The sequence below is a fragment of the Palaeococcus ferrophilus DSM 13482 genome, assembly GCF_000966265.1.
Lineage (GTDB): Archaea > Methanobacteriota_B > Thermococci > Thermococcales > Thermococcaceae > Palaeococcus > Palaeococcus ferrophilus.
This window is the reverse complement of record NZ_LANF01000011.1, coordinates 1-52,381: the sequence shown is the minus strand read 5'-3', so window position 1 is coordinate 52,381 and position 52,381 is coordinate 1. Positions and strand designations below refer to the sequence as shown.

Sequence of the window (52,381 nt, the reverse complement as noted above, 5' to 3'; positions counted from 1 at the left end):
GAAAAAGGATGCCACGCGTATACACTCAAAGCTGGCGAGCGCATTAATGGTATACCTCATGAAAAAGAAGAATATCCCCCTAGAGACGCAAGGAATTATAAGCGACCGTTCGGGGGAAAACCGATATACGTCGTTGCCAAGGACGACATAGAGTTGGCAAAAATCCTCATGTTTCTGGACGTAATCACATCAGTAGCCAAAAAAAGTTCGGCAGCCGTGCAAGAGTAGAAGATGTAGTTCCTGCAAAAATACGCATGTTTACTACCAGAGAGGACGTCTTTCTGAAGCGCGACAGGAAATACAGGGAAAAAAGCTAAAGGAGCAAGATAAAAAACCCATTACCCTCGATGACATAATAAACTCAGAGGACGTGCTCACTACCATTGCAACAAAAATTGCTAGCAGTACGGAGCAAAAAGTGAGTGTGGAGGAAATAAAGCAGAGGATAAAAGAGTATATCCCGTACATTAAGAAAATTGCGGATGCTTACCCTGAGGATCCATCATTCTATGACGAGATAATGCAAATTTCGGGCATACCGGATGTAGAACGAGATATCAAACCACTTAACCCAAAGCTATACATGGCAATAGAAGAACTTGCAGAAAAACTGAAGGAAGATCTGAGAGAAGAGGAAAAGGTAGCAGAACACAACGATGAAAGAAAAACCTCACCGTCCCTCGACCCCAACGTAAACGTCGAAGTCCTCTCCATCCTCAACGGCCTCGAATTTGCGGGCTTTTCTGAGGAGGCAAAAAGAAAGGCCATCGAGAGGCTCTCCGCAAGGATAAGAGAAGTCTCCGCCGAGAAGCTAACGCCCGAGAACCTTCTAAAGCTCGGCCTCTACGCCTTCGCGATCGAAATAATCAAGAGGGGAGAGCTGGAGAGGATGAAAGAAATCGAGGGGCTTTAGGCCCGCTTTTTAACCCTTTTCATCCTGAGGTACTCCTCTTTGCTGAGCGGGAAGTCCTAGGCCGATTGAATGTCCTTGTTTCAACTTGCACCCCCACAAGTAACTTGCACCCCTGCAAGTTAAAAGGGGTCCCCTTGAGCTAATGAGTAGGGACTGTCCGGGTTCAGGTGGGACTTGAGGGGCTTTTAAGGGATTTCTTAGCTGAAACCTCACGGAACGATCTCTATGATGTCCACGTCCCTAGAGTCTTCGTCGAAGGTCGCAAGCCTGGTGCAGTTGTTCTCGAGGGCCGTCGCGAGGATCCTCGCGTCGTGGGGAAGAAGGGAGTAGTCATGAACGAGGGTTCCTATGGTGAGCCAGTCCCTTGAGTCCGGAACGATGATTATCCCCTTTGCCTCTATGAGGCTAAGAACGGTCGAGATTACATCAAGGGAGATTTTTCTAAAGCTCTCGTTCTTTCTCAGGAGCTTCTTGAGGCCCCACGCAGATGAAACACCATACTCCTTCTGGGCACTTCTCCTCAGGAGCACGTAGAAAAGCTCATCGATGACGGTGTCGGAGACTATTTTTACTTCATCAGAGTCTACAAGTTTGACGGCTTCTTTCGTTAGTTCTGTCTCGACGAGGTAGTTGTAGAGGACGCTTGAGTCGAGGAACATCACCCTTCGTACACCTCGAGCTTGTACTTCTTGAACTCCTCAAAGCTCCCCTTTCCCAGCATTCCGGGCTTTATTTCCCTTTTCTTCTCCTCGATGAGTTTCAAAATCTCCATCTCCCGTTCGAACATCCTCTCGTAGAGCTTGAGGGCCTTGCCCCTGGTCGCCTCGGCCATTCTCTCACCATTAAGATTTTTCTTCAGGCAGGTTATTAACCTTTCCCAGCCCGAAACCCTTATTTCTCTGAGACCAAACCTTAGAGGGTGGTACCCTTGTCGCTCCTGCCGCTCACCGGGATGTTCATATTCGGGAAGAAGGAGAAAAAGAAGGGCAAAGATCTGGAGAAGATAGCGAAGCAGTACGGGCTGACAGAGAAGGATTTACACAAAATTGGTGCGCTAAGCATCGTATTAAGCGGATACGATACACACAAAATTATATCGAAGTTAACGGGAATGGATGCAAAAAAATAAAGAAAACGAGGGAAGGCGAATACCCCCCCATACTGATGACCTGTATTGGCCACACAGAAAGGCAGATAACCCGCACGCCCCTGCAATCATTCTCTTCACGGAACTCATGATGCCCCTTGCGGCAGAGATGGCAAAAAAGCACAGCCCAGAAGTGGGAATGCGTGTTGCTAGGGAAATAGCATACCTCGTGGACGATCCGCACGCAACCTTCGATCAGATACTCAACACAGACGACGAGGTTATAGCAAACCGCATAGCATCACATATAGAGGACGTGAGAGGCAGGCCATTGAGCGAGGAGGAAAGAAAGCGCCTGATAAAGGCAGTGCGCACTGTAAAAAAGGTGACTGAGAAGGTTCACAGGGGTGCATTTAATATGCCCGCAGAGACGCTACAAGCGTTTGAACGAGCGGACGTAGACCGTGCCCTAGTAGAGGCGGGAATCCTAACAGAGCAGGACATAGGGGAGCTACGGCAGGTTTACAGCGAAATAAGTGGGAAGAAAGCAAAGACCAGAGGGAAAAAGAAAGCCCCTGCTGGAGAAACCCTTGAACTCCCTACGGAAGCTCTCCTCGAAGTCCTCTCCATCCTCCAGGCCCTTGAGTTCGCCGACTACTCCAAGAAGGCCAAGGAGAAGGCCCTCCAGAAGCTCTCCTCCGCCGTTAAAGAGCTCTCAAGGAAAGACCCCACGCCGGAGAATCTTCTGAAGCTCGGCATCTACGCCTACGCCCTGGAGCTTGTGAGGGAGGAGAGGTGGGAGGGAATAGGCAAGCTCCGGAAGGTCTGAACGCTGGGGCGGCTTCCTCCTTTTGCCCACTTTATGAAAGCGGACTTTCATAAAAGCTGTGATCTGTGAAAGTGGGTTTTCATAAATAGGCCGATTTATGAAAGTGGACTTTCACAAATCTTATAAACTGTGAAAGCATACTTTCACACATGGCAGTCAAGATTGTGAGGCTCGTCCGCTACAACCCCTGGTGGAAGGGGGAAGGCTGGGAGAGTGAAGACCCCGACCTCTCGAGGGCGGGAGAGGTAATACCTAGGAAGCGAATAACAGTTAATCCAGGAGGCGTTATCCTCCTCAGGGGCATCAGAAGGGCAGGAAAGAGCTTCTACCTCAAGACCCTCGTGGAGGAGCTCATACGCCCCGGAACCGACCCGAGGAAGATTGTTTACATTCCCGCCGACAGGTTCTCGAGGAAAGAGGTCGTTTCCTTCATAGAGGAGCTCCGGAGGAGGCACGGCGAGCTAACAGTCCTCCTCGACGAGATAACCTACCTCAGGGACTGGAGGCTCCTTCTCAAGGCCCTCGGGGAGGAGAGGGCAACCACAGTCGCAACCGGCTCAAATCCCGTGGAGCTTAAGAGAGAAAGCGAGCTCCTTCCAGGGAGGGGAATAGAGGGGAACGAGTACTACTTCAACCCTTTGAACTTCAGGGAGTTCGCGCGCTTCCTCAACCCCAGGCTCCCGGAGGTCGCTTTTACCTATGACTCCCCAGCCGCGGACGACCTGTTTCCCTGGTTCGACGAGCTTGAGGGCCTTTTCTACGGCTACATCCTCACCGGGGGCTTCCCGGAGGCAGTCCTCGAGTTCAAGAGGAAAAGAAAGGTGAGCGAGAAGAGGTACGAGGAGATAATAAGGCTCACCCTCGGGGAGATAGCAAAATCTGGAAAGAGCGAGGAAATAGCTCGGGAGCTTCTTGAAGCTATCTTTAGGCTGAAGGGGAACAGGGTTGACTACGTGACCCTCGCCCGTGAGACTGGAATATCCCATCCGACGGTGAGGGAGTACCTGAACACCCTTGAGAGCGCGAGGCTCATCTACGTCCTCGAGGCCTGGGATATCAACAGAAAGAGGCACGCCCACCGGAAGGAGAAAAAGGTGGTCTTCCAGAGCTCCTTGATAGCGACGGCCCTGGCCCTCTACCTCGGGAGCGATCCGGTTGAGTTCGTCGAGGAGAACATAGAGTGGTTAGTGGAGCACACGGTGGCAACTCACGTGATATGGTCCCGCGAAGAACCGATAATGAGAGAGAAGCACTCATTTGGTGGCTTCTACTACGATCAAAACAGGGAGTGTGACCTCGTCGTGAAGAGAGGAGGCTTCTTCGGGATAGAGGTCAAGTACGGAAGGGTGAAGAGGAAGAGCTATCCCTTCCCAACCATCTACGTCTCAAAGGATGAGGTAGGGGAAGACACCGTACCAGCGTCTCTCTACCTCTACGGGCTTGAGAAGAGCAGGAGGTCAATATGATTTCAAACCCCTCCCGGCTCCGGCATGTTGAAAAATCGAGAAGCCGGATGGGAACTCAGCCCTTCACCTTCAGCTCGAGGGGCTTTTCGAGCCCCCAGACGCGGCAGAATGAGCACTTCTCCCCCTGCGCGGGCATGCCGCAAACCCTGCACTCTCCCAGCGGGGCCTCCTTAAGCTCGGCCTCGAAGAGGCTCCTCTTCCGCAGGAAGCCCTTTATGAAGTTCACCTTCGTTCCGGGCCTCTTCTCCTCCATAGCGTTGAGAACCTCTTTGGCTTCAATGCTCGTAGCTCCCCTCGCGTGGGGGCACTCCTCCACCATGTACTCTATCCCCGTGGCGAGGGCGTAGTAAACGACCTCCCTCTCCGTCAGCTCGTAGAGGGGCTTCACCTTCTTCACGAACTTCCCCTCGCCCGGCAAAAGCGGCCCCTGTTTGCCGAGGTACTCGGTGTTCCAGTGCATTATGTTGGAGAAGATGAAAGAGGCCTCGTCATCGAGGTTGTGGCCGGTCGCTATCGCGTCGAAGCCGTTCTCGTAGGCGAAGCGGTTGAAGATGTAGCGCTTTGTTATTCCGCAGTAGGAGCACGTTGGTCTCCTCGTCCTGAGCTCGCCGATTCCCGCGCCGAGAAGCTCCCTGACGCGCACCACGTGGAGCGGGACGTTGAGGGCCTCGCACTGGGCCCTTGCATAGCGCTCGCTCTTCTCCGAATAATCGTCTATGCCGAGGTTTATGTGAAGGCACTCTATGTTGTAACCAAGCTTCTTGAGGACGTGGGCTGTCACAGCGGAGTCTTTACCTCCTGAAACGACGACGAGGACCTTCTCCTCCGGTTTAAGGAGCTTGTAGCGCTCTATGGTTCTCCTAACCTTCCTCTCGAAGTACTCAATGAAGTGCTCCCTGCAGAGGAACATCTTTGGATAGTGAAGCCTGACGTAAGCTTCTCTCCCGCAGAACTTACACCTCATGTCCTCACCCCTCTCCCGGTCTGCGGGCGCATTTATAAGGGGTGCGGTGCCCCTATCGAAAGACTTAAATATCCATTCTTACTCACATATGTATAAGAGGTGGCAAAAATGATGCTCGTGCTGGAGGAGTACTTCAAAAACTACCCCGCGAGGAGGAAGGTCGCGGAGTTCCTGTTTCTGAACGGCCTAAGTGTTAAAAACGGCAAGATCTATCTGAGGAACGCTGAAATCCCGATAAGCGAACTTTCACGCGTGATAGGCGTCAACAGAAAGATAGTGTACCACACCATTGAATACATCGAGAACACCCCAGCCCTGAAGTTCATCTTTGAGCGCCTCAGGCCCTTCGCGGACTTCTCGGAGGTGGCCCCCATAATGGGGTGGGAGGTTCTGGAGGTCGAGCTCGACAAGGAGCTCTATGCCCCCGCCATTTCGGCCCTCCTTGTTCTTCTGTCCGAGCACAGGATTCCCATCATAGAGGTTTTGAGCAAGAACCTGACCTACGAGGAGCCCGTGGCCTACATCGTTGTGGACGGGAGTATACCCGTGGAGGTGTTCGTTAGGGTTAAGGAAATCCCGGGTTTTAAGAGGCTCATACTCCACACGCCCGAGAAAAAGAAGGAAAACCTCGTTTGCGCCTACTGTGAGGTGCGCTACTGCCCCAAGAGGGTGCTCATGGAGAGAATGAGTATCAGTGGGTCACGATGAAACCTTGTTCCCCCTCCGGTTCTTCCCATTTCACCTCCACCCTCGTTACCCGCGCTAGCCTCGGGCCCTGATGCGCCCAGCCTATGAGTGCCTCGACTCTCTCCGGTTCCCCCTCTATTACCGCCTCGACCGTGCCGTCCGGAAGGTTCCTAACCCATCCGTGAACGCCGAGCTTCCTGGCCTCGCGCTGCATGCTCCACCTAAAGCCCACTCCCTGAACCCTGCCGTATATCTTGAGATGGGCCCTTACCCTTTCCATGGCACTCCCCGTAGATGGTGTGCAGTATGTGCTTATTAGCTTTTTTCGCTACATCATCAGGTCTTCCTTCGTCAGGTAGCCCTCGAGGTAGAGGCCGCCCAGGAAGGCCTGGCCGACGTTTATCCCGTTGTCGCCCCTCGGGGTCTCTGTGGTGATGTGGAACCTTAATCCCGCGGCTTCAACGGCCTTCCTTATAGCCTTCACTATGAGCTCGTTGTAGGCAACACCGCCGCTCAGGGCAACGTTCTTTATCCCGAACTCCCTGGCTTTCTCGATTGCTACCTCTGCGAAGGCCCTGGCTATTGCAAGGTGGGTGGAGTAAGCTATGTCCGCCGGGTTTGCATTCTCAATGACATCGAGAACTTCCCCAAAGAGTTCTTCCACCCTTATGTCCTCCCCCTCAACCGGGACGCTAAAGCCGAGGTCGTTCTTGCCCTTGCAGGCGAAGCTCTCGAGCTTCATTGCCGGCTCTCCCTCGTAGTGCCTCCTGTAGGCCACGTTGAGGAGAACCGCGAGCGAGTCGAGAACCCTGCCCGTTGAGGAGGCGTAGGACGTGTTTATACCCTTGGCGAGCTGGTTTAAGACCACGTTGAACTCTACCTTTCCATACTTGAGGCTCTCGATGGCCTTTGGGCAGCAACGCTCCACTATCTCGACCAGCTCTTCGGTATCGTGCCCCTTGCTGAGTATTCCCATAAGGGCCCTGAGAGGGTAGTAGCTCGCCAAATCTCCGCCGGGGAGGGGGTAGTAGGATATGTGCGCCAACCTTTCAACGTCCTCGTAGCCCAGATAGAGAACCTCACCACCCCAGGTGTTTCCGTCCGTTCCGTAGCCAACCCCATCGAGAGCTATCCCTATGGCGGAATCGAGGTTCCTCTCAGCTAAAACGCTCGCTATGTGGGCGTAGTGGTGCTGAACCTGGAGGAGCTCCACTTCAAGTTCGTTTGCAAGCTCCATGGCCAGTTTCGTGGTGTTGTAGGTTGGGTGAAGGTCGGCTATTATGAGATCAAGGTTTTCCATCCTCAGAATCTTCCGGAAGTGGGCTATAGCCCCCCTCATGAACTCGAGGACCTCAACCTTTCCGGTGTTGCCGATATACTGGCTCGGATAAACTTTCCCGTTCTTAGAAACGCCGAAGGCGTTCATGAGTTCTGCCCCAACCGCCAGGCCGTTGTACTCGAAGGGTATCTCTATCGGAAGGGGCACGAAGCCGCGGGAGCGCCTTATCACTGCCCTCCTTCCGTCAACGAACCTTATCACGCTGTCATCAGCGCGGTTCAGTATCTTCCTGTTGTGGAGGAGGAAGTAGTCTGCCACATCCTTGAGCTCCTCGAATGCCCTCTCGTTGTCCTTGACCATCGGCATTCCGGGGTAGTTGGCTGAAGTCATGACGTAGACCTTGCTCCTGCTCCAGTGGAAGAGGATGTAGTGTGTTCCGGCGTAGGGGAGCATGACCCCAATGGTGTGGAGCCCCGGCGCGAGGTTCTCCGGGAGCGGGAAGGGCTCCCTCTTGCGGAGCGTTATTATAGGTCTTCTGTAAGAGGTGAGCTCCTCCTCTTCCTCTTGGCTGACGTAGGCGAAGCTCCTCACTGTCTCGATGGAATCGGCCATTATCGCGAAGGGCTTCTGTGGCCGGAAGGTTCTTCTCCTAAGCTCCGCAACGGCTTCCTCGTTCGTGGCGTCGCACGCTAAATGTATTCCCCCGATCCCCTTGACGGCCACGATGTAGCCCCTGTCTATTAACTCCGCCGCCTTTCTCAATGGATCGCCGTATATCTCCTCCCCGTCGTTGGTGTAGAGCCTGTATGAAGGCCCGCAGACGGGACAGGCCGTTGGCTCCGCATGGTAGCGTCTGTTGAGCGGGTCTTTGTATTCACCCTCACAGTAGTCGCACATTGGGAACTCCTTCATGGTGGTGTTTTCCCTATCGTAGGGGAGGTCTTCGATTATGGTGAACCTTGGCCCACAGTTTGTGCAGACTATGAACGGGTACATGTATCTCTTGTCCGTGGGGTCGAAGAGCTCTCTCAGACAGTCGGCACATATGGCTATGTCGGGTGGAATGATCGAATCGCCGCCACCCCCGCCCTTTGAGCTCTTCTCGATGTAGAAGCGGTCAAAACCCTGGAGGGGAATTTCTTTCTTCTCAATTCTCTCAATCCTTGCTAATGGGGGCTTCTTTTTGTAGAGGTCTTCTATGAAGGCCTCGATGTCCTCGGGTTTGCCCTCAACAACCATCTCCACACCGGCATCGCCGAGGTTCTTGACGTAGCCCTTCAGGTTGTGCTCGTGGGCTATCCTGTAGACGAAGGGGCGAAAGCCGACCGCCTGGACGATGCCCTGAACGTGAACGTGATACGCCTTCATCCTCTCACCGGTTTTAAATTTGTGAAAAGGGCATTTATAGGTTTTTAAAACCAAAAGTTAAGAACCGTTGGCCTTCAACCACTCCAAGGCTAGCCGTTCCGCTCCGAAAGGTTTAAGCCGTCTGGGGAGAACATACGACGGTGGTCGCATGAGTGAGATGGTGATGGTTTACACGACCTTCCCCGACTGGGAGAGCGCGCGTAGAATCGTGAGGGCCCTCCTGGAGAAGAGGCTCATCGCCTGCGCCAACCTGAGGGAACACGAGGCCCACTACTGGTGGGAGGGGAAGATAGAGGAGGACAGGGAAGTCGGGGCACTGCTGAAGACCAAGATAGATAACTGGAAGGCCGTTAAGCAGTTCCTGAAGGAAAACCACCCCTACAGCACGCCGGCGATAATAAGGATTGACGTTGACAGGGTCAACGACGAATACCTTAAGTGGCTCCTCGACGTCACGGGATGATTTCCATGCCTTTTTACAAGATTAAGCCCCAGATACGGGTGGTCGGCTTTGACGACGGAACCTTCCGCTTTAAGGGGAGGGGGAGGACGGTTCTGGTTGGGGTGGTGATGAAGGGTTCCCTGGACGTTGTTGGCATACTGACGAGGTGGATAGAGGTTGACGGGAGGGACGCCACGGAGAAGATGATTGACGCGGTAACGAGCTCCCGCTTCGGGGATTTGAGGGTAATCCTCCTCAAGGGCATAACCTACGCGGGCTTCAACGTGGTTGACGTGGAGGCCCTAACGTCTGAAACCGGCCTGCCCGTGCTGGTAGTGGTCAGAAAGAGGCCTGACGTGGCGGCGATGGAGAGGGCCCTTAGAAAGCACTTCCCAGATGCGGAGGAGAGGATAGCCCTCCTCAGGAAGGCGCCGCCCTTGAGGGAGCTCATCCCCGGGAAGCTGTACTACCAGGCGGTTGGCCTCTCCGATGAGGAGGCTAGGGAGATAATAAGGGTGACCCGGAAGAGCGCCCTCGTTCCTGAGCCCCTTAGGCTCGCCCACATGATAGCGGGAGCGGTAATGACGGGTGAGAGCACCAGGGAGTGATGGCATGGAGGGCACGTGGGACCTTTTAATCGTCGTCCTGCTCTACGTGGCCGCGGTGATGGGGATTGCCCACGCTATGAGGGGACGGTTCTCCCCTGAGTTCACGAGGAGGGTCGTTCACATACTCGCGGGGGATATAATAGTCGTTCTCCCGCTCTTCAAATCCCTCCCGTGGGTTATTGCTATACCTGCCCTGCTGGCCCTCTTCGTCCTCCTTGGGATAGCCCTTGGGCTCCCCATAAGGGACTCCCTCGTCCCGGAGGGCGACGACCCGCTCCACGCCTACGGACCGGTTTACTACATCGTCAGCATTGGGGTACTGGTGGCAGCGTTTGGGACAAAAAGCGTCATCCCCGTCGTTGCAACATTCGTGATGGCGTGGGGAGACGGCTTTGCGGCGATGGTCGGTATGAAGTTTGGCAGAAGAAGGCTCTGGGGAGGCAAAACGCTTGAGGGGAGCATTGCTTTCTTCGTCTTCTCCTTTCTGGGTGCCCTGGTGGCGATTTCACTGTGGTCGCGCTTTTCGGGGGTGTATGTTGAGGTTCTTAAGATATCCCTCCTAACGTCAATTACGGGCACCCTGGTGGAACTCGGCAGCGTGGGAAAACTTGAGCCCTTCGACAACTTCACCGTGCCGCTGTGCGTGGCCCTTATCCTGGCTCTACTCCCCTGAGGCCGGCTGACTAAAAAGTTATATACTTTGTCCCCGATGTTTTATTCATGACGGCATTCGATGACATAGTGGCGCTCGTTGCAAGGGGTTTCTGGGATGAGGCCATCGACAGGGTTGGCAAGCTCCCGGACAACTTCGATAAGGTCAGCGCGCTCATCTACATAGCAACGGAACTCTACGCGAAGACGGGCGAGATGGCCCACGTTTTCGGACTTCTTGAGGATGCCAAATACTACGCGGGGAAGATTAAAGAGCCCGAGAGCAGAGCCATCGTTTACGCCCACTTGGGCTTTGCCTACTCCACGTTTGGCCGGATGGAGGAAAGTGAGAGGCTGTTCTCTGAGGCATTCGAGTATCTTGATAGGCTTCCCCAATCCCCCGAGAAGGCTGAGATCATCGCTTACGTGGCCCACTACCTTGGTATGGCGGGTTTCTTCGAGGACGCGATAGAACTCTTTGAGAACGCCTTTGACCTGGTCGTTAACTCCCGCATAGAGTACGTTCAGAAGCTCGATCTCCTCATCAAAATAGGCGACATCCTCGTCGAGACGGGGGACGCGCTTTCATCGCAGGAGGCCCTTCCCTTCTACGAGCGGGCATTTGACATCTTCGACAAGCTCCGCGTTGTTGACAAGGGGGCGGACGTGCGCAAGAAGATAGACCTGTGCAAAACGCTTCTCTACTCCGGCACGCCGGCCCTCAGGAAGGCCATGAAGGAGGGACGCTACACCTACACCGTCAGGGTCGTAGAGGACTCCAACATGCCAGATAAGGACAAGGCGATAGCCCTCCTCGAAGTGGCTCTTTGGCTTAAGAAGATGGAGCTTCCCACGTACATTGACGTCGCCACCTCGGCGGTGGGATACATAGACCTCGAGGAATTGACGGGAGAGGAGATTGAGCATGTGGCCGAGCTCCTGACCTCCGTAGGAAAGCTCAGGGAAGCCCTTCAGCTGGCGGTCAAGGTAGAGGACGATACCAAGCGGAGCGAGCTCCTTAAGGGCATAGCAGTGGAGCTGGCGGGCGAGGGAGACTTTGCGGGGGCGGAGCATATCATCTCCCAGATACCGGACCCCCTCGTGAAGGAGGAGGCTCTCAGGGAGTACAGAGAGATAGTAATGAGCCGCTGAAACCTTAAATACTCTTTCCACCGTATTCCTTTTGGTGATCCAATGATTTTCGATGCGCACTCAGACCTGCCCACGTACGTTTACATGCGGAGGGGGAGAGGGGAGACGGCCGTTCTTGAGAGAAACTTTGAGCGCTTCTTTAAGGGTATTGGCAGCAGGGTCATGGCGGTGTGGACTCCGGAGGATAGAAGGGGAAACGCCCTGCGCTACGCCCTCGACGTTTACGCCAGGTTCAGGCGTGACGTCATGGAATCGCAGAGGCTTGAGCTCGTGACGAGCAGTAGGGGAATGGAGGAGGCCATAAAGGGGGGTAGGGTTGCTCTGTGGTTTGGCCTTGAGGGTGGAGAGCCCCTGGAGAGCGTTGAGGTGCTTGAGGTGTTCTACTCCCTCGGACTTCGCGTTTTAACCCTCACGTGGAGCCTGAGGAACGCGATAGGCGACGGCGTCTTCGAGAGAACAAACGGGGGGCTGACCAACTTCGGCGTGGAGGTGGTTGGCAAAGCCGAGGAGCTCGGAGTGCTCGTTGATTTGAGCCACATAAACGAGGCCGGCTTCTGGGACGCCCTCGACGTCACGTCCTTCCCGGTTATGGCCTCCCATTCCAACGCGAGGAAGCTCTGCGACAGCCCGAGGAATCTCATGGACGAGCAGATAAAGGCGATAGCCGAGCGTGGCGGGGTTGTAGGTGCGGTTGCAATCCCCTCCTTCGTTAAAAAGGAGGACCCGACCCTTGAGGACTATGTGAGGCACATAGAGTACATGGTTGACCTCGCCGGTTCGAGGGCCGTGGGCCTGGGCTTCGACTTCGTTTACTACCTCGAGGGCTGGAGCGGGAGAGCTGTTGAGGGCTTTGAAAACGAGGGCGCGATTCCTGCGCTCCTCGAGGCTCTAAGGGAACGCTTCAGCGAGCGCGATGTGGAGAGGGTAACATTTGGAAACTTCGAGCGTCTCTTCAGGGAAGTGGTTGGATAGGGCTAACTTTTTATGCCCCCCTGTCAAGGTTCAACCATGATTGAGCGTCTCTTCAGCCTCGGCTACTCAAAGACCTTCGCGGAGCGCTATTACCGGCTCTGGGGCGAGAGGGCACTGGCGATAGCGGAGGCGATGGAAAAGCCCCTTCCAAGGTGCTTCCGCGTAAATACACTTCAGATAGAGGTTCCAAAGCTCACGAAGCTCCTCAACAGGAAGGGCTTCCAGTTCAGGCGTGTCCCCTGGACGAGGGAAGGCTTCTGCCTCACGAGGGAGCCCTTCTCGATAACCTCCACGCCGGAGTACCTCTCCGGCCTTCTCTACATCCAGGAAGCGAGCTCTATGTATCCGCCCGTAGCCCTCGACCCAAAGCCCGGTGAAGTCGTCGCCGACATGGCCGCCGCCCCCGGCGGGAAGACCTCCTACATAGCCCAGCTTATGAAAAACGAAGGGATAATCTACGCCTTCGACGTCGGTGAGGAGAGGCTGAAGGAGACGAGGTTGAACCTCTCGCGCCTCGGGGTAATAAACACGGTCCTGTTCCACAGGTCTTCCCTCCACATAGACGAGCTTGGGGTGGAATTCGACAAAATCCTCCTCGATGCGCCCTGTACCGGCTCCGGAACCATTCACAAGAACCCCGAGAGGAAGGCCAACCGCTCTATGGACGATGTAAAGTTCTGTCAGGGGCTCCAGATGAAGCTCCTTGAGAAGGGTCTGAGCGTTCTGAAGAGAGGAGGCGTTTTAGTTTACTCCACCTGCTCCCTCGAGCCGGAGGAGAACGAGTTCGTGGTTCAGTGGGTTCTTGATAACTTTGACGTTGAGCTTCTCCCACTACGTTATGGGGAACCCGCACTTAGGGCACCTTTTGGTATTGGACTGGATGAAGAAATTTCCAAAGCGAGGCGGTTTTACCCAGACAAGCACAAAACGAGCGGATTTTTCGTTGCAAGACTTGCCCTGAAGTGATAGGGTGAAAAACATTATAAGCATGGAAGTTTTATACTACTTCTCAAGGGGTGAGAACGTTGAGGGTTGAGAATATTCTGGACGTCCTCCGCAGGGGCGAGACCGTCCTTGTGGAGTACAATCCTCTGGGTGAACCGGAGACCGTTTTCTATTCCGTTGTGAAGTATGCCCTCGATGGAAAACTCCCAATCCTTGTGGTTGACATTGTTGACACGCTCCATGTCTTCCACGAGCACCTGAAGCTCCGTGGGGTGGAAATTCCCCTCGAGAGTCTCCACGTGGTCAAGGAGGGGGGCAGGGTAAGGCTCGGCAGGATTCTCGGCAATGTTGAGATAACGGACGACTTCGACTACCACGCGAACAAGTACTCCCAGGTGGTGAGGCCCTTCTTCGAGCGTCCGGGCCTCAAGGTTGTGGTCGTTATAGGTCTCGAGAAGTTCGTTCTGCCGTTCCAGCACGATCCCTCTAAGGTTGAGATGTACTTCGAGAGGGTGGCCCGTCCCCCGGCATCCCCCACGGGGAAGATAACGTTCCTCTTCATAAACAAGAAAGTAGCGTCGCCCTACGTCGTGAAAAGCTTTGAAGAATTCGCCCAGTACGTTGTCGAACTGGAGGAGGGGATTAACGTCGTGAAGAGCCCGCTAATGGGGGTGGAGCTATGAACCTTCGCGAGTACTTTAGGGGGCTACCCCTTGGTGGCCTCCTTGTTGTGGAGTATTCCTCCCGCTCCCCCTTCGCTGAGGTTTTCCACACCATAGCAGGGGCCTGTGACATGCCAATCCTGATCGCCGACGTCTTCGACACATTCCTCCCCGTAAAGAGAACCCTTGATGTGGCGGGTAAGGATGTGTCGTACCTTGAGAGGGCGGATTTTATTAAGGGAGGGGGAAGAATTCTCTGGCCCAACACGCTCAGGGTGGTCAACGTTTACAGGGATGTGGGTCTGTACCTCCGGGAAGTAGCGCACTTCCTTAAGAAATACTATGAGGAGCATCCCGGGACGTGCTCTTTCTTCTTCGGTGTGGAGAGGCTCCAGCGCATCTCGCCCGAGGAAGCCAGATTTCTCCTCAACGTTTACGGCGTAATGACAACGTTCGTGGGCTCCAAAGAGAGAACTGCGGTGCACTTCGTCAACACAGACATCGCCGACGGCAGGTACGTTGGCTTAGCTGAGGAAGTGGCCACGAGGGTCCTGGCCGTCAGGAAGGGTTTTGTGGAGGTGCTAAAGTCCCCTGGGGTAGAAGAAAGGGGCCTCAAGCTCACGTTTTAGTTCGCAAAGGTTTAAATTGTTCTGGCGTATACTTTTTTATGGTGATGCGGATGAAGCTTGGTGATTTTCTTTCTAACGTTCACCCCGGTGAGTCGGTTCTTATTGAATACACCCCCCTGGGCCATCCCGAGCGCACGCTGTGGCACCTGCTCAAATGGGCCTCCTCGAGGGAGGTGTCCGTCCTTGTGGTTGATCTCTTTGATTCCCTCTACCTCTACAGGGAACAGCTCAAACTCAGCGGCTACGATGTTTCTCTCCTCGATAACGTTAGCGTTGTGAAGGGTGCGGGGCACAGAAGGGTGGGCAACATCCTGGGGGAGATGAGGGTAATGGAGGACATCTCCGTCTACATGAGGGAGTACTACAAAATTACGAAGCGGTTCTTTGAATTGTCATCCCACGCGCTGGTTATCGTGCTGGGAGGGGACAGGCTCGTTCGCATGTACAGGGAGGATCCGTGGGCCCTCGAGGAGTACTTCGAGCGCACCATCAAGATACCCCTGACCCACGGGAGGAAGGTATCCGTGTCAATGTGCAACGTGGGATTGCTCCCGGAGAGGGTCAGGCGCATGTGGGAAATGTGGAGCACGCGGGTTCTTGAGGGGGACGATGGCGGAGAGCGCTACACAGTACGGAAGTCCCCGTTCTTTGCCGAGATAGGAGGGGGTGTTGAGCTGTGAGCATGGATGAATTAATAGCCACCCTCAGGGAAGCCCGGTGGGGGGAGGTGGTTCTCTTCGAGTACTCCTCCTACCAGCCGGTCCACATAATGTTCAAAAAGGCCGTTGAAGTGGCCCGCATGGAGAACACGTCGCTCCTGATCGTTGACGTGCTGGACACTCTCGTGCCCATAAAAAAGGCCCTCGAGATAACAGAGGGGGAGAGTAATATCTTTGATGGCCTTGACGTTATAAAGGGCGGCGGTAAGGTGCCCATTGGGAACGTGGTGGACAGGATAGAGCTATCGGCCGATTCCGCGGTGTACTTTAGCCGCCTCATCTCGCGGCTGTCCAGATATTATTCTTCTCATGAAAAGACAGTAACGTTTCTGTGGAACATTGAGGGTATCGTGAACCTTCACTCGGGCGACCCCAAAATCCTTCCCCAGCTGGAGGGCATAATGAGAAGCTTCGTAGGGGACGAGAGGAGGGTTGCGGTGTACTTCATCAACAGGGACGTCGCACCGGATGAATTGCTGGCCATCATAGAGGAGATTGCAACGACGGTTCTAACTGTGGACTACGAGGACGGCACTTTTGTGCTCTCCCTTAAGAAAGCGCCCGAAAATCGGGGCAAGAAAGTTGTGAGGGTGGAGGTTTAGCCTTCCAGCCTCTCCTCTATCTCGTGGAGCCTTTTCTTCGCTCCCTCGCTTAGGAGGCTTTCGAGTTCTTCTCTAGCGGCCTCCGCGAGCTCCAGTTTTGAATCGAAGTTCTCCGCTATCTTTGTCCACGATATCTTCTTGCCCTCCACGAAGACGTCAATGTCAGCGAACCGCTTCGTCCCCCTGTACTCCAGCCCCTTGAGGAGGAACTTCACCCTCTCGGGGTCTTCCCAAGTTATGAGCTTGACCTTGTAGACCCTTATGCGCATGAAGGGCCTCGGATAATCCCAGTCCCACCCCTCGCTCACGACAAAGCCAAGGTCGAGGTCCTCAAGGACCAGAAGGAGCCTCTCCACGTTCTCCTCGTAGCGCTTCTCGTTGTCGTAGACCCTTATCGTTATCTCCCTCCAGCCCTCTGGGGCGCTCTTGTAGGTGAGCACGGGCAGGTCGAGCCTTACCCTCCTGTAAACGTTGAGGAAATCGTCACGGATCAGGAACGTCCTTTTAATGTCGGCAATCCTGAGCGGCCCGTTTAGCTTTTTGTCCGTGACGAGGAGAAGTGTGTCAACCTCCTCCCCCTCGTTCACCCCCCTGGCGAGGCTCGTTTCAACGCCCCCGTAGCGCTCCTCTATGAACCTTGCCGCCTCCTCAACCTCCGCGGGAACCCGGAGGATAACTATGTGGGGGCCGAGGTTCACCCTCTCGAAGGGCGCCTCTGAGTTGAAGAGCTCCTTGAGAAAACTGTCGCAGCGCATTTTCAGGAGAAAAGCCCCCCTCCGAAGGTCCAGGATAGTCTTCCACTCCTCCGCAGGCGTTACGAAGGCGAGCGTTTGGAGCTCGTCGCTCAGGTTCCAGGCGTCGTCAACGGGCATCTTCTCAACGCCAAAAACATTCCTCAGAAACCCCTCCCCCTCTTCGACGTTCGAACTCCTCAGGAAGACGAGGGAAGGACCGTAGCGAAGCAGTCTCATCACAATCCCCTCATGAGTTTGTATCCCCTCTCAAAGTTTGTGCCGTCGGGGTATTTAATCCTTACAATCCTCCTGCTCGGCAGGAGTATGAAGTTGACGTTAAGAACCCCGTTCAAGCCTCGCGGGATAACCTTGAAGTTGTGACCGTATAGTCTGAAGGTGGCATCAACGTTCTCAACGTCCGCCGAAGAGTGTCCCAGGGCCAGCTTGACCCCTTCGAGCTCGATGACAGTCCCGGGCTTCACCACAACCGCTCTCTCCGCGTGGACTCTTATGAGCCCCTCGTCGTCCTCGTTTCCCGGAACTATGAAGACCTCCGCCCCGGAATTCTCGAGGATTGAGAGAATCCTGACGAGGGAGGCCTCGTATTTGCCCCTCAACTCGGGCTTCCTCTCGAGCTTGACGTTGTCCACGAGGTCGCCGGTGTGGATTATCACATCGGGGTGGGTTTTCTCGATGAGGTTCAGTATGAATGGATAAACGTTGTCGGGGGTATCGCTGAGGTGCATTATCTTGAACTCTTCACTCTCCCTGAGCTCGCGGAAGCTCCTGCCCCTCCTGAAGAAGCGTGAGATGTTGAGATTAACCATGATGGGAGCTCTCGAAAGGGATTTATATACCTTTGGCGGAGTAGGTGGGGGTGAAAACATGAAGGTTCTCGTTCTCGGTGCCGGAAACGTTGGGAGTGCAGCTGCCTACGACCTGAGCGGCGAATTTGATGTGTGGGTGGGTGATGTGAGTGAGGAGCGCCTTAAGGCTGTTGAGGGGTTTGCGAACACCGTTAAGGTTGATGTAACGGACTTCCAAGGCCTTGTTGAGACTATGGATAAGTTTGACCTCGTTGCATCTGCCGTACCCGGAAGGTTCGGTTTCTCCGTCCTGAAGGCGGGTGTAGAGGCGGGCGTTGATGTCGTGGACGTCTCCTTCATGCCAGAGGACCCGTGGGAGCTACACGACGAAGCGGAGAGCAGAGGTGTGGCCCTCGTTGTAGATGCCGGCTTTGCCCCGGGTTTGAGCCACATGTTCCTCGGGGACATCTACTCCCGGATGGACGAACTGGATGAGGGCATAATAAGGGTGGGGGGCCTCCCAAAAGAGCCAAGGGGTCCGCTGTTCTACCGCATCACATGGTCTCCCTATGACCTCATAGAGGAGTACAGGCGCCCGGCGAGGCTCATCCGGGGTGGGAGGATCGTTGAGGTTGACCCCCTCAGCGAGATAACCCCCGTGGAGCTCAGGGGCTTTGAGTTCGAGGAGTTCCCGAGCGACGGCCTCAGGACGGCTTTAAGAACGATAAAGGCCGAGAGGCTTGAGGAGAGAACCCTTCGCTGGAGGGGACACCTTGAGAAGATGAAGGTTTTGAGGGAGCTCGGCTTCTTCGACGAGGAGAACGTTGACTTCACGCTGAGGGTTATAGGCCCCCTCATGAGGTACGAGAGCCCGGACTTCTCCATAATGCAGGTTCTCGGGAGGGGGGTGAGGAACGGAAAGGCCGTTGAAATCGAGTACTTCCTCTACGACGAGGAGAGGGAGTTCACCTCCATGGCGCGCGTGACGGGTTTCACCCTTGCTCAGGTTGTGAGGCTCGCCGCTGAGAGGAAGTGCACCGTTGGGGTAATTCCGCCGGAGCTCATAGGCATGAGGGGGGACGCGTTCGCCCTTGTTCTCCGCGGGCTCAAGAAGAGGGGGATACTCATAGAGAGGAGGGAGCGTGGGCTCTGAATGCTTCACGTCGTCATAGCGGAGAGCGAGCTCGAGCTCGTTCCGGGGGAGATAACCGGGCATCCACAGGTGCGCTCCCACGCGAGGAGGCGCGGAAAGAGACCGGAGGAACTCCTCCTCGATGCCACCTACCACTACAGGGCCATGAAGGGGCTCCCGGAGTGGGAGAGGAGGGGGAGACCGGACATAGTGCACCTCTGCCTCCTCAACGCCCTCGAGAGCATAGCGGGCAAGGAGGGTCTCCTCAGGGTCTACGTCCACACGAGGAACGACGAGGTGATTCACGTAAAACCCGAGACGAGGATTCCAAAGAACTACAACCGCTTCGTTGGCCTCATGGAGGAGCTCTTCAGGAGGGGGGCCGTCCCGAAGGACCTTGAACTCCTCAGGATCGAGAGGAAAAGCCTGGGTGAACTCCTCGAGGAGCTCGGGGGAGAGGTCTTCGTCATGCACGAGAGGGGGGAGCTTGTGAACCCCGTGGAGCTTGCGGAGGAGCTGGATGGGGCGGTGGTGGTCATAGGCGGTTTCCCCCACGGTGACTTCCGGAGGATGCCGAAGGGGAGGCGGGTGAGCGTATACCCCAGACCGCTGACCGCGTGGGCGGTTCTCAACGAGGTGGTGATCTCCTACGGCCACGCCCATCTCTGGAAGTTGCTGAAAAAAATCCCATAATTTGTTATTTTTCTCAATAAATGTAGAATTTTCGGTGACACGGCGGAAGGGATTTCATAACTTTTTTATATCTCCCCGCCCAATTTGGGGTATCCTTAATAAGGAGGGATAAGAATGAGGCGGGTTCACCTGTTAATGGCCGTTTTAATCGTTGGATACATGCTCGGGGTCTGGAACTTCCTCGTGGTTCCGCACTATCTGATAACCCTCGGGATGAAGGGGTTCGCCCTCTCACTTGTGCCCATAATCCTCTCGATTGGGCTGATCTACCTTGAACTGGAGTCAACGAGAAGAAGCCGCTACATGATGTACGAGTTCCTGACCAAGGCCGCCAGGAAGCCGGGGATTGCGATAACCCTTCTCATGTTTCTCTTCATGATGGTCGGCATCAACGCCTATTACTCGGGCCACGCCCTCAACAGCCTCCTCGGCATGAACCAGGCGTATGCAGCTCTCCTCGGTATTTTAACGCTCCTGATCGTTGGAATTCTCCTGCTCATGGCCAAGGGGAGGACCCTCGACTTCATGGCCACCGTGTCGGTTCTCTTCATACTCTTCGCCGTGGCAAGCTTCGTCCTCATGAGGGGCGCGGCTTCCTCCGCCATAACCAATCGCCAGTCCCTGCGCTACCTCGAGGCGGCGCTGAATTCCCTCTCGAGCTTCGGGGGCACGCTAACGGTCGCCAACATCGCCCAGCTCTTTGTGGCAACCATCGTGGTCTTCGGTATGGGTGTGGGATTCTACTACGTCCTTGGAAGCTTCATGCCGGAGGAGATAGACGTTAAGAAGATTCTGGCGGTGGTTCTCGTCCTCGAGGTTGCCCTCAGCTTCATGGCCTCCTTCATCGTCGTCTACTCCCTGGGCTTCGCCCACCAGAGTTTCAAGGAGAGCTTCTTTGGTGGTGCCCCTGCAACCCAGTCCTTCGAGCTCTACCGCCACTTCAACCAGCTGAGGGCCTACACCACGAACTCCAGCATGAGCGTCGTCTCCTCGATGGAAACCGTTTACTTCATCCCCACCATACTCGAGAAGGGCGGCATGGAGGGCGCGGACAGGATAGCGTGGCTCCTCATGCTCTCGATATACCTGGCAGGTCTTACTACCCTCATACCCCTCGTGGAGATTGGAAGCCAGATAACTGCGGAGATGCTCCAGCTCGGAAGGAGGAACAGCGTCTTCCTCATAATTGTGCTTGGCACTCTGATGACGGCCATCATGTACCTCGCCCCCGTGAGGACCGTGCTCCTCGCGGTTCCCTTTGGGGTTGGTCTCATAATAGCGGCCGTTGAGGCTTTCCCACTCCTGTCGGAAAAGAAGGTGCTGGGTGAGGGTGCGAAGGCCTTCGCCACGCTGTCCCTCGTGGTTTTCCTCCTCATGGGGCTGGCCGTCGTTTACAGGGAGCTACGCGTCATGGGGCTCTACGGCAGGGTCGGTATAGTCCTGGGGTTCATACTCCTCATCCCCGTGCTCTTCAACAGCGCCCTCCTGAAAACTAGGAGGTAATCAAAAAACTAATAAACGCTCCCCCAAAAGGTTGGATGAAAGCTAAGAAAGGTGAGTGAAATGGGAGACAAGACCAAGGTTCAGGTTGGAAAGCTCAAGCCCGGCAGGTACGTCCTCATAGACGACGAGCCGTGCAGGATATCAGACATAACCGTTTCATCCCCAGGCAAGCACGGTTCGGCCAAGGCGAGAATAGTTGCAGTGGGAATCTTCGACAAGAAGGTCAGGAGCATAGTGAAGCCCACGAGCGCCGAAATTGACGTCCCAATCATTGACAAGAGAACCGCCCAGGTCATAGCCCTCACCCCGGACACCGTCCAGCTCATGGACATGGAGACCTACGAACTCTATGACGTCCCCATAGAGACCGGCGTTGAGGATGAGATAAAGGACCAGCTCAGGGAGGGCATAAACGTCGAGTACTGGGAGACCCTCGGCAGGATAAAGGTAATGAAGCTCAAGGGAGAGGGCGAGTGAAGCCCCCTCCCGTTTCTCCTTTGTGGCTTTTTAATGTTTAAACTGAACTTAAAAGGTCAATATATCTCTCAAGATGTTTTGTTATTAGAAACTCTTTCTCCACCCTTTCCTTGGCTTTCTCCCCAAGTTTCTCCGCTACATCTGGATGTTTAATGAGGTATAGTACCCTCTGCACAGCCTCATCAACATCTCCCACAAGGAATCCTGTTTTACCATCGGTGATTTGGAACTTGATCCCTCCAACAGCCCTGCCAACCACCGGCTTCCCCTTCCACATTGCCTCAGTGACCGTTAGACCAAATCCCTCCCTTATCGACATCTGGAGAACGACAGTACTGGCCCTCTGAAATGCGTTAACTTCCCTGGCGTGGACACCGATTAAGTTCGTGAGAACTTTAACGTCATAGTCTTCCCCAATATTCCTTAGAGTCTTCTCAAAGTACACCCAGCCCTCTGGGTCGTCGTGTGCCATCACACCAACGAGGAGGAGCTGAACTTCAGGAATCCTCTCTTTCACCCGCCTGTAAACTTCAACAGCGTCAAAAACACCCTTCCACGGATCAAAACGAGCCACCTGTGTAAGTATGGGTCTGTCAGGATCAATATCGAATCTTTCAAGTATATCCAACACTTCAGAGTCACTGAGCTCTCTGTTCTTCTCACTCAACGGGTCAATGGAGGGCGGCATTATTACGACTTTTTCTCTGTTCAAGTTGGTTTGAACGTATTCGGGGAGATGGAAGATGTAACGGTCATACCTCTCCACAAACCGTCTTAAGAAATTCCAGAATTCGGGATTTGGGTCGCTTAAGTCAATATGACACCTCCAAATCCAAGGGGTTTTCTTCTCGTAAAATTCTATCAGCGGTGCCGGTTGGGGGTCGTGGATGAGAACATAGTCGAAAGCACTGAGATCAAGGTCTCTGGCGTTTTCCCTGTTAGTCTCCACGTAAAGCCTTTTCATGTTCTCGCTCAGTTTCAGCTCTTCGTTCCCCTGGAGTGCGTTGTGGAAGGTTTTGGTCACGTTAAAGAACTCCTCCAGACCTTCGACGACGAACCACCTTGCGTCGAGTCCAACGTCCCTCATCAGAGGCACTAGGTTGTGGAGTATCTCCGCAACCCCGCCCCCAAAGGATGTAGAATTAACATGAGCGAAACTGCTTCCCTGCAGCTCATCTGCTTTTCTTAGTATATTCTCGATAGCTTCCTCGTTGGTAACGGAGGTGTAGTCCCTTAACCGCTTTCCTTTCCCATGTAACTTCTTTACTTCAAACATATCCAGTCCTCCGGCAGTTTTCAACGTTTACTAACGAAATAAAGAGAAGACTAGCATATTGAGGTATCAGCCGTACACGAGCCTCCCACTCTTGGAGTCGAAAACGTACAGCCTGTCTTCCCGGGGTTTCCAGTAAATCTCCTTTCCATCCGTTTTCATTTCCTCGGGAAGCCTCAGTATTATCTCTGTGTCACCATAAACTATGTGGCCATAATTCTCCACTCCAAGTTTCTCCACACCAAGGAGCTTTCCCCAGATGAAGCCCGCTGCCTGCTCACTTCTCACCTCAACATGCTGGGGCCTGAAACCCAGTATAGCTTTCCCGCGGATTTCGACTGAACGGGGCATCTCAATTGACAATTCACTGCCCTCGAAGACGACGTTTTCTCCACGCTCTACGATGTCCCCTTCTATAAGGTTCATGGGAGGACTTCCAACGAAAGTTGCTACAAAAGTATTGGCGGGTTTGTAGAATATTTCATTTGGTGTTCCAACCTGCTGGAGAACGCCCCTCTCCATGACCGCTATTCTGTCGGCCATCGTCATTGCTTCTACCTGATCGTGCGTAACGTAAATTGTGGTTATCCCAAGGTCGTAGCTGAGGAGCTTTTTGAGCTCAAAACGCATCTGAGTCCTGATTTTAGCGTCTAGGTTTGAAAGTGGTTCGTCAAGGAGAAATACCTCCGGTTCCCTAACGAGTGCCCTCGCAAGGGCAACCCTTTGCTGTTGACCGCCACTCAGTTCACTGGGCTTCCTGTTGAGGAGCTCCTCTATTCCCAAGAACTCTGCCACTTCCCTAACACGCCGTGCCCTCTCTCCCTTGGAGACGCCCGCCATCCTGAGCGGGAATTCAATATTACCAAAGACGGTCATGTGGGGATAGAGGGCGTAGCTCTGGAAGACCATGGCGACATTTCTCTTCGTTGGGTCTATCTCGTTTATAATCCGGTCTCCTATCCATATTTCGCCTTCGGTGGGTGTCTCGAGACCTGCTATCATCCTGAGGGTCGTGGATTTGCCACAGCCGCTAGGCCCTAGAAGAACCATGAACTCTCCATCCTTAATCTCGAGGTTCAATCTGTCAACGGCTATTACTTCCCCAAACTTCTTGGTAATGTTCTTAAGTAAGACCCTTGCCATTACCCCTTCCCTCCCGTAATAACTATACCCTTAATCAGGTACCTGTTGAGCACAAGGAAGAGCAGTATTGTAGGGGCAGAAGCAACAAGAGAGCCCGCTATGATGGGAGTGTACTCTGTCCACATACTCCTCTGGAAGGCGAAGCTAAGGCCCACAGGTAGGGTGAAGTTCTCGGGCGAGCGAAGGAAGATGAGCGGTCCGATGAAGGCATTCCATGAGCCAAGGAACTGGTAAACTGCAACCGCACCGAGGGCCGGTTTGGCCAAAGGAAGGGCGATGTAAAAGAAAGCCTTTATCGGACCACACCCATCCAGGCGTGCGGCTTCGAATATCTCGCTTGAGAGTGAGGTGAAGTACTGTCTCATGAGGAAGATACTCGAAACGTTAACGAGACCTAGGAGTGCCAGACCAAAGATATTGTCAACCAAGCCGAGCTTGTACATGATGATATAGTTGGGAACCAGGGTCACGAACATCGGAATCATCAAGAGTGAGAGTAGGGCAGAGAATATGATGTCTTTCCCTGGGAACTTGAGCCGTGCAAAGGCGTAGCCTGCCATGCTGGTGAAGACGATGTTGCCCGCCACGATTAGGCCCGCATAGAGGGCGGTGTTCTTAATCCAGCGCGGAAAGAGATCGAGTCTGAAGAGTTTCTGGTAGTTCTCTAGTGTGAACGGATTTGGCACCCATTCAGGAGGATACGCTGAGGCCTGCGCCCACGTCATGAATGAGGCCACGAGGGACCTCAGGAATGGCATAAGGTATACGAGGGCAAACGTTATTAGAACTGCGTAGGTGATGAACATCCATACCCTGCGGATGAGCCTTTCTCTCTCTTTCGGCGTCATCTCATCGCCCTCCCGTACTTCTTCTGGAAGATGTACGTGGTGGTGAATATTATCGCGAAGAGGAACCAGCTCTTGGCCGCTGCAACCCCAGGACGGATTCTGGTGAACGCCTCGTTGTAGATATCGAGTGCAACGGTGTAGCCCGCTCCCCCGGGCCCACCGTTGGCCCCCGCCATTATCCATGCGAGGTCAAACATTTGAAGTGCCCCTATAAGTCCCATCACGACAACGTAGACTATCATGGGTCTTAGCATGGGTATCGTGATAAAGAAAAACCGCCTTATCGGTCCGGCGCCATCAAGCATAGCCGCCTCGTATATGTCTTTTGGGATGGCTTGCATGGCCGCGAGAAATGAGACCATGAAGTGGCCGCTCGTCCCCCATATTGCAACAGTCGCAATGGCCAGCAACAGGTAGTTCTTGTTGTTTATCCAATCAATAGGCTGGAACCCAGGTATTACATGGACTAGGACGTAGTTTATGTAGCCATTTTTCATGAATAGCCAAACGAAGATTAGGGCAACTATGACGGATGAAGTCGTTGCCGGGAGGAAGTACGATACTTTGAAGAACTGCTGCCCTCTAATCTTCTGATTAGCGAATGACGCGAGCACTATGGCTAAAAATGTTTGAACTGGAACGACCAAGAGAGTGTACAGAAGTATGTTTTTCAGCCCGGTGTAGAATGGGACGAGCAGGTAAGGAGCACCCTCAAACCCCCTTATTAAATCCCGGATAACAATCTCGAAGTTTTGAAGACCCACAAACTGCATCTGGCCGATATAGTCCCACTTAAAAAAGCTCAGGTATAAAGCGAAAATCATTGCGAAGTAACCAAAAACTAGGTTCAGGATAACCGCGATTGAGATAAGGGTAAGTCCACCGATGATTTCCTTATTCCGGGCTTTAGCATAGAAAGATGAAAAAGAGGATGGCATACCACCACCTCAGCCGCTCAACTCCTCTTGAACAACCTGTTTCATGACTTCTATTGCCTCGTCCACTGTCATCTCGCCCCTCATGGCCGCCGCCATGGCATCACTGAACTTACTCTCGAGCGGGCCTGACTTCGGACCCCAGAGGAAAACAATCATCTTGTCGTACTTGAAGGAAAGGGTCTTCTTGTGCTGTGGCCACATTTCAGGATCGTTCTCGAGACCTTTTATGCTGGGCAGTGTCTGGCCTCCCTTAACGACGAGCTCTTTCTGTCCCTCTGGTCCAAGAAGGAACTTAACGAAAGTCCAAGCCTCCTGAGGATGCTCACTCTTGGCGTTTATCCCGAGGATAACAGTGTAGGCCATAGTTACCCTTCCCTGTTTTCCAGCTGGAACAGGGGCAATATCCCAATCTTCGCCGTACTTGAAGTTGGGGAACTGGTCAGCTAGGAAGGGAATCATCCAGTTTCCGCTGATAACCATCGCAACTTCTTGCTGTCCAAAAGCGTCTCCAAGCCAGCCAGCACCAACGTCGCTGGGCTGGACGACATAGGGAGTGAGTCCTTGGTTCTCCCTATCCGTCTTGCCTTTTTTGTAGAGGTTAATGTACCATGATAGGGTATCCTTAACAACAGGGTTGTCGAACCATGAAGCATCCTCTGGTTTCTCGAACCATGGCTTCGGAGCGCCGTTGCTAACCGCCACAGGCACGTACCTGTTGAAGCCTCCAAGGTATATGGCCAAACCAGGTTTTCCTGTCTTGTCTGCTATTATCTTTGCGTACTCCTCAAGTTCCTCCCAGGTCTCAGGGGGTTTTGTGAGACCAGCCTGTTCGAAGAGTTTTTTGTTGTAGAATAGTGCCAGCATGCTCCAATCCTTAGGCAGGCCGTAAAGTTTTCCATCTTTCATGAATGGTTCAAGAAGGAATGGGTAGAACTGGTCTATGAAGCTCTGGTCGGCGAGATCGGATATCGGGTAGAGAGCGCCTTTGTCAATGAAAACAGGGGCCCAAGCACTGTCAACGTAGAACACGTCGGGGGCAACACCCGCGCCGTATGATGCAAGTATGTTCTCGTGGAACATCTGGGTAATAACCTCGTACTTAACACCCACATGTGGATTCTCCTGCTCAAACTTTTGTATCATCCTCTCATAGTTCTTCATTTCCGTTTCTCCAGCACTCCAGCCGGCAAATCTTATGAACGTCTTTTCTTGGACCTGGGTCTCGACCTTAGTTTCCGTTTCCACCTTCGTTTTGGTCACAGTGGTGGCCGACGTGGTTCCGGTCTGTCCCCCGCCTATACATCCAGCGGCCACTATTCCCAACACGAGTACAAACACCAAAAGCCCTCCAGTGAGGAACTTTCTCATGCCCTTTCACCCCTCGGCGTACGTTTATGGAATAATGTGGTCATTCAATCTTTATACTACAATACTATTATATAAATCTTACTGATATAGTATCCAATATATTTAAATAGTATTGAAACTAAGGGGGTATACAGTACCAATACACTGGAGGGGTCTCGATGGAAAACTATGCTTTTTTGATTGAGAAGCTCCAAGAGCTTGGGCTTACAAAGAGGGAGGCAGAAGTTTACCTCATGATCCTGGTAAAAAATGGGGCTACTGTGAAAGAACTCCTCGAGTCTCTGGATATTCACCAACCCCAGCTGTACAACATTATTCAAAGCCTCATACGAAAGGGCTTCATACGCGCTTCCGCTGGAAGACCCAGGATTTACACCGCGAGCGACATAGGGGCTATCATAGATGTCCAGAAAATGAAATTTGACATGTTAAAAAACGTTCTCCATGAGGAATTGGTGAAGATAAAGGGGAGGGCGGATGAGGAAGGTCCGTATGTTTCCCTCGTGAGAAACCTTGAGGGAGTCCTTGCTTCTATAATTGAGATAATTAATTCCGCAGAGACCGAGATACGAGCTGAACTTCCGTACCAGGTGTTCAAGGAGGTGCGACCGTACCTCCTGAGGGCACTTCAAAGGGGAGTTAACCTGTACCTCTTGGTGTATCCACAGGGCGGGGGGTTTAACGAGTTTGAGATGTTCAGGGATTACGTGAAGATAAGGACATTTGACCTTGGGAACTTCCTCCTTGTGATATCTGACTTATCCTCCGCGGTTTACTCAAAACGCCGCTTTTTCAGTGTTCACAAGCTTCCGGTATCCAGTACTGAAGTTTATGGATACGTCATTCAGGAAAAGGACCTTCTTCTAAGGCTCCTTAACATCCACAACAACTTATGGCTCAAATCCCGTGAAGTTCTGGGTTGGATACCAAGACCTGAACTGTATCCCAAGACATTTATAGAGTTCTCGATGGCTCTCAACGAGCTTGAAACCCTCTTAAAACTTGGTTACACACCGATAGTGGAAATAGAGGGCAGGGATGTAAAGAGCGGGTATCCTGCGAATATTACCGGTGAAGTTAAGTCAATAAACCGTTTTGGCATAGTGAGCAACTTCGTCATTGAGAGTGAAGAAGGATCGTTTACCGTTGGCGGTTTTGACGCAGAGGTTGAGGACGTAGAGGCTCAGAGGATAGTTATAAAACGAGTGAAAAAGGGGTGATGATGGGGATGGCGCTGGTGGCAGTGATATGGGATTTTGATGGCGTACTTGTTTTCACACCTCATGAAGAAGCGTGGAAGAGGGCGGCAGAGAAGTACGGGGCAAGTATTGACCACTCATTTTACGTTAAGTATGTCTCCGGAAAACCGAGGTACGAAGGAGCCCACAACATCCTCCAGCTTACGGGTCTCTACGAAAAGCATGGTGCAACCACGAATGAGGCGAGGGAGAAACTTCTGAGGGAGTTTGCTGAATTCAAGAACAATATTGTTAACGAAATGTTTGATAGGGGAGAATACACCGTAAACGATGGAGCCATAGAGTTTCTACTGAGCATCCGGGAACTGGGCATCCCCAGTGCCCTTGCTTCGGCATCAAAGAATGCTCCCCTGCTCGCAGCTAAGGTGAAGGTTGGTGGACTGAGGTTGATAGATCTCTTTGAAGTCAACTCAAGTGGGAAAGCCCCTACCAAAAAGGAGGTCTTCCGTCTGGCTATGAGGGAACTTAAGGGGAAATACCCCCAAATTAAAGCGTTCTTCGTGGTGGAAGATGCCCCTGCGGGAGTAATGGCGGCAAAGGAACTCGGAGCTTTTGTGCTGGGTTATGAGAGGGAGACAATCCTCAAGGAGGCGGACATCAGGTTTGAGGACTTTAGGGAGTTGTCCCCGAAGGTTCTTTTTGAACTGGCAGAGGAGGGAAGCCCCAATGTTCCGGTTTCGATTTCCCGAGTATAAACCTGAGACAGAGGCCGTTTACGGAACCATATTAACCTTGGGCAACGGCTACATAGGCATAAGGGGAGAGATAGAACTCGAACCCAGCATCTACGGGATGACCGTGGCGGGAGTGTACGACTATGCCCCCTATTTTTACAGGGAAATCGTTAATGCTCCCAGGGTTATTGGCCTTCAGATGATGTTCAATGGGGAACCTCTCAACCTCAGCACACACAAAGTCCCAAAGTATGAAAGGGAGCTGGACGTTGAGAAGGGAACTCTTAAGACACTTGTGGAACTGCAAACTAACAAGGGGATAACCGTCAGATATGAAAGCCTTAGGATTGTGCACGGGCGGAGAAAGAACCTTATCCTACTGAAATTTAGACTCCGCACCGACAGGGATGGGCTTCTCACAGTCATTAACCCCATTGAACTTGACACCGTCAACCCCTCATACCTGCCTGAGATATTTATAAAGCACTACGCCGTTGAGGACATGGACTTTGAGGACGATGCAATATACGTTGGTGTCAGGACGGTGGACGAGAGGTACCGGCTTGGAATAGCCAGCTCACTCGTTGTGGAGGAGGAACACGAAAGGAACATGTTAAAAAACGCTAGGCAGATGGCGGAGGTCGTAACCCTCGAAGTTAAAGCAAACAGAGAGTACGAGTTCGTAAAATACGTGGTCGTTGAGAACGGAAAAGACGAAGGTCTCAAATCAACGTCCCTTCAGGAACTAAGAGATGCCAAGAAGACAGGATTTGAAAGGTTATATAATGAGCACGTGGAATACTGGGCAGAAATCTGGAAAAAAAGCGGCAATTAAAATCGAGGGAGATGAGGAAGCGGAGCGTGGGATGCTTTTTAGTATCTTCCATCTCATACAGTCCCTTCCGCAGGATGACAACATATCCTTGACAGCAAGAGGAATCCATGGATTTGGCTACAGGGGGCATGTCTTCTGGGACACTGAAATATATGCCCTGCCATTCTTTATTTTTACGATGCCTGAGGATGCGAGAAGAATGCTTGTTTACAGGTACAACAACCTCGATGCGGCGAGGGAAAACGCCAGACTCAATGGGTATGGCGGGGCGCAGTTTCCGTGGGAATCTGCGGACGACGGTAGGGAGGCAACGCCGCCGATGGTACCCCTTGACATGCGTGGGGAGAACGTGGTTAGAATATACACGGGGGAGGAGGAACATCACATAACCGCGGACATAGCATATACCGTTGATCTCTACTATCGCATTACGGGTGATGAAGAGTTTATGGAAAAGTACGGTCTCGAGATGATCTTCGAGACCGCCCGCTTCTGGGCCAGCCGCGTCAGGTATGACGAGGAGAAAGGATACGTAATTGAGCGAGTTATTGGGCCGGACGAATATCACGAGCACGTGAACAACAGTTTCTTCACGAACCTCATGGCCAAGCATAATCTCCAGCTGGGCGTGAAATATTTCAGGGAGTCCCTGGAGAGGAGAGCGTGGAGAGCTGTTGCGGAGAAGCTTGGAATAGACGAGGATGAGGTTCAAAAATGGTTCGACACTGCAGAGCGAATATACCTCCCACCCCAAGTAAACGGTGTTTACGAGGAGTTTGATGGATACTTTGATCTAACTGACTACAGAGTTGACCCGGGTGACCTCGGTGAAGCCCGCTTACCCGAGGATATCCGAAACAACATAGGGAGAACGAGACTTATAAAGCAGGCGGATGTTATAGCGGCCCAGTTTCTCCTGAAGGACCTGTTTACTCTTGACACAATACGGAGGAACTTTGACTATTACATTATCAGGACTACACACGCCTCATCACTCTCAATGCCTGCATATGCTATAGTGGCATCGTGGCTTGGGGAAGAGGCGCTAGCATACGACTACTTCATAAAGTGTGCATACGCTGATCTTAGGAACATCTACGGAAACACTCAGGACGGATTCCACCTTGCCACGGCAGGGGGGGTATGGCAAGTGCTTGTTAGGGGCTTCTGTGGCATTGACATTGAAGGGGATTCCCTAAAAATCGAGCCCCACCTTCCCGTGAAATGGTCTTCAGTGACGCTCAGGCTCTTCTTTAGAGGCGCATGGCTCCAACTTAAGGTGGGGCACAAGGAGGTTGTGGTTGAGATGCTGGAGGGGAGGGTTCCGGTCAGGATACGGGCGTTTGGAAAGGTGGGCATCTTAAAGCCCGGAAATATGGTAAGGTTAGCCCCCTGAACATACCTTCAAAATTTTTTCCTGGAGAAGTGCTTTTGGAAAGTTTTTTAATTTGTACCCCCCACTTCCCCCGGTGATGACTGTGGAGCTGCTCTACACTTACGAGACCCTTAAGCTTGAGTTCCCTATGAGCCCCATAGAGGAAGCTGATTTCGTCATACTGGGCATCCCCTTCGATGGCACAACCTCCTACAAGCCGGGAACGCGTTTTGGGCCTACGCTGATAAGGCAGGCCACCCTCAACCTCGAGAGCTACATACTCGACTACGACGTTGACCTATCCACCATCTCCATAGCCGACGCGGGCGACCTCGCTATAGTCGCTGGAAACCCCTACGAGACGATAAAACGGGCGGTAGAGACAGTCGAGGAGATAAAAGTCCTCAACCCCTCGGCGATACCCGTAACCCTCGGCGGCGAGCACTCAATGACCTACGGCCCCGTTAAGGCCTTAAAACCAGCCAGCTACGTCGTCTTTGATGCCCACCTCGATTTGAGGAATGAGTACGAGGGTAACCCATGGAACCACGCCTGCGTGGCAAGGAGGATAAGCGAGCTCGGGATAAACGTGGCCGAGTTCGGCATACGGAGCGGTACGAAGGACGAGGTTGAGTACGCGAGGGAAGCGGGAATAGAGTGGGTTCACGCGAGGCACTACTCGCTGGAGCGCTTCATTGAGGCCGTGAAAGACCTCCCGGAGCCCGTGTACCTCTCGGTTGACATTGACGTCTTTGACCTCTCGATGGTGCCCAGTACGGGCACTCCGGAGGCTGGGGGACTGGCCTTCTGGGACGTGGTGGAGGCCATAGAGTGGCTCGTTAAAAACAAGGAAGTGGTCGGCTTTGACATAATGGAGGCTGGGGGAACTGAACTCGGCGACGTGACGGCACTTACCGCGGCAAAGCTCCTCTTCTACATCATGGGCGCACTCTCCCTTTAGCATTTTCATTCTATGTACATGCCCTCGAGACCGCGGTAGTAGGCTTTGTAGATGTCCCTCTTCGTTATCACTCCCAAGAGCTTTCCTTCCTCGTCAACAACTGGTAAGAGGTTCTGGTCGTGCGCCATCAGCTTTTCGAAGGCGTCTTCGGCGGTCTCCGATGGATACGTCACCGCGTACTCCTTCCTGAGGAACCGCCTTACTGGGAGCTTTTTTATGGTTGGGGGCTTCCTGAGGAAGTCCTTGACGCCCACAATGCCCACAACCTCCCCGTTCTCGTTGAGTACCGGGAAGCAGTCGTGGCCCGTCTCGGCAACGAGGTGCTCCACGTCGAAGAGGGTGTCCCACTCATGGACGAAGACGGGTTCCGTGGTCATTATCTCCCCCACGGATATCATCTCGAGGACGAGGGGCCTTCCGGTCTTCACGTGGAGTCCCTTCCTCTTGAGCTTGAGCGTGTAGACGGAATCTCCTCCAAGGAGGAATCTCGCCGTCAGGAAGCCCAGCGTGGCGGAGGTCATGACCGCAGGGAGGAGCGAATAACTCCTTGTGAGCTCCGTTACCATGAGTATCTGAGTCAGGGGGGCCTGGGTCATGCCGCTGAAGAAGGCCGCCATCCCGGCGAGCGCGTAGGAGGAGGGGTTAACCCCAAGACCGGGGAAGAGGATGAATACTGACTCACCAAACGCCGCCCCAAGCATGGCCCCTATGTACAGGCTCGGCGCGAATATCCCACCGCTGTGACCCGAGGAAATCGTTAGGAGCGTTGCCGTCATCTTGGCGAGGGCGAGGGTCAGGAGGAGGGCTACCCCTATCTTCCCCGCCATCGCCATCTCCATGCCCCCGTAGCCGATGCCGAATATGCCGTAGCTGGGGAAGAACATCCCGATTAAACCCACGCTCAATCCTCCAAAAACGAGTTTCAGGGGAGTCGGGGCGTTTAAGCTCTCGAACTTTTCCATCAACGCGTAGAGGGCTTTAACGTAGGCCGCCGCAAGGAGCCCCAGGACGAAGCCCATCAGGGAGAAGAAGAGGAGTTCGGGTAGGGTGTGACCGAGGGCAGAGGGTATTGAAACCTCGAAGGCCTGACCCAGAAAGGCGAGGGTGATCGCGTTTCCAGTTACCGCCGCCAGGAATATGGGGACGAGGTTTAGGGAGAAGGCGCCCATGTAAACGACCTCGAGCGCGAACATGGCTCCTGCGAGGGGCGTGTTGAACGTTCCGGCTATCCCGGCGGCGAGGCCGCACGTGGTTATCAGCTTTCTCATCTCGGGCTTTAGCTTGAAGTAGTGCCCCATGAGGGAGGAGAGGGCGGCCCCTATGAAGCCGATTGGGCCCTCCCTTCCAACGCTGCCACCCGAGCCTATCGTCACGGCGGTGGCCACTATCTTTAGAATGGAAAAACGGCCCTCTATGTGGCCCCTTCTGAACACCACCGCCTCTATGACCTCGGGGATGCCGTTGCCCTTCAGGGATGGGCAGAACTTTATTATGGGCGCTATGAGAATGCTCCCGAGGGCGGGGAGCAGGATATAGCCGAGGTTGTAGCCGTGGTAGTGGATGGTCAGGTTGGGGAGTATAAACCCGAAGAAGAAAGTGTGGGTCCACCTAATCAGCACCCTGAAGAAAACCGCCCCTAGACCGCCCACGATGCCTGAGAGCACGGAGAACGTTAGAACCATTCCCCATCTCCGGAGGTTCGGCATAATGCTACCTCCTCCTCGGAGCTTAAAAGGCCATCGCCTATGTACACCTTTGGTTGGGAATATTGCGTTTAAAAAACGCTTTTATTTGGTGCTACTATTTTATCTAATGATGACACCGTTCGAGTAAAGGAGGTGAATATGTTGCACATACCTGATGGCCTCTTAAGCCTTCCCGTGGCTCTGGCCACCTACGCGATAACCGTTGCGGTGGTTGCGTACTCCCTCAGAAAGCTCCGCGACTTCCCCGAGGAGAGAATCCCGCTCCTCGGTCTCCTCGGGGCGGGGGTCTTCGCCGCCCAGATGGTGAACTTCCCCATAGTTGGGGGCGTTAGCGGGCATCTCCTCGGGGCCGTTCTCCTGAGCGTCCTTGTGGGACCGTACGCGGCCGTTGTGGTAATGAGCGCCGTCCTCCTCGTCCAAACGCTGCTCTTCGGCGATGGGGGCGTCACGGCCATAGGGGCCAACATACTTAACATGGGAATACTTGGGGCGTTCCTCGGATACTGGGTATACACGAGGCTGAAGCGCGTAAACGAGCTCCTCGCAATAGGGGCCGCATCGTGGTTGGCAGTGGTTCTCGGCGCGGCGCTGGCCAGCGTTGAGATAGGACTCAGCCACAGCATACCCTTCACGAAGGTTCTCACTCTCATGGTGGGCTACCACGCCCTCATAGGCGTTGGAGAGGCGGTGATAACGCTCTTTGTGGTTAACGCGCTCAGGGCAAAGCTTCCGGAGGTAGGGGGTGTGCCGGCATGAGGGCCGTCTTGAAGGGCATATTCATAATATTAGTATTACTCGCCATCACGATACCCCTCGCATCGTCGAACCCCGACGGACTCGAGGCCACCATGGAGCACCTTGGGCTGACGGAGAGCTCGCTCTACCATGCTCCCCTCGACTACGGTGAGAGCTGGGGACAGAGCCTCCTCATGGGCGCGGTAGGGATAGGAATTGTGTTTGGAGTGGTTTACGTCCTTGCAAGGATTGGAAAGGGGGTTTGAGGGGTTGTACCTTCCCCTTATCCTCCTCTACTCTTTCGTCGTGGCGACCCGGGGGAGCCTCGGGGAGCTTGCCTATCCCGCACTCCTCCTTGGGATTATGGTGTTCCTTCTGCGCCCAAAGGGGGAAACCTTCAGGCACCTCACGTTCCTCCTCGGTTTTGAGGGGTTCCTCTTCCTGGCGGCGCTCTTCAACCCGGGGGTGGCCATTCTAAGCACACCCTTCGGCGCGATAACCCGGGAGGGTGTGAATACCTTCCTCCTCCTACTCTCGAAGGCGTTTCTATCCTCCGCCATGGTGGTAGTGGTCTCGAACGCCCTGGGCTTTTCCGTTCTCCTGGCCGAGATGGAGAGGCTGCACTTCCCAAGGGTTCTCGTCCTAACGGTGGCCTTCACCTACCGCTACATTGACCTCTTCGCCGAGGAAGCCTCGAGAATGAGGAGGGCGCTTGAGAGCAGGGCCTTTGGTGTGGGCCGTCTCGAGTACTACCGCCTCCTCGCTTCACTCATAGGAGAGATTTTTGTGAGGGCCTACCATAGGAGCGGGAGGGTTTACGCTGCCATGCTCTCAAGGGGCTACGGTGAGTTCCCGCGCTTTGAAAACAACCTATCCCTCAAGCCGGTTGTTGTCACGTTGCTCCTCCTGCTGGGGGTGGTTCTTTGAGGGCCGTTGAAATCAGGGAGCTTCACTTCTCCTACGGGAGTGAGGTGCTGAAGGGGGTGAACCTCGAGGTTGAGAGGGGCGAGGTGTTTGGCCTCCTCGGCCCGAACGGAGCCGGAAAATCAACGCTCATCCTTCACCTCAACGGAATCCTGAAGCCAAGGAAGGGCACGGTGCAGGTTTTTGGCCTTAACCCGGTCAAGAAGCCGAGGGAGGTCAGGAAGCTCGTGGGGATTGTGTTCCAAGACCCCAACGACCAGCTGTTCTCGCCCACGGTTTTTGAGGACGTGGCCTTCGGCCCCTACAACCTCGGGCTCAGGGGGGAGGAGCTCGAGGAGAGGGTAGTTGGAGCGCTCAGGGCGGTGGGGATGGAGAACTACGCCAAGAGGGAAGTCCGGGAGCTCAGCTTCGGCGAGAAGAAGAGGGTCGCCATAGCCACCGTACTGGCCATGGAACCTGAACTCCTCGTTTTCGATGAACCATTTGCCAACCTCGACTTCAGGGGAAAGGCGATGGTGAGAAAAATCATCGAGTCCCTGAGGGGCGAGAAGACGGTTATTCTGGCTTCCCACGAGGCGGAATACCTTGCCCTCTGCGACAGGATTGCACTCATGGACGGGGGAAGGGTCATAAAGGTGGGCCCGCCTGAGGAGGTTCTTGAGCCGGGGTTGTTGAGGGAACACAATCTTGACGTGCCTCCGATGGTGGAGCTCTTTCATGCCTTGGGGCTCGGCGTTCCAAGGAATCTGGAGGAGGCGAAGGCCCTTATAGACAAGCTTTTAAGCGCTCAGACCAACTCCCTCCGCAGGTGAACGTTATGAAGATTGAAGGTTTTGTTGCGAGTCTGAAAAATGCAGAAACCATCGAAGAGCTCTTTGAAACGCTCGAAAAGAAGGGTGCGCCCCTGGTTGAGCTCGACGGGAGCAGGTTCCTCATAGTCGTTGAGGGGGACTTTGAGGGTGAGAAGTTTTTCACGGAGATAAACGGTCAAAAGGCTAACACCGCCCTTGGGGATGCGATGCTCAACTCCTCGAGCTTTCCCTTTAAGTGCAGGAAGCCCTACACCGGAGGAAACGTGATATTCGTCAAGGCGGAGGAGATAGAGAGCGAGGAATACCTCGTGGCCTACAGGGCCGAGAACCTCGTTAGGGCCTTCCACGTTAAGGCCGGTGAGGTTGAGAAGGTCTCTCCAGAGGAGTACGAAGAGCTGGTCGGGAAGATGCCCGAGTTCAAGGTCAAAGCATTCAGCGAGGAGCAGATGGACATGATGGGGGCCTTCTTCGGCTGACCCAACTTCTTTGCAAAAATTTTTCATGGTGGGAAAGCCCTCTGAGGGTGGAAGAGTTCGAAAGCCTTTTAAATCAATCTCTTTTACTCACCTTCAGCTTCCATAATGGAGATGACAGTGACAGACAATGGCATGGCATATATTCATTCCAGATTCGCTCCTCGAGGAAACACGGGACATGAAGATAGCGACGTACAAGGTCGGACAGATAGCAAGGGCGGCATCAATCTTCGGTGTTGAGCACATTTGGATTTACAACGCCGGCGGGAAGGACGGCAAGTTCATAAAGCTCGTCCTGCAGTATGCCGAAACCCCCCAGTACCTCAGGAAGCACCTCTTCCCCATAAGGCCCGAGCTGAAGTACGCGGGAGTGATACCCCCGCTGAGAACGCCCCACCACAAGCTCAAGGGGGAACCCCACACCGGGGAAATCCGGGAGGGCGTAATAGTTAAAAAGGGGTTCGCGGACATCGGCCTCGATGAACTCGCACGGGTTCAGGGCGACGTGCCCAAAGGGCGCGGAACGTTCAAAGTAACGTCGGTGCAACCCCTAAGGGTCGTCCCGGCAGAACCCGAAGAGTACTGGGGGTACAGGGTGCATCTAACACGAAAGAGCCTCGCAAAAGCCCTTGAAAGGGCTGGGCTCGATGAGGTAATAGCCACCTCCCGCAACGGGGAGGACGTGAGAAGGAAACGCCCCCGCCTCGAAGGGGAGGTTGGGATTGTCTTCGGCTCCCCGAGGAGAGGGGTGCTGGAAATACTGAGAGATTCGAATGAGGATTATGAATTTGATCTAATCCTCAACACAATTCCCAATCAAAAAACGGAGACCGTCAGAACAGAGGAAGCCGTGATGGCGACCCTGGCGGTGTTTAATTTCATAAGGAGGGATTGAGATGGGAAAAGTTAGCAGACCAAGGAGAGGTTCACTTGGCTTCGCTCCCAGGAAGAGGGCCAAGAAAATCGTCCCAAGGATACGCAAGTGGCCCCAGGAAGAAGAGACCAGACTGCTCGGCTTTGCCGGCTACAAGGCAGGAATGACCCACGTGCTCATGATAGACGACTGGCCGGGAAGGCTCACCAACGGGAAGGAGATATTCATGCCCGTCACCATAGTGGAAGTTCCGCCCATGGTGGTCTACGGAATCAGGGCCTACAAGCAGGGCTACCTCGGACTTGAGACGGCCACTGAGGTCTGGGCACCCAACCTTCACCCCGACCTCAAGAGGAGGATAAAGACCCTCCCCAAGGACTACAACGAGGAGGCCTTCCAGGAGAAGCTCGGCAAGCTTGAGGAAATGATAAACGCCGGCGAGATCGTTGAGATAAGGGCCCTCGTTCACACCCAGCCGAGGCTCACCAAGATCAAGAAGAAGCCCGACGTTATGGAATACGCCATAGGCGGAAGCGACGTTGCTGCGAAGTTCGAATACATAAAGAACTACCTCGGCAAGGAGATAAGGGCCAGCGAGGTTCTTAAGGAGGGAGAGCTCCTCGATGCCATAGCCGTCACCAAGGGTAAGGGCTTCCAGGGCGTCATCAAGCGCTTCGGCGTCAAGCTCAGGTCCCACAAGGACAGCAAGGGAAGGAGGAAGGTTGCCTCAATAGGCCCGTGGCACCCGACGAGGGTCATGTGGACGGTCCCCATGCCCGGTCAGATGGGCTTCCACACCAGGACCGAGTACAACAAGAGGCTCCTTCGCATAGGGGAGAACGGCAAGCTCAAGCTTGGCGACGAGGAGATAGAGATAACCCCGAAGGGCGGCTTCCCGCACTACGGAGTTGTCAGGAACGACTTCCTTATGATTGCCGGAACCCTTCCGGGCTCAATCAAGAGGATAATTAGGTTCAGGCCGGCCATAAGGCCACCCCAGAGAAGGCCTGAGGTTCAGGCACCACAGATAACCTACGTTAGTAGGGAGTCAAAGCAGTGAGGTGAGGGAGGATGAAGGTTCACGTTTACTCTTTAAACGGCGAGCCCGTTGAGGAGATCGAGCTCCCAAAGGTCTTTGAGACCCCGTTCAGGCCCGATCTCATAAGGAGGGCGGTTATAGCCTCATGGACCCACAGGATACAGCCCTGGGGTACCGACCCCATGGCGGGCAAGAGAACGAGTGCCGAGTCAATAGGAAAGGGCCATGGAATGGCCAGGGTTAAGAGGATGAAGACCTCTCCGAGGTACGCGGCCTTCGTGCCCTTCGCCAGGGGCGGAAGGAGAACCCACCCGCCGAAGGTCGAGAAGATCATCGCCGAGAGGATAAACAAGAAGGAGCGCAGGCTTGCCCTCATGAGCGCCATAGCGGCCACCGCAAACGCCGACATCGTTAAGGAGAGGGGCCACGTCATAGAGGGCCTTCCGCAGGTTCCGCTCGTCGTTGAGGACGCCCTCGAGGCCATCGGAAGGACGGCCGAGACCAGGGAGATATTCAAGAAGCTCGGCGTCTGGGCGGACATCGAGAGGGCCAAGAAGAACACCAAGATAAGGGCAGGTAAGGGTAAGATGCGCGGAAGGCGCTACAAGAAGGCCAAGGGCCCGCTCATCGTCGTTTCGAAGAACGAGGGGATAATCCAGGGTGCCAGGAACCACCCGGGTGTTGACGTTGTTGTGGTTGACAACCTCGGCGTCGAGTTCCTCGCTCCGGGTACCCACCCGGGAAGGCTCACCATCTGGACCAAGGGAGCCATCGAGAGGTTAAGGGAGATATACGGGTGATGCGAGATGGACGTCTACAAGGTTATTGTCAGGCCCGTCGTTACAGAGAAGGCCGTCTCGATGATCGAGACCGAGAACAAGCTTACCTTCATAGTTGACAGGAGAGCTACAAAGAGCGACATCAAGAGGGCCGTGGAAGAGATATACGGCGTCAAGGTTGAGAAGGTTAACACCCTCATAACCGCCAGGGGAGAGAAGAAGGCCTACGTTAAGCTCAAGCCCGAGTACAGCGCGGGTGAAATTGCCGCCAAGATAGGATTGTTCTGAGGTGAGTGAAGATGGGTAAGAGTCTGATTCAACAGAGGAGAGGAAAGGGAAGCCCCACCTTTAGAGCTCCATCTCACAGGTACAGGGGTAGGGTGAGGTACCTCCCCATCAACAAGACCCAGCAGAAGACCCTCAGGGGTGTCGTGAAGGAGATACTCCACGACCCCGGTAGGACCGCCCCGGTTGCGAGGGTTAAGTTTGAGGACGGCAGCGAGAAGCTCATCATCGCCCCCGAGGGAGTGCTCGTCGGTCAGGAGGTTTACATCGGACCGGAAGCTCCGATAGCCATAGGCAACACGCTCCCGCTCTCAAAGATACCCGAGGGAAGCTACGTTTACGACATCGAGGGCGTCCCCGGCGACGGTGGAAAGTACGTCAGGGCAGGAGGAACCTACGCCCTCGTCGTCAGCAGGGAGAAGGACAGGGTCATAGTCCAGCTCCCGAGCGGTGAGCTCAAGCACTTCAAGCCTGACTGCAGGGCCACCATAGGAGTTGCCGCCGGCGGCGGTAGGCTCGAGAAGCCCATAGTCAAGGCAGGAAAGGCCTACTATATCATGAAGGCCCGCAACAGGTTCTGGCCGAAGCCGAGGGGTGTCAAGATGAACGCGGTCAACCACCCGCACGGTGGTAAGGAGCACCACATCGGAAGGCCAAGCACCGTCGCAAGGAGAGCCGCTCCTGGTCAGAAGGTCGGTCACATAGCTGCGAGAAGGACTGGAGTGAGGAAGTGAGGTGAAGGAAGATGGCTAGGAAGAAGGAGTTTTATTATCGCGGTTATAGCCTTGAGGAGCTCATGAACATGCCCCTCGATAAGGTCGCCCAGCTCCTCCCGAGCAGGCAGAGGAGGAGCCTCAAGAGGGGCTTCACGCAGGACCAGAAGAAGCTCATCAGGAAGATTCGCCTGGCTAAGAAGGGCAAGTACAAGAAGCCCATAAGGACCCACAGCAGGGACATGGTCATCCTTCCCGAGATGGTCGGCATGACCATCCACGTCTACAACGGGAAGGAGTTCGTGCCCATCGAAATAAAGCCCGAGATGATCGGCCACTACCTCGGCGAGTTCGCCCTCACGAGGAAGATCGTCCAGCACGGCTCACCGGGTGTTGGAGCCACCAGGTCATCAATGTTCGTAGCGGTCAAGTGAGGTGAGTGGGAATGGTTAAGCGCAACTACTCCTTCCAAAATTTTGACCCCGAGAGGATGGCGAGGGCCCTCGCGAGAGACCTTAGGATATCCCCCAAGCACTCCATTGAGGTGTGCAACGCCATCAGGGGCATGATGCTCAACGATGCCATCAGGTACCTCGAGGACGTCGTAGCCCTCAAGAGGCCCGTTCCCATGAGGCGCTTCAACGACAGCCAGGGCCACAAGAGGGGTAAGGGCTTCGGCCCCGGAAGGTACCCCGTCAAGGTCTCAAAGGCCGTACTCAAGCTCCTCCACAACGTCAGGAACAACGCGGAGCAGAAGGGTCTTGACCCCGACAGGCTCAGGATCATCCACATCAAGGCCGATAGGGGTCCAGTGCTTCCGGGATACATACCGAGGGCCTTTGGAAGGGCCACACAGTTCAACCAGCAGACCACCCACCTTGAGGTAGTGGTTGAGGAGATTAGGGGGTGAGTAGATGGCAATAGAGAGATACTTCATCAGGGAAGGCGTTAAGGAAATGCTCATTGACGAGTACCTTGAGAAGGAGCTCAGGAGGGCCGGCTATGGCGGCCTCGATATCAAGAAGACCCCCCTTGGAACCAAGGTCACGATCTTCGCCGAGAGCCCCGGTTACGTCATAGGTAGGGGCGGAAGAAGGATAAGGGAGCTCACGAGGATACTCGAGAGGCAGTTCAACCTCGAGAACCCGCAGATCGAGGTAGAGGAGATAAAGAACCCCTACCTCAACGCCAAGGTTCAGGCCGTCAGGCTTGCCCAGGCCCTCGAGAGGGGCATACACTTCAGGAGGGCGGCCTACTCCGCCATAAGGACCATCATGAACCGCGGCGGGGCCAGGGGTGTTGAGATAAGGATCAGCGGAAAGCTCACGGGAGAGAGGGCCAAGAGCGTCCGCTTCTACCAGGGCTACCTCGCCAAGGTTGGAAACCCGGCTGAAACCCTCGTTAGCAGGGGCTACGCCCAAGCCATCCTCAAGCTCGGAGTCATGGGCGTCAAGGTCAGCATACTTCCACCCGATGCGAAGCTCCCGGACGAGATAGAGGTCCTTGAGAAGAAGGAGGAAATCGTTGAAGAGGTGAGCGAGCAATGAAGCCCAGTGAAATTAGGGAGATGAGCCTTGAGGAGATAAACGAGAAGATCAAGGAAGTCAGGATGGAACTCGCCAAGGAGAGGGGTATGCTCACCATGGGGACCTCCCTCGAGAACCCCATGAAGATAAGGTCCCTCAAGAGGGACCTCGCCCGTTTGCTCACAATAAGGAATGAAAAGCTTAGGGAGAGAAGGTGAGGTAGGTAATGCCGAGAATCGTAAACCCCATAGATGAGATGTTGTTCAAGGAGGTCGTGAAGGAGCAGCAGAGGATTAGGGTGTACATCGAGAAGGGACGCTACGGGAAGCTCAAGACCATCGTTGACGGTATAGACGAGAGGGAGTTCGACCTCGATAAGATTGCAAAAACACTCAAAGGTAAGCTGGCATGTGGCGGAACCGCAAAGAACGGAAGGATAGAGCTCCAGGGCGACCACAGGGACAGGATCAAGAAACTCCTAGTGGAGCTTGGGTTTTCAGAGGACCTCATAGAGATAGAGTGACTCCGAAAACCTTAATATGGCACGAGCTCATAGGACTCAAAGCGAAGGTCATAAAAAGCCCTCATCTGGGGTTTATCGGAATAGAGGGGTACGTGATAGACGAGACGAAGAACACCCTCAAAATCCTGGGGGAACGGCTCTACACCGTTCCCAAGGACCAGGTCGTGATGGAGTTCGAAGCTGGCGATAGAAAAATCATAGTGGATGGGAAGGAGCTGGTTGGAAGACCCGAGATGAGATTGAAAAAGAGGTGGAGAAGATGAGAGACATCGGATTGGGTGTGAAAGCCCCCGAGAAAACTTGCAATGATCCCAAGTGCCCCTGGCACGGACACACCAGGGTCCACGGCAGGGTGCTGGAAGGAGTGGTCGTGAGCGACAAGGCCAAGAAGAGCGTGACGGTTGAGATGCAGCACTACCGCTACCTCAAGAAGTACGAGCGTTACGAGCTCAGGAGGAGCAGGATACACGCCTACAACCCAGAGTGCATTGACGCCAAGGTTGGTGACAGGGTGCTCATCGCGGAGACCAGACCGCTCAGCAAGACAAAGAGCTTTGTTGTTGTTGCCATAACCAAGCGCGCCGAGGAGGTGTGAGACCATGGCGAAGAAGGGTGCAGGTGCTACCAGGGGACTCAGCCCCGTGAGACCGACCCGCGCTCTCCCCGTTGGGGCCTACCTCAAGTGCGCCGACAACAGCGGTGCCAAGATACTCCAGATCATAGGCGTCGTTGGCTACAAGGGCACCAGGAGGAGGCTGGCTTCAGCCGGCGTTGGTGACATGGTCATAGCGAGGGTCAAGAAGGGAAGGCCCGACATAAGGCACCAGGTCGTTAGAGCGATTATAGTCAGGCAGAGGAAGGAGTACAAGAGGCTTGACGGCATGCGCGTTAAGTTCGAGGACAACGCCGCCGTCGTGACAACCCCGGAGGGCGTGCCCAGGGGAACCGAGATCAGGGGCCCCATAGCGAGGGAGGCCGCCGAGAAGTGGGTCAGGCTCGGAAGCATAGCGAGCACGATATTGTGAGGTGAGAGAGATGAAGATAAAGAGTAAGCAGCCCAAGAAGCAGAGGAAGTTCCTTTACAATGCTCCCCTTCACCTCAGGCAGAAGATAATGGCTGCCCCCCTGAGCAAGGAGCTCAGGGAGAAGTTCAGCGTGAGGAACATGCCCGTAAGGGTGGGGGACAAGGTTAAGGTCATGAGGGGCGACTTCAAGGGCCACGAGGGTAAGGTCGTTGAGGTTGACCTCAAGCGCTACCGCATAAACGTGGAGGGAGTCACCCAGAAGAAGGTCAACGGGACAGAGGTGTTCTACCCGCTTCACCCGTCCAACGTCATGATAGTTGAGCTCAACCTCGACGATGAGAGAAGGAAGAAGATAATTGAGAGGAGGGCGTGAATATGGCGAAGAAAGGAGCTAGGAGACACCTTAAGAGGCTTGCCGCTCCAACTTCCTGGTACATCGAGAGAAAGACCTACAAGTGGGCCGTCAGGCCTAGCCCCGGCCCGCACTCAATGAGAACCTCAATACCGCTCCTCTACATAGTCAGGGACTACCTCGGCTACGCCAAGACCGGAAGGGAGGCAAGGAAGATACTCAACGAGGGCAAGGTCCTCGTCGATGGCAAGGTCAGGAAGGACTACCGCTTCCCCGTGGGTATCATGGACGTCGTTTCCATCCCCGCCACGGGAGAGCACTACCGCGTTCTTCCCAACAGGATAGGCAAGCTCATACTCCACCCGATAAGCGAGGAGGAGGCCAAGATCAAGCCCCTCAGGATAAACAACAAGCGCATGGTCAAGGGCGGACACATACAGCTCAACCTCCACGACGGAAGCAACCACCTCGTGAGGCTCAGCTCCCTTACCGACGAGACCAAGGACAAGTACCACACCTACGACACGCTCCTAATGCAGATGCCGGAGCGCGAGATAGTCGAGATACTGCCCTTCGAGGTCGGCGCCTACGTCTTCGTTACCCAGGGTAAGAACGTCGCGAGGAAGGGTAAGATAGTTGAGGTCAGGCACTTCCCGGCTGGATGGCCGGACGTTATAACCATCGAGGACGAAGAGGGAGAGCTCTTCGACACCCTCAAGGAGTACGCCATCGTTATTGGAAAGGACTCCCCCAAGATTTCACTGCCATGAGGTGAAGCGAGATGAAGGAAGCCATATTGAAGGACTGGGAAGCTCACCCGATGAGAAAGCCCAGGATTGCGAAGGTCACGATTAACATAGGCGTTGGCGAGAGCGGTGAGCGCTTAACTAAGGCCGAGACGATGCTCGAAAACCTCGTCGGCCAGAAGCCCATAAGGAGGAGGGCCAAGCAGACCAACAGGGACTTTGGAATCAGGCGCGGAGAGCCGATAGCGGTTAAGGTCACCCTCCGCGGCGAGAAGGCCTACGAGATGCTGAAGAGGCTCCTCGCTGCAGTTGACAACAAGGTCAAGGCGAGCAACTTCGACGAGCACGGAAACCTCTGCTTCGGCATTGCCGAGCACATCAACATACCCGGCGTCGAGTACGACCCGGAGATAGGTATCTTCGGTATGGACGTCTGCGTTACCCTCGAGAGGCCCGGATTCAGGGTTGCCAAGAGGAGGAAGAGGAGGCACCACATCCCGACCAAGCACAAGCTCACCAAGGAAGAGGGTATCGTGTTCATGCAGGAGGAGTTTGGTGTTATCGTGGAGGGATGATGGATGGCGAAGGCCGATTACAACAAGAGAAAGCCGAGAAAGTTTGGTAAGGGCGCGAGGAGATGTGTTAGGTGCGGCCAGTTTGGCCCGGTCATCAGGATACACGGACTGATGCTCTGCAGGCACTGCTTTAGAGAGATGGCCCCCAGGCTGGGCTTTAAGAAGTACGAGTGAGGTGGTGGGAGATGACTTTACTTGACCCGTTGGCGAATGCATTATCACACATGACGAACAGTGAGAGGGTTGGAAAGAAGGAGGTCTACATAAAGCCGGCCTCCAAGCTCATAGGAGAGGTTCTCCGCGTCATGCAGGAGAACGGCTACGTGGGCGAGTTCGAGTTCATTGACGATGGAAGGGCCGGCATCTACAGGGTGCAGCTCATAGGAAAGATCAACAGGACCGGTGCCATAAAGCCACGCTTCCCCGTTAAGGCGAGGGACTACGAGAAGTGGGAGAAGCGCTTCCTCCCGGCCTTCGACTTCGGCCTCCTCATCGTCTCGACCTCCCAGGGTCTCATGACCCACAAGGAGGCCAGGGAGAAGGGCATCGGTGGAAGGCTGATAGCTTACGTCTACTGAGGTGAGAGCGATGCCAGTTGATGCGTGGGTAAAGGAAGAGGTTGCGATTCCAGAGGGAGTGAGCGTTGAGGTTAGCGGTAACGTCGTGAAGGTCAAGGGCCCCAAGGGCGAGCTCGAGAGGGAGCTCAAGTACCCGGGCGTTAAAATCTTCACCGAGGACGGCAAGGTAATAGTCTACAAGGAGTTCCCGAGGAGGAGGGACATAGCCATAGCCAGGACCTTCAAGGCCCACATAGCCAACATGATAAAGGGCGTCACCGAGGGCTTCACCTACAAGCTCAAGGTAGTCTACAGCCACTTCCCGATGACCGTCAAGGTTCAGGGCGACGAGGTTCTCATCGAGAACTTCCTCGGTGAGCGCGCCCCCAGGAGGGCCAAGATACTCCCGGGAGTCACCGTCAAGGTCATGGGAAGCGAGCTTATAGTGGAAAGCATAGACAGGGAGAAGGCCGGCCAGACCGCTGCCAACATCGAGCAGGCCACGAAGGTTAGGGGCAGGGATAGAAGGGTCTTCCAGGATGGTATCTACATCGTGGAGAAGGCCGGGAAGCCGATAAAGTTCTGAGGTGAGAGAGATGGAGAAAGCGAGACTCTTAAGGTTGAGGGCCAAGATCAAGAGGAAGAAGCCCGAATTCCGCAGGCAGGAGTGGTGGAGGTACCCACGCTTCAAGAACAACCCCAAGTGGCGCAGGCCCAAGGGAATTGACAGCAAGATGAGGATGAAGTGGAAGGGCAAGCCCGCCCTTGTCAGCGTAGGCTGGCGCTCACCAAGGCTCGTTCGCGGTCTCCACCCGAGCGGCTACGAGGACGTCCTTGTCCACAACGTCAAAGAACTCGAAGCTCTCGACCCGAGCAGGCAGGCAGCGAGGATAGCGGCAACCGTCGGCAAGAAGAAGAGGGAGCTCATAGTCGAGAGGGCTAAGGAATTGGGTATTAAGGTGCTTAACGCGAGGTGAAGCTCATGCTCAAGACTCAGAGGAGAATCGCTGCTGAACTCCTTAAGTGTGGCGAGAACAGGGTCTGGTTTGACCCGGAGAGACTTGAGGATATCTCCGCGGCCATCACAAGGGAGGACATCAGAAGGCTCATAGACGAGGGCGTCATCAAGAAGAAGCCCATGAAGGGGCAGAACAGGTACAGGACTAAGGTCAAACTCGAGGCCAAGAAGAAGGGCCGCCACCGCGGTCCTGGAAGCAGGAAGGGTAAGAAGACAGCAAGGATGGGCAAGAAGGAGCGCTGGATAATGACCATAAGGGCCCTCAGGAAGGAGCTGAGGAAGCTCAAGGCCGAGGGCAAGCTCGACGCCCACACCTACAGGAACCTCTACATAAGGGCCAAGGGTGGACAGTTCAAGAGCAAGCACCAGCTCTACCTGTTCATGGAAGAGAGAGGAATATTGAAGAGGTGATATGAATGGCTCACGGACCAAGGTATAGGGTTCCATTCAGAAGGAGGAGAGAGGGTAAGACTAACTATCACAAGCGCCTTGCGATGCTCAAGTCCGGGAAGCCGAGGCTCGTTGTGAGAAAGAGCCTCAACCACCACATCGCCCAGATAGTGGTGTACGCTCCCGAGGGGGACAGGACTTTGGTTTCGGCCCACACGAGGGAGCTCATGAGGGAATTCGGCTGGAAGGGCCATGGAGGTAATACGCCGAGCGCCTACCTCGTGGGGCTCCTCCTCGGCTACAAGGCCAAGAAGGCCGGAATAGAGGAGGCAATCCTCGATATAGGACTCAACCCACCCGTGAGGGGCTCAAGCATCTTCGCTGTCCTCAAGGGTGCGGTTGACGCTGGCCTCGACGTCCCCCACAGCGAGGAGATATACCCGGGCGACGACAGGATCAGGGGAGAGACCATCGCAGAGTACGCCAAGGCCCTCAAGGAGGAGGACGAGAACCTCTACAGGAGGCAGTTCTCGGGATACCTCGTCAAGGGCCTCGAGCCTGAGAGGCTCCCCGAGCACTTCGACGAAGTGAAGGCGAGAATAGAGGAGAAGTATGGGGAGTGATGAGAGATGAGCCAGAACTGGAATGAGTACGCTCAGAGGGTTTTAGAGGAGTGGCAGCCGAGGACCAAGCTCGGCCAGCTCGTCAAGGAGGGCCAGATCACCGACATCCACGAGATATTCCGCAAGGGGTACCAGATAAAGGAGCCCGAGATAGTTGACGTGCTCCTCCCCGAGGTCAACGACAGGCAGAACCAGGAGGTCCTTGACATAGCCCTCACCGTCAGGATGACCGACAGCGGTAGGAGAATCCGCTTCAGGGTTCTGGCAGCGGTTGGCAACAGGGACGGCTACGTCGGCCTTGGAATAGGTCACGGAAGGGAAGTTGGAATCGCCATAAGGAAGGCCATAAGCTACGCCAAGATGAACATCATTGAGATCAAGCGCGGCTGTGGAAGCTGGGAGTGCAGGTGCAGGAGGCCGCACTCAATACCCTTCGCCGTCGAGGGTAAGGAGGGTAGCGTTAAGGTCAAGCTCATGCCCGGTCCGCGCGGTCTCGGACTGGTCATAGGTGACGTCGGCAAGAAGATACTCAGCCTCGCAGGTGTCCACGACGTCTGGTCCCAGACCCTCGGTGAGACGAGGACTACCGTCAACTTCGCCAAGGCAGTCTTCGATGCCCTCTACAACACCAACCGCGTTGCCATCCAGCCCGACATGGTGGAGCGCTACGGCATAATCGTCGGTAGGGAGATGTCACAGAACTTCGAGCTATGAGGTGAGCAAAGATGGCAAAGGTGGCTATAGTTAGGGTAAGGGGAAGAGTCGGTGTGAGGAGAGAGGTGAAGGACACCCTCGCGATGCTCCGCCTTCACAAGGTCAACCACATGGTCATAGTGGACGACACCCCGAGCTACAAGGGAATGATACAGAAGGCAAAGGACTACATAACCTGGGGCGAGATAGACAGGGAGACCCTCGCCAAGCTCCTCCGCAAGAGGGGCAGGCTCAGCGGCAACAGAAGGCTCACCGACGAGTACGTTCAGGAGAAGCTCGGGATGAGCATTGAGGAGTTCGCCGAGAAGGTAGTGAACGGCGAGATGAAGCTCAGCGACCTTGAGGGCCTCAAGCCGGTCTTCAGGCTCCACCCGCCGAGGGGTGGCCACAAGACCATCAAGAGGACCTTCAAGGAGGGCGGGGCTCTCGGATACCGCGGCGAGAAGATTAACGAGCTCCTTGAGAGAATGATGTGAGGTGTCTACAATGATCAGGAGAAAGAAAAAAGTGAGGAAGCTCCGCGGGAGTCACACTCACGGATGGGGATGCAAGAAGAAGCACCGCGGCGGCGGTCACAAGGGCGGTAAGGGAATGGCAGGAACTGGAAAGAGGAGCAAGGCCAAGTGGACCTGGGTCATCAAGTACATGCCCGACCACCTCGGAAAGCGCGGCTTCCACAGGCCCAAGGCTGTCCAGAGGGAGGTCGTGGCGGTCAACCTCAGGTTCATAGACGAGCACCTCGATGAGCTCATGGCCATAGGCTACGCCTACGAGGAGGACGGCAGGGTAATCGTTGACACCACCCAGTTCGCGGACAAGGTTCTCGGAACCGGCAGGCTCAGCAGGCCTCTGATCATCAAGGCCTACGCCTTCTCCCCGAAGGCCCAGGAGAGGATTGAGGAGGCCGGGGGAGAGGCCCTCCTCGCCTGATTTCTCTCTTTATTTAAAATCCCCGGGGTGTAAAACATGGGAGTAAGGGAAGTCGTATACGCCATTGAACGGGCATTTCCGGAGATTGAGAGGCCCAAGAGGCACGTTCCACTTAAGGAGAAGCTTGCGTGGACGGGCGTCGTTCTCGTGATATACTTCATCCTCGCGGAGATACCCCTCTACGGTATCCCCAAGCAGGTTGCCGACTACTTCGCATCGCTCAGGTTCGTGCTCGCCGGTAGGAGTGGTTCAATCCTCACCCTCGGTATAGGTCCCATAGTCACCGCTGGAATCATTATGCAGCTTCTTGTTGGTTCCGAGATACTGCCCCTCGACCTTTCAAACCCCGAGGACAGGAGGTTCTATCAGGCCCTCCAGAAGGTGTTCTCGGTGTTCATGTGCTTCTTCGAGGCGGCTATCTACGTATTCGCGGGTGCCTTCGGTAAGGTTGGAGCCGACCTAGCGATGAGTATGGCGATACTCGTGACGCTCCAGCTGGCCTTCGGTGGAGTAATGCTCATGATAATGGATGAACTCGTGAGTAAGTGGGGGGTTGGAAGCGGTATAAGCCTGTTCATCGCAGCGGGTGTCTCCCAGACAGTCATAACGAGGAGCTTTAGCCCCCTCAAGGCAACGGGCTACTTCATCCCGGGGACGCAAGATGAGGCCTTCGCGGGAGCAATACCCGCGTTCTTCCAGTACCTGATGCACGGGGACATCAGGGGTGCCTTCTACAGGGGCAACCTCCCGGGTCTCTGGAACGTCATAGCCACAATAATAGTCTTCCTCATCGTCGTTTACCTCGAGAGCATGCGCGTCGAGATACCCCTCAGCTACGGTAGAGTAACCGTCCGCGGAAGGTACCCGATAAGGTTCATGTACGTGAGCAACATACCCATCATCCTCACCTTTGCCCTCTACTCCAACATCCAGCTATGGGCGAGATTGCTCGAGAGGTTCGGCCACCCGATACTTGGAACCTTCGACCAGAACGGCTACCCGATAAGCGGCTTCGTCCTCTTTACGAGGCCCCCGAGGGACATCCTTAGCGTCACGAGCTGGCCCCACCTGCTCGGCTACGCACTCATGACGATAGCCTTCAGCATACTCTTCGGATACCTCTGGGTTGAGCTCACGGGTCTCGACGCTAAGAGCATCTCAAGGCAGCTTCAGAGGGCAGGTATGCAGATACCGGGCTTCAGGAGGGACCCGAGGATACTGGAGAGGGTGCTCAACAAGTACATCCCCTACGTGACCTTCATGGGCTCCCTCGCCATAGCCATAGTGGCGGTCACAGCGGATCTGTTGGGTGCCCTCGGTACTGGAACGGGAATACTGCTGACGGTGGGTATTCTCTACAGGTTCTACGAAGAGATAGCAAGGGAGCAGGTCAGCGAAATGTTCCCGATGCTCCGCAAGCTCTTCCAGTGAGCTTTTCCCTTTTCTCCCTTTGGATTTTCAATTTGCCGCGACCATGGAAAACTTTTAAAGGGCCCCTCATGATTTCATCTTGTTGGTGGTGAGACTTCATGCCTTCATTCGTCGTGGTTATCACGGGTATTCCGGGTGTTGGAAAGAGCACCATAACAAGACGCGCCATGGAGAGGGCCAGGGTAGAGTACAGACTCCTCAACTTCGGTGATTTGATGTTTGAGGAGGCGGTGAAGCAGGGGCTGGTGAAGCACAGGGATGAGATGAGGAAGCTAAGCCTTGACGTCCAGAAGAAGCTCCAGCTCAGGGCGGCGGAAAAGATCAGGGAGATTGCCGAGAAGGAGCCGGTGATCCTCGACACCCACTGCACCATACGAACGCCCCTAGGTTACCTCCTTGGATTCCCGAAGGACGTTATAAAAACGATAAACCCCAACTTCATAGTCATAATCGAGGCGTTCCCAAGCGAGATACTAGGAAGGCGCCTCCGTGACCTCAAGAGGGACAGGGACGTTGAGACGGAGGAGCAGATAAAGCGCCACCAGGACCTTAACAGAGCTGCAGCCATAGTATATGCCATGTACTCGGATGCTCTCATCAAGATAATTGAGAACCACGAGGATAAGGGTCTCGAGGAGGCCGTGGAGGAGCTTGTAAAAATACTTGATCTGGCGGTGGGTAAATATGCTTGAGGTAATATACGAAGCCATGGATGCCGCATTCGGCGGGATAGTGTTAAGCTTGAGCCCCCTGTGGGTGGCCACGATATTTGGAATAATCATGGGCACTTTCTACACCTTCGTCAACAGGCACTTCGTTGACCAGGAGAAGATGAAGAAGCTCCAGCAGATGAGCAGGGAGCTTCAGGCGGAGATGAAAGAGGCACAGGCCAAGAAAGACGAGAAGAAGATCAAGAAACTTCAGCAGAAGCAGCTTGAGATGCTCAGGCTCCAGAACGAGGTCATGAAGGACGCGATGTTCAAGCCAATGCTCATTAGCTTCCCGATGTTCATAATCTTCTACGGGTGGCTTGCACGCTACTACGTGGAGACCGCAATAGTTAAAATACCCTTCAACTTCTTCCTGGTTGACTGGTTCCACAGGGCCACTGCCCTGCACTCAAACGAGCTCGGTTTCCTTGGATGGTACATCCTCACATCCTACATCGTCAGCTCCATAATCAGGAAGCTGCTCGATATGGCGTGAGCTAAAAACTTAAAAAGGCAACCCAAAAACAAATCTCAGCAAGGAGGTGTTGATATGAAGCCCATGTACAGGTCAGGTTCATGGAAGAAGAGGTACGTGAGGACTCCCGGTGGGAGAGTCAGCATTCACTTCAAGAGGAGAAAGCCAAAGATCGCCCACTGCGCCATGTGCGGAAGGCCGCTCAACGGTATCCCGAGGGAGAGGCCTAGCGGCATGAGGAAGCTCGCCAAGACCGAGAAGAGGCCCGAGAGGCCGATGCCACACCTCTGCCCGGTGTGCATGAGGAGGGTCATGAAGGCGCAGGTAAGGGCAAGCATCTGAAACCGGCGATGAACATGGCGAAGAGGGGCATAGTCATCACGGTCAGCGGTCTCGCGGGGAGCGGAACCACAACCCTCTGCCGCAATCTCGCGAGACACTATGGGTTC

71 protein-coding genes and 1 pseudogene are annotated in these 52,381 nt (G+C 54.5%); 59 read left to right on the top strand and 13 right to left on the bottom strand.

All coding sequences use genetic code 11. The annotated features are described in order from the left end of the window. Nucleotides 1-418: 418 nt before the first annotated feature. Nucleotides 419-913, top strand: a complete 495-nt coding sequence (locus PFER_RS05360) for a hypothetical protein (RefSeq protein WP_048149574.1) — start codon at nucleotides 419-421, stop codon at nucleotides 911-913. A gap of 209 nt (nucleotides 914-1,122) precedes the next feature. Here PFER_RS05360 and PFER_RS05355 read toward each other — a convergent pair whose 3' ends face one another. Both PFER_RS05355 and PFER_RS12150 read right to left on the bottom strand, forming a co-directional pair. Then, nucleotides 1,123-1,572, bottom strand: a complete 450-nt coding sequence (locus PFER_RS05355; RefSeq protein WP_245612479.1) for a PIN domain-containing protein — start codon at nucleotides 1,570-1,572, stop codon at nucleotides 1,123-1,125. After that, on the bottom strand, nucleotides 1,572-1,745 hold the full coding sequence (locus PFER_RS12150) for a hypothetical protein (protein WP_157255101.1): 174 nt from the start codon (nucleotides 1,743-1,745) through the stop codon (nucleotides 1,572-1,574). Before PFER_RS12150 ends, PFER_RS05355 begins: the two co-directional genes overlap by 1 nt. Before the next feature lie 96 nt (nucleotides 1,746-1,841). Here PFER_RS12150 and PFER_RS05350 point away from each other — a divergent pair, with 96 nt between their 5' ends. The 3 genes from PFER_RS05350 (at nucleotide 1,842) to PFER_RS05340 (ending at nucleotide 4,295) form a co-directional block, all read left to right on the top strand. After that, complete coding sequence (locus PFER_RS05350) at nucleotides 1,842-2,042, top strand: hypothetical protein (protein ID WP_048149570.1); 201 nt, start codon at nucleotides 1,842-1,844, stop codon at nucleotides 2,040-2,042. A gap of 109 nt (nucleotides 2,043-2,151) precedes the next feature. Continuing rightward, on the top strand, nucleotides 2,152-2,829 hold the full coding sequence (locus PFER_RS05345; RefSeq protein ID WP_048149566.1) for a hypothetical protein: 678 nt from the start codon (nucleotides 2,152-2,154) through the stop codon (nucleotides 2,827-2,829). A gap of 149 nt (nucleotides 2,830-2,978) precedes the next feature. After that, nucleotides 2,979-4,295 carry an ATP-binding protein gene (locus PFER_RS05340; protein WP_048149563.1) on the top strand — a complete coding sequence of 439 codons (1,317 nt, stop codon included), beginning with the start codon at nucleotides 2,979-2,981 and terminating at the stop codon, nucleotides 4,293-4,295. A 55-nt stretch (nucleotides 4,296-4,350) separates the two neighbouring features. Here the strand turns inward: PFER_RS05340 and ttuA are convergent, their stop codons facing one another. Continuing rightward, a complete protein-coding gene (gene ttuA, locus PFER_RS05335; protein WP_048149561.1) occupies nucleotides 4,351-5,259 on the bottom strand; it encodes a tRNA-5-methyluridine(54) 2-sulfurtransferase in 909 nt (302 codons plus the stop codon). Nucleotides 5,260-5,367: 108 nt separating this feature from the next. Between ttuA and PFER_RS05330 the strand changes: the two genes are divergently transcribed. Then, nucleotides 5,368-5,967 (top strand): regulator of amino acid metabolism, contains ACT domain protein, encoded by a 600-nt coding sequence (locus tag PFER_RS05330; protein ID WP_048149558.1) that lies wholly within the window; start codon nucleotides 5,368-5,370, stop codon nucleotides 5,965-5,967. Here PFER_RS05330 and PFER_RS05325 read toward each other — a convergent pair. Further along, nucleotides 5,951-6,226 (bottom strand): acylphosphatase, encoded by a 276-nt coding sequence (locus PFER_RS05325; protein WP_048149556.1) that lies wholly within the window; start codon nucleotides 6,224-6,226, stop codon nucleotides 5,951-5,953. The two genes, PFER_RS05330 and PFER_RS05325, sit on opposite strands and share 17 nt — an antisense overlap. Before the next feature lie 48 nt (nucleotides 6,227-6,274). Beyond that, nucleotides 6,275-8,593: a carbamoyltransferase HypF gene (gene hypF / locus PFER_RS05320; protein WP_048149554.1), complete on the bottom strand. Its 2,319-nt coding sequence runs from the start codon at nucleotides 8,591-8,593 to the stop codon at nucleotides 6,275-6,277. A 157-nt stretch (nucleotides 8,594-8,750) separates the two neighbouring features. Here hypF and cutA point away from each other — a divergent pair, with 157 nt between their 5' ends. From cutA to PFER_RS05270, 10 genes are read left to right on the top strand one after another with little or no spacing between them, the layout of a single operon-like run. Next, nucleotides 8,751-9,056, top strand: a complete 306-nt coding sequence (gene cutA / locus PFER_RS05315; protein WP_048150260.1) for a divalent-cation tolerance protein CutA — start codon at nucleotides 8,751-8,753, stop codon at nucleotides 9,054-9,056. Nucleotides 9,057-9,061: 5 nt separating this feature from the next. Further along, nucleotides 9,062-9,643, top strand: a complete 582-nt coding sequence (locus PFER_RS05310; RefSeq protein ID WP_048149552.1) for an endonuclease dU — start codon at nucleotides 9,062-9,064, stop codon at nucleotides 9,641-9,643. 4 nt (nucleotides 9,644-9,647) lie between these two features. After that, on the top strand, nucleotides 9,648-10,316 hold the full coding sequence (locus PFER_RS05305; protein WP_048149550.1) for a diacylglycerol/polyprenol kinase family protein: 669 nt from the start codon (nucleotides 9,648-9,650) through the stop codon (nucleotides 10,314-10,316). Between the two features lie 47 nt (nucleotides 10,317-10,363). Next, nucleotides 10,364-11,446, top strand: coding sequence for a tetratricopeptide repeat protein (locus PFER_RS05300; protein WP_048149547.1), 1,083 nt, complete (start codon nucleotides 10,364-10,366; stop codon nucleotides 11,444-11,446). 42 nt (nucleotides 11,447-11,488) lie between these two features. Continuing rightward, nucleotides 11,489-12,418, top strand: coding sequence for a dipeptidase (locus PFER_RS05295; RefSeq protein ID WP_048149546.1), 930 nt, complete (start codon nucleotides 11,489-11,491; stop codon nucleotides 12,416-12,418). Nucleotides 12,419-12,454: 36 nt separating this feature from the next. After that, complete coding sequence (locus PFER_RS05290) at nucleotides 12,455-13,384, top strand: NOL1/NOP2/sun family putative RNA methylase (protein WP_048149541.1); 930 nt, start codon at nucleotides 12,455-12,457, stop codon at nucleotides 13,382-13,384. 59 nt (nucleotides 13,385-13,443) lie between these two features. Further along, a complete protein-coding gene (locus tag PFER_RS05285) occupies nucleotides 13,444-14,046 on the top strand; it encodes a DUF257 family protein (RefSeq protein WP_048149538.1) in 603 nt (200 codons plus the stop codon). Further along, a complete protein-coding gene (locus PFER_RS05280; RefSeq protein ID WP_048149536.1) occupies nucleotides 14,043-14,654 on the top strand; it encodes a DUF257 family protein in 612 nt (203 codons plus the stop codon). Before PFER_RS05285 ends, PFER_RS05280 begins: the two co-directional genes overlap by 4 nt. 44 nt (nucleotides 14,655-14,698) lie before the next feature. Then, nucleotides 14,699-15,334, top strand: a complete 636-nt coding sequence (locus PFER_RS05275; protein ID WP_245612478.1) for a DUF257 family protein — start codon at nucleotides 14,699-14,701, stop codon at nucleotides 15,332-15,334. A 2-nt stretch (nucleotides 15,335-15,336) separates the two neighbouring features. Then, nucleotides 15,337-15,975, top strand: coding sequence for a DUF257 family protein (locus PFER_RS05270; RefSeq protein ID WP_245612476.1), 639 nt, complete (start codon nucleotides 15,337-15,339; stop codon nucleotides 15,973-15,975). Here the strand turns inward: PFER_RS05270 and PFER_RS05265 are convergent. Further along, the gene (locus PFER_RS05265; protein ID WP_048149528.1) at nucleotides 15,972-16,946 is read right to left on the bottom strand and encodes a hypothetical protein; all 975 of its coding nucleotides are present in this window, start codon (nucleotides 16,944-16,946) and stop codon (nucleotides 15,972-15,974) included. The two genes, PFER_RS05270 and PFER_RS05265, sit on opposite strands and share 4 nt — an antisense overlap. After that, a complete protein-coding gene (locus PFER_RS05260) occupies nucleotides 16,946-17,536 on the bottom strand; it encodes a metallophosphoesterase family protein (RefSeq protein ID WP_048149525.1) in 591 nt (196 codons plus the stop codon). Before PFER_RS05260 ends, PFER_RS05265 begins: the two co-directional genes overlap by 1 nt. A gap of 1 nt (nucleotide 17,537) precedes the next feature. Here PFER_RS05260 and PFER_RS05255 point away from each other — a divergent pair, with 1 nt between their 5' ends. The 4 genes from PFER_RS05255 (at nucleotide 17,538) to PFER_RS05240 (ending at nucleotide 21,320) form a co-directional block, all read left to right on the top strand. Next, nucleotides 17,538-18,668, top strand: a complete 1,131-nt coding sequence (locus tag PFER_RS05255) for a saccharopine dehydrogenase C-terminal domain-containing protein (RefSeq protein WP_157255138.1) — start codon at nucleotides 17,538-17,540, stop codon at nucleotides 18,666-18,668. Then, nucleotides 18,669-19,340: a 16S rRNA methyltransferase gene (locus PFER_RS05250; protein WP_048149519.1), complete on the top strand. Its 672-nt coding sequence runs from the start codon at nucleotides 18,669-18,671 to the stop codon at nucleotides 19,338-19,340. It abuts the gene before it with no gap. A gap of 114 nt (nucleotides 19,341-19,454) precedes the next feature. Continuing rightward, nucleotides 19,455-20,843: a sodium-dependent transporter gene (locus PFER_RS05245; protein WP_048149516.1), complete on the top strand. Its 1,389-nt coding sequence runs from the start codon at nucleotides 19,455-19,457 to the stop codon at nucleotides 20,841-20,843. Nucleotides 20,844-20,903: 60 nt separating this feature from the next. Then, the gene (locus PFER_RS05240) at nucleotides 20,904-21,320 is read left to right on the top strand and encodes a translation initiation factor IF-5A (protein WP_048149513.1); all 417 of its coding nucleotides are present in this window, start codon (nucleotides 20,904-20,906) and stop codon (nucleotides 21,318-21,320) included. A gap of 37 nt (nucleotides 21,321-21,357) precedes the next feature. Here the strand turns inward: PFER_RS05240 and treT are convergent, their stop codons facing one another. The 5 genes from treT to PFER_RS05215 form a co-directional block, all read right to left on the bottom strand. Next, complete coding sequence (treT, locus tag PFER_RS05235) at nucleotides 21,358-22,596, bottom strand: trehalose synthase (RefSeq protein ID WP_048149511.1); 1,239 nt, start codon at nucleotides 22,594-22,596, stop codon at nucleotides 21,358-21,360. Nucleotides 22,597-22,662: 66 nt separating this feature from the next. Further along, nucleotides 22,663-23,736, bottom strand: a complete 1,074-nt coding sequence (locus tag PFER_RS05230; protein WP_048149509.1) for an ABC transporter ATP-binding protein — start codon at nucleotides 23,734-23,736, stop codon at nucleotides 22,663-22,665. After that, a complete protein-coding gene (locus PFER_RS05225; protein WP_048149505.1) occupies nucleotides 23,736-24,584 on the bottom strand; it encodes a carbohydrate ABC transporter permease in 849 nt (282 codons plus the stop codon). The genes PFER_RS05230 and PFER_RS05225 overlap by 1 nt, the downstream gene beginning before the upstream one ends. Continuing rightward, a complete protein-coding gene (locus tag PFER_RS05220) occupies nucleotides 24,581-25,198 on the bottom strand; it encodes a carbohydrate ABC transporter permease (protein WP_245612456.1) in 618 nt (205 codons plus the stop codon). Before PFER_RS05220 ends, PFER_RS05225 begins: the two co-directional genes overlap by 4 nt. A gap of 333 nt (nucleotides 25,199-25,531) precedes the next feature. Further along, the gene (locus PFER_RS05215; protein WP_048149500.1) at nucleotides 25,532-26,890 is read right to left on the bottom strand and encodes an ABC transporter substrate-binding protein; all 1,359 of its coding nucleotides are present in this window, start codon (nucleotides 26,888-26,890) and stop codon (nucleotides 25,532-25,534) included. Nucleotides 26,891-27,048: 158 nt separating this feature from the next. Between PFER_RS05215 and PFER_RS05210 the strand changes: the two genes are divergently transcribed. The 5 genes from PFER_RS05210 (at nucleotide 27,049) to speB (ending at nucleotide 31,994) form a co-directional block, all read left to right on the top strand. Further along, nucleotides 27,049-28,110, top strand: coding sequence for a TrmB family transcriptional regulator (locus PFER_RS05210; RefSeq protein ID WP_048149496.1), 1,062 nt, complete (start codon nucleotides 27,049-27,051; stop codon nucleotides 28,108-28,110). Continuing rightward, nucleotides 28,110-28,844, top strand: a complete 735-nt coding sequence (locus PFER_RS05205; RefSeq protein ID WP_281175698.1) for an HAD family hydrolase — start codon at nucleotides 28,110-28,112, stop codon at nucleotides 28,842-28,844. Before PFER_RS05210 ends, PFER_RS05205 begins: the two co-directional genes overlap by 1 nt. Then, nucleotides 28,789-29,658 (top strand): hypothetical protein, encoded by an 870-nt coding sequence (locus PFER_RS12425; protein WP_245612454.1) that lies wholly within the window; start codon nucleotides 28,789-28,791, stop codon nucleotides 29,656-29,658. Before PFER_RS05205 ends, PFER_RS12425 begins: the two co-directional genes overlap by 56 nt. Continuing rightward, entirely contained in the window at nucleotides 29,576-31,054 is a 1,479-nt protein-coding gene (locus PFER_RS05200; RefSeq protein ID WP_245612453.1) for a glycosyl hydrolase family 65 protein, read from the top strand. Before PFER_RS12425 ends, PFER_RS05200 begins: the two co-directional genes overlap by 83 nt. A gap of 82 nt (nucleotides 31,055-31,136) precedes the next feature. Then, entirely contained in the window at nucleotides 31,137-31,994 is an 858-nt protein-coding gene (gene speB / locus PFER_RS05195; RefSeq protein WP_048149494.1) for an agmatinase, read from the top strand. A 5-nt stretch (nucleotides 31,995-31,999) separates the two neighbouring features. Here speB and PFER_RS05190 read toward each other — a convergent pair whose 3' ends face one another. Continuing rightward, entirely contained in the window at nucleotides 32,000-33,700 is a 1,701-nt protein-coding gene (locus PFER_RS05190; RefSeq protein ID WP_048149492.1) for a chloride channel protein, read from the bottom strand. Between the two features lie 141 nt (nucleotides 33,701-33,841). Here PFER_RS05190 and PFER_RS05185 point away from each other — a divergent pair, with 141 nt between their 5' ends. The 35 genes and pseudogenes from PFER_RS05185 to PFER_RS12420 form a co-directional block, all read left to right on the top strand. Then, nucleotides 33,842-34,456, top strand: coding sequence for an energy-coupling factor ABC transporter permease (locus PFER_RS05185; RefSeq protein ID WP_048150257.1), 615 nt, complete (start codon nucleotides 33,842-33,844; stop codon nucleotides 34,454-34,456). Continuing rightward, nucleotides 34,453-34,701, top strand: a complete 249-nt coding sequence (locus tag PFER_RS05180) for a cobalt transporter (protein ID WP_048149490.1) — start codon at nucleotides 34,453-34,455, stop codon at nucleotides 34,699-34,701. The genes PFER_RS05185 and PFER_RS05180 overlap by 4 nt, the downstream gene beginning before the upstream one ends. A gap of 4 nt (nucleotides 34,702-34,705) precedes the next feature. Continuing rightward, nucleotides 34,706-35,362 (top strand): energy-coupling factor transporter transmembrane component T family protein, encoded by a 657-nt coding sequence (locus tag PFER_RS05175; protein ID WP_048149488.1) that lies wholly within the window; start codon nucleotides 34,706-34,708, stop codon nucleotides 35,360-35,362. After that, nucleotides 35,359-36,171, top strand: a complete 813-nt coding sequence (locus tag PFER_RS05170) for an energy-coupling factor ABC transporter ATP-binding protein (protein WP_048149486.1) — start codon at nucleotides 35,359-35,361, stop codon at nucleotides 36,169-36,171. The genes PFER_RS05175 and PFER_RS05170 overlap by 4 nt, the downstream gene beginning before the upstream one ends. A 5-nt stretch (nucleotides 36,172-36,176) precedes the next feature. Further along, the gene (locus PFER_RS05165; protein WP_048149485.1) at nucleotides 36,177-36,647 is read left to right on the top strand and encodes a hypothetical protein; all 471 of its coding nucleotides are present in this window, start codon (nucleotides 36,177-36,179) and stop codon (nucleotides 36,645-36,647) included. 127 nt (nucleotides 36,648-36,774) lie between these two features. Then, nucleotides 36,775-37,542: a putative RNA uridine N3 methyltransferase gene (locus PFER_RS05160; RefSeq protein ID WP_048149484.1), complete on the top strand. Its 768-nt coding sequence runs from the start codon at nucleotides 36,775-36,777 to the stop codon at nucleotides 37,540-37,542. Between the two features lies 1 nt (nucleotide 37,543). Further along, complete coding sequence (locus PFER_RS05155; RefSeq protein WP_048149482.1) at nucleotides 37,544-38,581, top strand: 50S ribosomal protein L3; 1,038 nt, start codon at nucleotides 37,544-37,546, stop codon at nucleotides 38,579-38,581. Between the two features lie 11 nt (nucleotides 38,582-38,592). Beyond that, on the top strand, nucleotides 38,593-39,360 hold the full coding sequence (gene rpl4p, locus PFER_RS05150; RefSeq protein WP_048149481.1) for a 50S ribosomal protein L4: 768 nt from the start codon (nucleotides 38,593-38,595) through the stop codon (nucleotides 39,358-39,360). A 6-nt stretch (nucleotides 39,361-39,366) separates the two neighbouring features. Beyond that, nucleotides 39,367-39,627, top strand: a complete 261-nt coding sequence (locus tag PFER_RS05145) for a 50S ribosomal protein L23 (protein WP_048149480.1) — start codon at nucleotides 39,367-39,369, stop codon at nucleotides 39,625-39,627. Nucleotides 39,628-39,638: 11 nt separating this feature from the next. Beyond that, nucleotides 39,639-40,358 (top strand): 50S ribosomal protein L2, encoded by a 720-nt coding sequence (locus PFER_RS05140; protein ID WP_048149479.1) that lies wholly within the window; start codon nucleotides 39,639-39,641, stop codon nucleotides 40,356-40,358. An 11-nt stretch (nucleotides 40,359-40,369) separates the two neighbouring features. Then, nucleotides 40,370-40,771, top strand: a complete 402-nt coding sequence (locus tag PFER_RS05135) for a 30S ribosomal protein S19 (RefSeq protein ID WP_048149477.1) — start codon at nucleotides 40,370-40,372, stop codon at nucleotides 40,769-40,771. Nucleotides 40,772-40,782: 11 nt separating this feature from the next. After that, complete coding sequence (locus PFER_RS05130; RefSeq protein ID WP_048149475.1) at nucleotides 40,783-41,247, top strand: 50S ribosomal protein L22; 465 nt, start codon at nucleotides 40,783-40,785, stop codon at nucleotides 41,245-41,247. A gap of 4 nt (nucleotides 41,248-41,251) precedes the next feature. Next, the gene (locus tag PFER_RS05125) at nucleotides 41,252-41,884 is read left to right on the top strand and encodes a 30S ribosomal protein S3 (RefSeq protein WP_048149473.1); all 633 of its coding nucleotides are present in this window, start codon (nucleotides 41,252-41,254) and stop codon (nucleotides 41,882-41,884) included. Next, a complete protein-coding gene (gene rpmC / locus PFER_RS05120; RefSeq protein ID WP_048149471.1) occupies nucleotides 41,881-42,081 on the top strand; it encodes a 50S ribosomal protein L29 in 201 nt (66 codons plus the stop codon). The genes PFER_RS05125 and rpmC overlap by 4 nt, the downstream gene beginning before the upstream one ends. An 8-nt stretch (nucleotides 42,082-42,089) precedes the next feature. Further along, nucleotides 42,090-42,386: a stress response translation initiation inhibitor YciH gene (gene yciH, locus PFER_RS05115; protein ID WP_048149469.1), complete on the top strand. Its 297-nt coding sequence runs from the start codon at nucleotides 42,090-42,092 to the stop codon at nucleotides 42,384-42,386. Continuing rightward, nucleotides 42,272-42,649, top strand: coding sequence for a ribonuclease P protein component 1 (locus PFER_RS05110; RefSeq protein WP_157255099.1), 378 nt, complete (start codon nucleotides 42,272-42,274; stop codon nucleotides 42,647-42,649). Before yciH ends, PFER_RS05110 begins: the two co-directional genes overlap by 115 nt. Further along, complete coding sequence (locus tag PFER_RS05105) at nucleotides 42,646-42,981, top strand: 30S ribosomal protein S17 (RefSeq protein WP_048149465.1); 336 nt, start codon at nucleotides 42,646-42,648, stop codon at nucleotides 42,979-42,981. Before PFER_RS05110 ends, PFER_RS05105 begins: the two co-directional genes overlap by 4 nt. Before the next feature lie 4 nt (nucleotides 42,982-42,985). Beyond that, entirely contained in the window at nucleotides 42,986-43,411 is a 426-nt protein-coding gene (locus PFER_RS05100; RefSeq protein ID WP_048149462.1) for a 50S ribosomal protein L14, read from the top strand. A 10-nt stretch (nucleotides 43,412-43,421) separates the two neighbouring features. Continuing rightward, complete coding sequence (gene rplX, locus PFER_RS05095; RefSeq protein WP_048149459.1) at nucleotides 43,422-43,784, top strand: 50S ribosomal protein L24; 363 nt, start codon at nucleotides 43,422-43,424, stop codon at nucleotides 43,782-43,784. Nucleotides 43,785-43,786: 2 nt separating this feature from the next. Continuing rightward, nucleotides 43,787-44,533 carry a 30S ribosomal protein S4e gene (locus PFER_RS05090; RefSeq protein ID WP_048149457.1) on the top strand — a complete coding sequence of 249 codons (747 nt, stop codon included), beginning with the start codon at nucleotides 43,787-43,789 and terminating at the stop codon, nucleotides 44,531-44,533. Between the two features lie 11 nt (nucleotides 44,534-44,544). Next, nucleotides 44,545-45,084 carry a 50S ribosomal protein L5 gene (locus PFER_RS05085; protein WP_048149455.1) on the top strand — a complete coding sequence of 180 codons (540 nt, stop codon included), beginning with the start codon at nucleotides 44,545-44,547 and terminating at the stop codon, nucleotides 45,082-45,084. 3 nt (nucleotides 45,085-45,087) lie between these two features. Continuing rightward, the gene (locus tag PFER_RS05080; protein WP_048149452.1) at nucleotides 45,088-45,258 is read left to right on the top strand and encodes a 30S ribosomal protein S14; all 171 of its coding nucleotides are present in this window, start codon (nucleotides 45,088-45,090) and stop codon (nucleotides 45,256-45,258) included. An 11-nt stretch (nucleotides 45,259-45,269) separates the two neighbouring features. Further along, nucleotides 45,270-45,662 carry a 30S ribosomal protein S8 gene (locus PFER_RS05075; RefSeq protein ID WP_048149451.1) on the top strand — a complete coding sequence of 131 codons (393 nt, stop codon included), beginning with the start codon at nucleotides 45,270-45,272 and terminating at the stop codon, nucleotides 45,660-45,662. 10 nt (nucleotides 45,663-45,672) lie between these two features. Next, nucleotides 45,673-46,227, top strand: coding sequence for a 50S ribosomal protein L6 (locus PFER_RS05070; protein WP_048149449.1), 555 nt, complete (start codon nucleotides 45,673-45,675; stop codon nucleotides 46,225-46,227). A 10-nt stretch (nucleotides 46,228-46,237) separates the two neighbouring features. Further along, nucleotides 46,238-46,618 carry a 50S ribosomal protein L32e gene (locus PFER_RS05065; protein WP_048149447.1) on the top strand — a complete coding sequence of 127 codons (381 nt, stop codon included), beginning with the start codon at nucleotides 46,238-46,240 and terminating at the stop codon, nucleotides 46,616-46,618. A 5-nt stretch (nucleotides 46,619-46,623) separates the two neighbouring features. Continuing rightward, nucleotides 46,624-47,070, top strand: a complete 447-nt coding sequence (locus tag PFER_RS05060) for a 50S ribosomal protein L19e (protein ID WP_048149443.1) — start codon at nucleotides 46,624-46,626, stop codon at nucleotides 47,068-47,070. A gap of 5 nt (nucleotides 47,071-47,075) precedes the next feature. Further along, nucleotides 47,076-47,672, top strand: a complete 597-nt coding sequence (locus tag PFER_RS05055; RefSeq protein ID WP_048149441.1) for a 50S ribosomal protein L18 — start codon at nucleotides 47,076-47,078, stop codon at nucleotides 47,670-47,672. A gap of 6 nt (nucleotides 47,673-47,678) precedes the next feature. Beyond that, nucleotides 47,679-48,386 carry a 30S ribosomal protein S5 gene (rpsE, locus tag PFER_RS05050; RefSeq protein WP_048149440.1) on the top strand — a complete coding sequence of 236 codons (708 nt, stop codon included), beginning with the start codon at nucleotides 47,679-47,681 and terminating at the stop codon, nucleotides 48,384-48,386. Between the two features lie 11 nt (nucleotides 48,387-48,397). Beyond that, entirely contained in the window at nucleotides 48,398-48,862 is a 465-nt protein-coding gene (locus PFER_RS05045; protein WP_048149438.1) for a 50S ribosomal protein L30, read from the top strand. A 10-nt stretch (nucleotides 48,863-48,872) separates the two neighbouring features. Next, nucleotides 48,873-49,316 carry an uL15m family ribosomal protein gene (locus PFER_RS05040; RefSeq protein WP_048149436.1) on the top strand — a complete coding sequence of 148 codons (444 nt, stop codon included), beginning with the start codon at nucleotides 48,873-48,875 and terminating at the stop codon, nucleotides 49,314-49,316. Between the two features lie 36 nt (nucleotides 49,317-49,352). Beyond that, nucleotides 49,353-50,747: a preprotein translocase subunit SecY gene (gene secY, locus PFER_RS05035; protein ID WP_048149434.1), complete on the top strand. Its 1,395-nt coding sequence runs from the start codon at nucleotides 49,353-49,355 to the stop codon at nucleotides 50,745-50,747. A 98-nt stretch (nucleotides 50,748-50,845) separates the two neighbouring features. After that, complete coding sequence (locus tag PFER_RS05030) at nucleotides 50,846-51,439, top strand: adenylate kinase (protein ID WP_048149433.1); 594 nt, start codon at nucleotides 50,846-50,848, stop codon at nucleotides 51,437-51,439. Next, a complete protein-coding gene (locus tag PFER_RS05025) occupies nucleotides 51,432-51,953 on the top strand; it encodes an EMC3/TMCO1 family protein (protein ID WP_048149431.1) in 522 nt (173 codons plus the stop codon). Before PFER_RS05030 ends, PFER_RS05025 begins: the two co-directional genes overlap by 8 nt. A gap of 54 nt (nucleotides 51,954-52,007) precedes the next feature. Then, nucleotides 52,008-52,274 (top strand): 50S ribosomal protein L34e, encoded by a 267-nt coding sequence (locus PFER_RS05020; RefSeq protein ID WP_048149429.1) that lies wholly within the window; start codon nucleotides 52,008-52,010, stop codon nucleotides 52,272-52,274. A gap of 14 nt (nucleotides 52,275-52,288) precedes the next feature. Further along, nucleotides 52,289-52,381 (top strand): annotated as a pseudogene (locus PFER_RS12420) ((d)CMP kinase); the annotation flags it as partial.

Bases quoted from the DNA above. Each gene is read 5' to 3' on its own strand.
- PFER_RS05355 (WP_245612479.1), bottom strand. From the start codon at position 1,572: ATGTTCCTCGACTCAAGCGTCCTCTACAACTACCTCGTCGAGACAGAA.
- PFER_RS12150 (WP_157255101.1), bottom strand. From the start codon at position 1,745: ATGGCCGAGGCGACCAGGGGCAAGGCCCTCAAGCTCTACGAGAGGATG.
- PFER_RS05345 (WP_048149566.1), top strand. From the start codon at position 2,152: ATGCCCCTTGCGGCAGAGATGGCAAAAAAGCACAGCCCAGAAGTGGGA.
- PFER_RS05340 (WP_048149563.1), top strand. From the start codon at position 2,979: ATGGCAGTCAAGATTGTGAGGCTCGTCCGCTACAACCCCTGGTGGAAG.
- ttuA (WP_048149561.1), bottom strand. From the start codon at position 5,259: ATGAGGTGTAAGTTCTGCGGGAGAGAAGCTTACGTCAGGCTTCACTAT.
- PFER_RS05330 (WP_048149558.1), top strand. From the start codon at position 5,368: ATGATGCTCGTGCTGGAGGAGTACTTCAAAAACTACCCCGCGAGGAGG.
- PFER_RS05325 (WP_048149556.1), bottom strand. From the start codon at position 6,226: ATGGAAAGGGTAAGGGCCCATCTCAAGATATACGGCAGGGTTCAGGGA.
- hypF (WP_048149554.1), bottom strand. From the start codon at position 8,593: ATGAAGGCGTATCACGTTCACGTTCAGGGCATCGTCCAGGCGGTCGGC.
- cutA (WP_048150260.1), top strand. From the start codon at position 8,751: ATGGTGATGGTTTACACGACCTTCCCCGACTGGGAGAGCGCGCGTAGA.
- PFER_RS05310 (WP_048149552.1), top strand. From the start codon at position 9,062: ATGCCTTTTTACAAGATTAAGCCCCAGATACGGGTGGTCGGCTTTGAC.
- PFER_RS05305 (WP_048149550.1), top strand. From the start codon at position 9,648: ATGGAGGGCACGTGGGACCTTTTAATCGTCGTCCTGCTCTACGTGGCC.
- PFER_RS05300 (WP_048149547.1), top strand. From the start codon at position 10,364: ATGACGGCATTCGATGACATAGTGGCGCTCGTTGCAAGGGGTTTCTGG.
- PFER_RS05295 (WP_048149546.1), top strand. From the start codon at position 11,489: ATGATTTTCGATGCGCACTCAGACCTGCCCACGTACGTTTACATGCGG.
- PFER_RS05290 (WP_048149541.1), top strand. From the start codon at position 12,455: ATGATTGAGCGTCTCTTCAGCCTCGGCTACTCAAAGACCTTCGCGGAG.
- PFER_RS05280 (WP_048149536.1), top strand. From the start codon at position 14,043: ATGAACCTTCGCGAGTACTTTAGGGGGCTACCCCTTGGTGGCCTCCTT.
- PFER_RS05275 (WP_245612478.1), top strand. From the start codon at position 14,699: ATGCGGATGAAGCTTGGTGATTTTCTTTCTAACGTTCACCCCGGTGAG.
- PFER_RS05270 (WP_245612476.1), top strand. From the start codon at position 15,337: ATGGATGAATTAATAGCCACCCTCAGGGAAGCCCGGTGGGGGGAGGTG.
- PFER_RS05265 (WP_048149528.1), bottom strand. From the start codon at position 16,946: ATGAGACTGCTTCGCTACGGTCCTTCCCTCGTCTTCCTGAGGAGTTCG.
- PFER_RS05260 (WP_048149525.1), bottom strand. From the start codon at position 17,536: ATGGTTAATCTCAACATCTCACGCTTCTTCAGGAGGGGCAGGAGCTTC.
- PFER_RS05255 (WP_157255138.1), top strand. From the start codon at position 17,538: ATGGGAGCTCTCGAAAGGGATTTATATACCTTTGGCGGAGTAGGTGGG.
- PFER_RS05250 (WP_048149519.1), top strand. From the start codon at position 18,669: ATGCTTCACGTCGTCATAGCGGAGAGCGAGCTCGAGCTCGTTCCGGGG.
- PFER_RS05245 (WP_048149516.1), top strand. From the start codon at position 19,455: ATGAGGCGGGTTCACCTGTTAATGGCCGTTTTAATCGTTGGATACATG.
- PFER_RS05240 (WP_048149513.1), top strand. From the start codon at position 20,904: ATGGGAGACAAGACCAAGGTTCAGGTTGGAAAGCTCAAGCCCGGCAGG.
- treT (WP_048149511.1), bottom strand. From the start codon at position 22,596: ATGTTTGAAGTAAAGAAGTTACATGGGAAAGGAAAGCGGTTAAGGGAC.
- PFER_RS05230 (WP_048149509.1), bottom strand. From the start codon at position 23,736: ATGGCAAGGGTCTTACTTAAGAACATTACCAAGAAGTTTGGGGAAGTA.
- PFER_RS05225 (WP_048149505.1), bottom strand. From the start codon at position 24,584: ATGACGCCGAAAGAGAGAGAAAGGCTCATCCGCAGGGTATGGATGTTC.
- PFER_RS05215 (WP_048149500.1), bottom strand. From the start codon at position 26,890: ATGAGAAAGTTCCTCACTGGAGGGCTTTTGGTGTTTGTACTCGTGTTG.
- PFER_RS05210 (WP_048149496.1), top strand. From the start codon at position 27,049: ATGGAAAACTATGCTTTTTTGATTGAGAAGCTCCAAGAGCTTGGGCTT.
- PFER_RS05205 (WP_281175698.1), top strand. From the start codon at position 28,110: ATGATGGGGATGGCGCTGGTGGCAGTGATATGGGATTTTGATGGCGTA.
- PFER_RS05200 (WP_245612453.1), top strand. From the start codon at position 29,576: ATGCCAAGAAGACAGGATTTGAAAGGTTATATAATGAGCACGTGGAAT.
- PFER_RS05190 (WP_048149492.1), bottom strand. From the start codon at position 33,700: ATGCCGAACCTCCGGAGATGGGGAATGGTTCTAACGTTCTCCGTGCTC.
- PFER_RS05180 (WP_048149490.1), top strand. From the start codon at position 34,453: ATGAGGGCCGTCTTGAAGGGCATATTCATAATATTAGTATTACTCGCC.
- PFER_RS05165 (WP_048149485.1), top strand. From the start codon at position 36,177: ATGAAGATTGAAGGTTTTGTTGCGAGTCTGAAAAATGCAGAAACCATC.
- PFER_RS05160 (WP_048149484.1), top strand. From the start codon at position 36,775: ATGGCATGGCATATATTCATTCCAGATTCGCTCCTCGAGGAAACACGG.
- PFER_RS05155 (WP_048149482.1), top strand. From the start codon at position 37,544: ATGGGAAAAGTTAGCAGACCAAGGAGAGGTTCACTTGGCTTCGCTCCC.
- rpl4p (WP_048149481.1), top strand. From the start codon at position 38,593: ATGAAGGTTCACGTTTACTCTTTAAACGGCGAGCCCGTTGAGGAGATC.
- PFER_RS05145 (WP_048149480.1), top strand. From the start codon at position 39,367: ATGGACGTCTACAAGGTTATTGTCAGGCCCGTCGTTACAGAGAAGGCC.
- PFER_RS05140 (WP_048149479.1), top strand. From the start codon at position 39,639: ATGGGTAAGAGTCTGATTCAACAGAGGAGAGGAAAGGGAAGCCCCACC.
- PFER_RS05135 (WP_048149477.1), top strand. From the start codon at position 40,370: ATGGCTAGGAAGAAGGAGTTTTATTATCGCGGTTATAGCCTTGAGGAG.
- PFER_RS05130 (WP_048149475.1), top strand. From the start codon at position 40,783: ATGGTTAAGCGCAACTACTCCTTCCAAAATTTTGACCCCGAGAGGATG.
- PFER_RS05125 (WP_048149473.1), top strand. From the start codon at position 41,252: ATGGCAATAGAGAGATACTTCATCAGGGAAGGCGTTAAGGAAATGCTC.
- rpmC (WP_048149471.1), top strand. From the start codon at position 41,881: ATGAAGCCCAGTGAAATTAGGGAGATGAGCCTTGAGGAGATAAACGAG.
- yciH (WP_048149469.1), top strand. From the start codon at position 42,090: ATGCCGAGAATCGTAAACCCCATAGATGAGATGTTGTTCAAGGAGGTC.
- PFER_RS05110 (WP_157255099.1), top strand. From the start codon at position 42,272: ATGTGGCGGAACCGCAAAGAACGGAAGGATAGAGCTCCAGGGCGACCA.
- PFER_RS05105 (WP_048149465.1), top strand. From the start codon at position 42,646: ATGAGAGACATCGGATTGGGTGTGAAAGCCCCCGAGAAAACTTGCAAT.
- PFER_RS05100 (WP_048149462.1), top strand. From the start codon at position 42,986: ATGGCGAAGAAGGGTGCAGGTGCTACCAGGGGACTCAGCCCCGTGAGA.
- rplX (WP_048149459.1), top strand. From the start codon at position 43,422: ATGAAGATAAAGAGTAAGCAGCCCAAGAAGCAGAGGAAGTTCCTTTAC.
- PFER_RS05090 (WP_048149457.1), top strand. From the start codon at position 43,787: ATGGCGAAGAAAGGAGCTAGGAGACACCTTAAGAGGCTTGCCGCTCCA.
- PFER_RS05085 (WP_048149455.1), top strand. From the start codon at position 44,545: ATGAAGGAAGCCATATTGAAGGACTGGGAAGCTCACCCGATGAGAAAG.
- PFER_RS05080 (WP_048149452.1), top strand. From the start codon at position 45,088: ATGGCGAAGGCCGATTACAACAAGAGAAAGCCGAGAAAGTTTGGTAAG.
- PFER_RS05075 (WP_048149451.1), top strand. From the start codon at position 45,270: ATGACTTTACTTGACCCGTTGGCGAATGCATTATCACACATGACGAAC.
- PFER_RS05070 (WP_048149449.1), top strand. From the start codon at position 45,673: ATGCCAGTTGATGCGTGGGTAAAGGAAGAGGTTGCGATTCCAGAGGGA.
- PFER_RS05065 (WP_048149447.1), top strand. From the start codon at position 46,238: ATGGAGAAAGCGAGACTCTTAAGGTTGAGGGCCAAGATCAAGAGGAAG.
- PFER_RS05060 (WP_048149443.1), top strand. From the start codon at position 46,624: ATGCTCAAGACTCAGAGGAGAATCGCTGCTGAACTCCTTAAGTGTGGC.
- PFER_RS05055 (WP_048149441.1), top strand. From the start codon at position 47,076: ATGGCTCACGGACCAAGGTATAGGGTTCCATTCAGAAGGAGGAGAGAG.
- rpsE (WP_048149440.1), top strand. From the start codon at position 47,679: ATGAGCCAGAACTGGAATGAGTACGCTCAGAGGGTTTTAGAGGAGTGG.
- PFER_RS05045 (WP_048149438.1), top strand. From the start codon at position 48,398: ATGGCAAAGGTGGCTATAGTTAGGGTAAGGGGAAGAGTCGGTGTGAGG.
- PFER_RS05040 (WP_048149436.1), top strand. From the start codon at position 48,873: ATGATCAGGAGAAAGAAAAAAGTGAGGAAGCTCCGCGGGAGTCACACT.
- secY (WP_048149434.1), top strand. From the start codon at position 49,353: ATGGGAGTAAGGGAAGTCGTATACGCCATTGAACGGGCATTTCCGGAG.
- PFER_RS05030 (WP_048149433.1), top strand. From the start codon at position 50,846: ATGCCTTCATTCGTCGTGGTTATCACGGGTATTCCGGGTGTTGGAAAG.
- PFER_RS05025 (WP_048149431.1), top strand. From the start codon at position 51,432: ATGCTTGAGGTAATATACGAAGCCATGGATGCCGCATTCGGCGGGATA.
- PFER_RS05020 (WP_048149429.1), top strand. From the start codon at position 52,008: ATGAAGCCCATGTACAGGTCAGGTTCATGGAAGAAGAGGTACGTGAGG.